Genomic DNA, 55,365 nt, shown 5'->3' on the forward strand with positions numbered 1-55,365 from the left:
GGCCGTGCACGGCGCTCACTGGACTGCCCTCCTCGCTACGCTCGACTCCCCGAGGGAGTGGAGCGCCGCTTCGGAGCGGCCGTGCACGGCGCTCATGCCCCCGGCTCCCGCGTCGCGCCCCCGGGCAGCACCTTGCCGGGGTTGAACAGGCCCTGCGGATCCAGCGCGGCCTTCACGGCGCGCATCAGCTCCAGCGCCACCGGACTCTTGTAGCGCGCCAGTTCGGGGGTCTTGAGCTGGCCCACGCCGTGCTCGGCGGAAAAGCTGCCGCCACAGGCCGCGGCGGCGTCGTGCACGATGCGATTGCACAGATCCTGGTGCCGCGCCAGAAAACCGGGGCCGTCCGCGCCCGCGGGCGCCTGCACGTTGTAGTGCAGGTTGCCGTCCCCCAGGTGCCCGAACACGATCAGGCGCGCCCCCGGCAGCGCCTGCAGCACCAGCTCGGCGGTGCCCTCGACGAAGGCCGCCATGCGCGAGATGGGCACCGAGATGTCGTGCTTGATGTTCAGCCCCTCCTGCGCCTGGGCCAGCGGGATGTGCTCGCGCAGCGCCCACATCGCGTCGGCCTGCGCCAGCGACTGGGCCACGGCGGCGTCGCGCACCAGCCCGCGCTCCAGCGCGTCGCCCAGCAGGTGCTCCAGACGTTGCTGCGCGTGCTCCTCGCTCTCGCTGTCGGACAACTCGAGCAGCACGCACCACGCCGCCTCCAGCTCGAAGGGGCGCGCCAGCTGCGGGAAATGCTGGGCCACCAGGCGCAGGCTGTGCGCGCTCATCAGCTCGAAGCCCGTGAGCCCGGCGTCCAGCGCGCCGCGCGCCAGCTCGAACAAGGCCACCGCGTCGCCCGCGTGCGCGAGCTGCGCCAGCGCCGTGCGCTGCGCGCGCGGGCGCGCGAACAACTGCAGGCTGGCCGCGGTGATCAGCCCCAGCGTGCCCTCCGCGCCGATGAACAGGTCGCGCAGGTCGTAGCCGGTGTTGTCCTTGCGCAGGCTGGACAGGCCGTTCCAGACCTCGCCGCGCGCCGTCACCACTTCCAGGCCCAGGCACAGGGAACGCGCGTTGCCGTAGCGCAGCACCGCGGTGCCGCCGGCATTCGTGGACAGCACGCCGCCGATGGTGGCGCTGCCCTCGGCGGCCAGGCTGAGCGGAAACAGCATGCCCTGCCCGTCGGCCGCCTCCTGCACGCTGTGCAGGATGCAGCCGGCCTCGGCGACGATCACGCCGTCGGCCGGCGAGATCTCGCGGATGCGGTTCAGGCGCCGCAGCGACAGCAGCAGCTGCTGCCCGCTGGCGTCGGGAGTGGCCCCGCCCACCAGCCCCGTATTGCCCCCCTGCGGCACCACGGCCACGCCATGCGCGGCGCACAGTTGCACGATCTCGGCCACCTGCGCGGTATCGCCCGGCGAGGCCAGCGCCAGCGCGCGGCCCTGGTAACGCCCGCGCCAGTCGCGGGTCCAGGCGGCGATGTCCTCGGCGCGCTGCTGCACGTGGCCGGGCCCCAGCAGCGCCTGCAGCGCGTCGAGGAAGCGTTCGGTGCCGCGCGGCGGGATCATGCCGGCGCTCCCAGGCGGCGCGCCGTGGCGGCCAGGCGCCGCCCCAGCGCCTGCGCCAGCTGCAATTCGTCCTCGGTGGCCGCCAGCGAGGCGTCGGCACCGGCGTGGTGGCTGGCGCCATAGGGGCTGCCGCCGCTGCGCGTGGCGCCCAGCCTGGCCTCGGTGTAGGGCAGCCCGACCAGCAGCATGCCGTGGTGCAGCAACGGCAGCATCATCGACAGCAGGGTGGTCTCCTGGCCGCCGTGCAGGCTGCCGGTGGAGGTGAACACGGCGGCCGGTTTGCCGGCCAGCGCTCCCGACAGCCACAGCGCCGCCGTCTGGTCCCAGAAATATTTCATCGGGGCCGCCATGTTGCCGAAACGCGTGGGCGAGCCCAGCGCCAGCCCGGCGCATTCCTGCAGGTCGGCCAGCTCCACGTAGGGCGGCCCCTCGTTCGGAACCGGCGCATCCGGGGTCTCGACCCGCGAGCTCACGCGCGGCACGGTGCGTACGCGGGGCAGCATGCCCGGCACTTCGGCCACGCCGCGCGCGATGGCTTCGGCCAGTTCGCGCGTGCCGCCGTGTACGCTGTAGTAGAGGATCAGAATCTCTTGCATGACCCCATCCTATGCGCGAGTGGACCGCCCGACCTGAAATGCTGCGCCTGCTGCGGGTGCTGAACGCGCTGCGCGAGCGCTTCGAGCAGTGCCGGCTGGCGCAGACGGCCGCCAGCCTGACCTTCACCACGCTGATCTCGCTGGTGCCCCTGCTGGCGGTGGGCCTGTCGCTGTTCACGGCCTTTCCCGCCTTTCACCAGATGCAGCAGCACCTGCAGCAGCGCCTGGCCAGCACCATGCTGCCGCCGCGCATCGCCGCCACCGTGCTGGGCTACCTGAACGCCTTCGCCGCACGCGCCGCCGGACTCGGCATCGCGGGGGTGGCCGGGCTGGCGCTGAGCGCCACCTCGCTGATGCTCACGGTGGACCGCGCCCTCAACGGCATCTGGTTCACCGCGCGCCCGCGCCCGCTGGGCCAGCGCGTGCTGCTGTACTGGGCGGCGCTGACCCTGGGGCCGCTGGCCATGGGCTCCACGCTGGCCGTGTCCTGGGCGGCGCTGGCCTCGCGCCACGGGCTGCTGCACCACATGCCGGGCGCGGCCGGCGCCTTCCTGACCGCGCTGTCGTGGCTGTTCGTGGCGCTGGCGCTGGGCGCGCTGTACCGCTTCTCCCCCAACGCCGACGTGCGCTGGCCGGACGCGCTGGGCGGGGCCGCGCTGGCCGCCGTGGGCTTCGGACTGGCCGGACGCGTGTTCACCTGGTACGTGGGCAGCGCGGCGAATTTCACCGCGGTGTACGGCACCTTCGCGGCGCTGCCCATGTTCCTGCTGTGGATCTACACCAGCTGGATGGTCGTGCTGCTCGGCGCGATGGTCGCCGCCCATCTGCCGCTGCTGCGCCTGCACGCGCAGCCGCACGCGCGCGGGGCCGGAGCCGAGTTCCTGCTGGCGCTGCGCCTGCTGCGCCTGCTCGAACAGGCGCGCGGCGCGGGCGACGCCGGGCGCGACATCCTCGCGCTGGGCTCCAGCCTGCGCTGCGACCCGCTGCACCTGCGTCCGCTGCTGGATCTGCTGGAGCGCCTGGGCTGGGTGGGCCGCGTGGCGCCCGTCCCCCGCCACCGCTGGGTGCGCTGGGCCCTGCTCGTCGATCCGCGCCAGGCGCCGGCCCAGACCCTGCTGGACCAGCTGGTGCTGGATCACCGCGCGGCCGCCAGCGGCTCGGCGCGCCTGGCGCAGGCCCTGGAGCCGCTGCAGGCCCTCACCCTGCACGACCTGCTGCAACGCGAACCATCCTGACGCGGGCGGGCCGGCCCGCGGCCTATAACCCTGCCGGCGCACGGGTTCTGGCTGGCGCGTGGACGCCGGGGCGGTGCACAATGGGCTCACGCCCGGGTTCCCTCCCCGCGGGAGGCCGGTCATGCCGCGCGAACTCGCGGGGCGCCCTATTGCCGACTCGAGGCGCGAACATGCAGATCACGGTCCATCGGGGTCCCGAGCTCTGGCGCGAGCCCCGCAGCCTGGCCGCGGCCACCTACAACCTGGCGCGCACGCTGCAGATGCGCAGCGCCAACGGCGTGGCCTTCGTCCCCATCCGCAGCCTGCAGGTGCTGGCCATCGTCGACCGCGAGGAATTCGTGTTCGTGGACAGCCAGCAGCGCGCGCTCGCCCTGCTGGCCTGGGAGCGCCTGCGCCCCGACCACCGCAGCGGCCTGGACCAGCCGGTGGAGTTCGAGGCCGTGGGCTACGGCGAGCCCGCGCGCGACGCCATGCTGCGCCTGCCACGCGAGTTCCACGAGGCCTTGCGCACCCTGGCGCTGCGGCGGCGCAACGAGCAGCCCGCCACGCTGCTGCACCTGCCCACGCGAGGCGGGCAGCCGCGGCGCGGCGCCTGAGCGCGCGCCTACTCGTCGTCGCCGAGTTCCGGGTCCCAGCCGCGCTCGCGCGCCTGCTCGACGGCCCGCTCGTAGATGGCGCGGTGGCGCGCCAGCAGATCGGCGGGCAGGCGGCTCGGCAGGCCGCCATGGCGGTCCCAGGCCTGGTCGACGCGCTGTGCGAGTTCCTGCATGCGGCCCAGGGTCCAGCCGGCGCAGTCCTCGGTGTCGGCAATCAAGCCGAACACCCGCGCGTCCAGCACGATGCGCCCGAGCTGGGTCAGGCCGTGGCGGTCGGCGTCGAGGCCGGGGTAGACGGATGCGGATGAATTCATCGGATGGCTCCTCGGGCCCCGTGGTCGACGAATGCCAAGGCCGAGACGAAACGCTCGGCCAGCGCCTGTCCCCCGCGCACGGCCAGGCCCAGGTCGCGCAGCAGGCCGTCCTTCAGGCCGTAGCAGCAGGCGTGCACTTCCACGTGCTGACCCCTGGCCCAGGCGTCCTGCAGCACGGTGGTGCGGCACACGTTGTGCGCCTGCTCGAGGGCATTGAGTTCGCACAGGCGGTCCCAGCGCTGCTCCGCGGGCAGCGCGGCCAGGCGCGCCGCGTGGCGCTCGATGACGTCGCCGACGTGGCCCAGCCAGTTGTCCACCAGCCCCACCCGCGCGCCGTCCAGCGCCGCCTTCACGCCGCCGCAGCCGTAGTGCCCGACGACCAGGATGTGCTGGACCCTCAGCACGTCGACCGCGAACTGCAGCGTGGACAGGGAGTTCATGTCCGAGTGCGGCATCACGTTGGCCACGTTGCGATGCACGAACACCTCGCCCGGCGCGAGGTCGATGACCTCGTTGGCGGGAACCCGGGAATCCGCGCAGCCGATCCAGAAATACTTCGGCGCCTGCTGGCGCGCCAGGGTCGGAAAAAAATCCGGGCGGGTCTCGTTGACACGGCGTACCCAGCGCCGGTTGTTGTCGAACAGCGCGGCGTAGTCGGGATCGAATTCCTGGTGCATGAAGGTCCTGTTGCTGGTTTCGAGCGCAATGCTAGTGCACTACCTCATGCCGGCCTCGTGAGCAAGCAACGACCCCTCGGCGCATGGGCGCATGGCCCGTGGGGATTGTGGGCCATGCGCCACGGGGCAGGGATTCAGAAACTGTGCGAAAGGCCCAGCGCGACGCCGTTGGAATTGTGCCCGATGATGCCGTGCACGACGTCGCCGGCGGCCCCCACCGCCAGGTCGGTGCCCAGGCGCGCCGGTGTCGCGCCCTCGTTCACGATGTGCGCCGCCGACAGGTACAGCTGGGTGCGCGGCGACAGCGCATGGCTGTAGCCCAGTGCGTACTGGGTGGCATGCGAGGTCTGCAGCCGCGTGGGCCTGGGAGCCATGGAATCGGCGTAGCGTCCGACCGAGGCCATCAGCTTGCCCTGGCCCAGCGGCAGGCGCAGGCCCAGGTTGAGCACGCTCTGGTCGCCGTTGGCGCCGTCGGCGCTTCCCTGCTCGCCGTGCAGGAACAGGTCCAGCGCCCCGAGGCTCAGGCCGGCATGGGCCGTCCACAGCTGGTAGGTGTCGCCGAGCGAGGGCCCCGACACCGCGCGGGCGTGCTGCCAGCGGGCCCAGTCGGCACCCAGCCGCCACGCGCCGACGCGGTACTGCGCGCCGACCAGCAGGGCGGCGGGATCGCGCGCATCGTCGGGATCGTTCCAGGCCCGCGCGCCGCGCGCGTGGGGCGAGTACTGCGCCTGCAGGCCGAATCCGCCGGCCTCGGGGGAGATCCAGCTCAGCGCCTGGCTGGCGCGCCCCATGTCCGCGCCGATGCGGTTGTTGCCGACCAGCGAGAGGTTGCCCACCTGGCCCAGGTAGGCATTGTCGAAGGCATCGCCCTGGCCCAGATGCTGGTTGACCAGCGTGACCTGGCGACCCATGCGCAAACTGCCCAGGCTTCCGGAAAGGCCGAGCCAGGACTCGCGCTGCATGAAACCCCCGCCGGAACAGTAGGGATCGCCGCCGGAGTCGAGCTGGTTCAGCCCCACGCCGCAAAAGCCCGTTTCCGCCTTGAAATCCAGCCTCAGGCCGGGCAGCAGCGCGCTGCTGCCGCGCAGCCCCAGGCGCGAACCGGTCACCCCGCCGGCCCCCATGCCGGTCAGGGAGGTGGCGACGGGGGGCGCGTCGGGGTCGCGGGAATGCTGGCGCACGCCGCTGAAGCGCGCGACGCTGACGTCGATGGAGCCGTAGAGTTGGAGCGTGGAGTCTTCCTGCGCCTGGGCGCTGGCGCAGCAGAGGCAGCCGGCGCAGCAGGCGGCGGCGCCACCGTGGACAAGCCATCGGATGGGTTTCATGGTCGTTTCGCGTGGTCGAGACCAAGGGTCTTCGTTCACGCCGCGACCAGGGTCTGCGGCATGCTCCTCCGCGCGCCCTCGATTGCGAGGGGGAGGAGCAGCTTGTAGGACCGGCGAGGCCCGCGCACGGGCCACGCCCCCGCGCCCCGACGGGCTTAGGGGTCAACGGGTCATGCTGTATCCGCGCAACAGGGGCCCGGGCAGGCGCCCGGCCGGCCCGGCCCCTGGGCTCAGGCCCCGCACAGGCGCGCGCGCGCCGCCTGGTACTCGGCCTGCAGGCGCTGCACCAGGGCGCGCGCCGGCAGCACCTCGCGCACCGCGCCGATGCCTTGCCCGCAGCCCCAGATGTCCTTCCAGGCCTTGGCGCCGCCGATGGCGGCGGCGAAGTCCATCTGGCTGGGATCGCCCGCCGGCAGGTGCTCGGGGTCCAGCCCGGCCGCCACGATGGAGCCGCGCAGGTAGTTGCCCAGCACCCCGGTGAACAGGCTGGAATAGACGATGTCGCGCGCGCTGGAATCGACCACCATCTGCTTGTAGGCGCTCATCGCGCGCGCTTCCTCGGTGGCGATGAAGGCGCTGCCCATGTAGGCCAGGTCGGCGCCCATCGCCTGGGCGGCGAGAATGGATTCGCCGCGCGCGATGGCGCCCGACAGCACCAGGGGTCCGTCGAACCAGGCGCGGATTTCCTGCACCAGCGCGAAGGGCGACAGCGTGCCGGCATGCCCTCCCGCGCCGGCCGCCACCGCGATGAGCCCGTCGGCCCCCTTCTCGACGGCCTTGTGCGCGAAACGGTCGTCGATCACGTCGTGCAGCACGATGCCGCCCCAGGAGTGCACCGCCTGGTTCACTTCCGGGCGCGCGCCCAGCGAGGTGATGACCAGCGGCACGCGGTAGCGCGCGCACAGCTCCATGTCGTGCTCGAGACGCTCGTTGCTGCGGTGCACGATCTGGTTCACCGCGAAGGGCGCCGCCGGCTGCTCGGGGTGCTCACGGTCCCAGGCGGCCAGCGCCTCGGTGACCTGCGCCAGCCACTCGTCGAGCTGGGAGGCCGGACGGGCGTTGAGCGCCGGGAAGCTGCCGACGATGCCCGCGGTGCATTGCGCGATCACCAGTTCCGGGTTGGAGATGATGAACAGCGGCGAGCCGATCACCGGCAGGCGCAGGCGGGACAGGACGGTGGGCAGGGACATGCTCAGAAGGCCTCGGCGGGAAGCGCCATCACGCTGTCGGCGCCGTCGACGACGGCGTCGCGCAACGCCGCGCAGCGCGGCAGCAGGTGCACGCAGAAGAACTCCGCGGTGGTCTGCTTGGCGCGGGCGAAATCGCCCTCCTCGGCCGGCAGCGCCTCGGCGGCCAGCCAGGCGCGCGCCATCTGCCAGGCGGCGAACAGATAGCCGCACAGCATCAGGTAGGGCACGCTGCCGGCGTAGGCGCTGGCGGGCTGTTCGGCGCCGTGGGCCACCAGGAACTCGACCACTTCGTCGTAGGCGCGCAGCGCATCGTCCAGGCGGGCCCCCATCGTGCGCGCGGCGGGCTGCGGGCGGGCCGCAAGTTCCTGCCGGGTGGCGCGCACGTGCTCGCCGAAGACGCGGGCCAGCGCACCGGCGTCACGCAGGGTCTTGCGTCCGACCAGGTCGTTGGCCTGGATGGCCGTGGTGCCTTCGTAGATGGGCAGGATGCGCGCGTCGCGGTAATGCTGCGCGGCGCCCGTCTCCTCGATGAAACCCATGCCCCCGTGCACCTGCACGCCCAGCGAGGTGACCTCGAGGCTGATCTCTGTGCTGAAGCCCTTGACCACCGGCACCAGGAACTCGTAGGCGGCGGTGTGGGCGGCGCGGCGCGAGGCGTCGGACTCGCCGATGCCCAGGTCGTGAAGCCCGGCGGCCACCAGGGCCAGCGCGCGCGAGCCCTCGGCGAGCGCGCGCATGGTCATGAGCATGCGCCGCACGTCCGGGTGGTGCACGATGGTCGTGGACTCACGCGCGCCCGGCGGGCGCGACTGCACGCGCAGGCGCGCGTAGGCCGCCGCCTGCTGGTAGGCGCGCTCGGCCAGGCCCACACCCTGCATGCCCACCGCGTAGCGCGCGGCGTTCATCATGATGAACATGAACTCCAGGCCGCGCCCGGGCTCGCCCACCATCTCGGCGATGGCGCCGGGGCCGACCTCGCCCTTGTCGTCGCCGTACAGCAGCACCGCGGTCGGGCTGGCCTTGATGCCCAGCTTGTGCTCCAGCGACGCGCACCAGACGTCGTTGCGTCGCCCGTCCTCGAGCACCTTCGGCGCGATGAACAGCGAAATGCCCTTGACCCCCGCGGGGGCGTCCGGCAGCCGCGCCAGCACCAGGTGGACGATGTTGTCCGCCATGTCGTGCTCGCCGTAGGTGATGAAGATCTTCTGCCCGAACAGCCGGTAGCTTCCGTCCTCCTGCGGCACCGCGCGGGTGCGCACCAGCGCGAGGTCGGAGCCGGCCTGCGGCTCGGTCAGGTTCATCGTTCCGGTCCACTCGCCCGACACCAGGCGCGGCAGGTAGCGCGCCTGCTGCGCCGGCGAGCCGGCGGTGAGCAGCGCCTCGATGGCGCCGTCGGTGAGCAGCGGGCACAGCGCGAAACTGAGATTGGCGCTGTTGAGCATCTCGTTGCAGGCCGCGCCGATCAGCTTGGGCAGGCCCTGGCCGCCGTGCTCCTGCGGGTGCTGCAGGCCCTGCCAGCCGCCCTGGATGAAGCTGGCGTAGGCCTCGCGGAATCCGGGCGAGGTGCTCACCACGCCGTCCTTCCAGTTCGAGGGCTGGGTGTCGCCGGACCGATTCAGCGGAGCCACGACCTCGCGCGTGAAACGCGCGCATTCCTCGAGCACCGCCGCCGCCGTCTCGGCGTCGGCGCCGGCTTCGCGGTAGGCGGGCGTGGCCGCCACGTCGTCGAGCCCGGCGAGCTTGCCGAGCACGAACATCATGTCCCTCACCGGGGCGTTGTAGTCACTCATCGGGGCATCCAGCAGGAAGATCCGGCCGGGGACCGCCCCGGCCCGGGGAAATCGGAGATCAGAGCGCGCCCACCATCTCGGGCACCGCGGTGAACAGGTCGGCCACCAGTCCGTAGTCGGCCACGCCGAAGATCGGCGCCTCCTCGTCCTTGTTGATGGCCACGATCACCTTGGAGTCCTTCATGCCGGCCAGGTGCTGGATGGCCCCGGAGATGCCCACGGCCACGTACAGCTGCGGCGCGACGATCTTGCCCGTCTGCCCCACCTGCCAGTCGTTGGGCGCGTAGCCCGCGTCCACCGCGGCGCGGCTGGCGCCCAGCGCCGCTCCCAGCTTGTCGGCCAGCGGGGTCATCACGGCCTCGAAGTTCTCCTTCGAGCCCAGCCCGCGCCCGCCCGAGACCACGATCTTCGCGCCGCCGAGTTCCGGGCGCTCGCTCTTGGTCTGCTCGCGCCCGACCAGGCGGCTCTTGCCGCTGTCGGCCGCCGCTTGCACGTTCTCCACGGCGGCGCTGCCGCCTTCGGCGGCCACCGGGTCGAAGCCGGTGGTGCGCACCGTGATCACCTTGACCTTGTCGGCGCTCTGCACGGTGGCGATGGCGTTGCCGGCGTAGATCGGGCGGTCGAAGGTGTCGGGGGCCAGCACGTGGATGATGTCGGAGACCTGCATCACGTCCAGCAGCGCGGCCACGCGCGGCATCACGTTCTTGCCCGAGGCCGTGGCCGGAGCCAGGATGTGGCTGTACGCGGGGGCCAGCGCCACGATCTGCGCCGCCAGGTTCTCCGCCAGCGCGTCGGCAAGCGCAGGCGCGTCGACGCACAGCACCTTGCTCACCCCGGCGATGCGCGCGGCCGCCTGCGCCGCGCCGGCGCAGCCGTGGCCTGCCACCAGCACGTGCACCTCGCCGCCGCAGGCGGCGGCCGCGGCCACCGTGTTGAGGGTCGCCGCCTTGACGGCCTGGTTGTCGTGTTCGGCAATGACGAGTGCACTCATCTCAGATCACCTTGGCTTCGTTCTTGAGCTTGGCCACCAGCGTGGCCACGTCGGGCACCTTCACGCCGGCGCCGCGCTTCGGGGGCTCGGCCACCTTGAGCGTCTTCAGGCGCGGCGCCACGTCCACTCCCAGATCCTCGGGGCTGAGGGTGTCCAGGGGCTTTTTCTTCGCCTTCATGATGTTGGGCAGCGTCACGTAGCGCGGCTCGTTCAGGCGCAGGTCGGTGCTGACCACCAGCGGCAGCGCCAGCTCCAGCGTCTCCAGCCCGCCGTCCACCTCGCGCGTCACGCGCGCCTTGTCGCCGTCGAGCTCCACCCTGGAGGCGAAGGTGGCCTGGCCCCAGCCCAGCAGCGCCGCCAGCATCTGCGCGGTCTGGTTGCTGTCGTCGTCGATGGCCTGCTTGCCCAGGATCACCAGCCCAGGCTGCTCCTTGTCCACCAGCGCCTTGAGCAGCTTGGCCACCGCCAGCGGCTGCAGCTCGGCCTCGGTGCTCACCAGCACGCCGCGGTCGGCCCCGATGGCCAGCGCCGTGCGCAGCGTCTCCTGGCAGGCCGCCACCCCGGCGCTGAAGGCCACGATCTCGGTGGCCGCGCCCTTTTCCTTCAGGCGCACCGCCTCCTCCACCGCGATCTCGTCGAAGGGGTTCATGCTCATCTTCACCCCGGCGGTGTCCACTCCACTGCCGTCGGACTTCACGCGGACCTTCACGTTGTAGTCCACGACCCGCTTGACGGCGACCAGAACCTTCATGCCTCAGACTCCTCAGGAGATGACGGCCGCGCGGCGCCGCGAGCAGCGGCTGGCAGCCAAAAACGAACGATCGTTCTTTTTTACGCAGTGTATCGGCAAGCCCGGTGGCGAATCAAGCCCCCGAAGCGGGTTGCGCGCCGGCAGCCGCCGGCGGGGCGCCCGCGGGCCAGTGCAGCACCCGCTGCGGGAAGGGGATCTCGACGCCCGCCTCGCGCAGCGCGCGCCACAGGGCGAGGTTGACGGCGCCCCGCACGTTGAGAGTACCGTTTTCGGGATCGGCGATCCAGAAACCCACGGTGATCTCCAGCCCGTCGGCCCCGAAATTGCTGAGTACCGCCGAAGGCCCCGGCTGCGCGACCACGCGCTGCACCGTGCCGGCGGCGCGCGCCAGCAGCGCCAGCACCTGCTCGAGGTCGCTGGCGTAGGACACCGATACCACGGTGGAGAACCACACGTTGGGATCGGTGTAGGACAGGTTCTCGATGCGGCTGGAGATCAGCATCTCGTTGGGCACGATGGACTCGGTGCCGCCCGCGCTGCGCACCACGGTGTAGCGGGTCTTGATGTCCTGGATGCGTCCCTGGAAGGTGTCCAGGCGCACGTTGTCGCCCACGCGCACGCTGCGTTCGAGCAGGATCACGAAACCCGACACGTAGTTGGCGGCGATGCGCTGCAGGCCCAGGCCCAGGCCGACGCCCAGGGCGCCGCCGAACACGCCCAGCACGGTGAGGTCGATGCCCACCATCTGCAGGGCCGTCAGCAGCGCCACCGTGAACACCGCGGCGCGCACCAGGCGCGAGACCACCAGGCGCAGGTTGATGTCCAGCGGCGAGGCCAGCAGGCGGGCCTCGATGAGGGAGGACAGCCACAGTGCCAGCAGCAGGGTCACGGCCACCGAGACCACCCCGCGCAGCAGGGTCCAGGCGGTCAGGCGCTGGGGGCCGATGTGCACCGACACGGCGTCCAGCGCCTCGATGATCTCCGGCAGCGCGCCCGTGAGGTACAGCAGCAGGCCCAGCCCCGCGCAGATGCGCACACCCCAGGTCAGCCAGCGCGCGCTGTGCGGGTCGGCCAGCACCCGCTGCGCGGCGCGCGCGGCCACGCGTGCCAGCAGCCACACGGCCAGCACCGGCAGCATGACCTTGAGCAACTCGGCGCGCTGCAGGTCGCGCGAGGCGTGGCGGGTCAGCTGCAGCGCCAGCAGCGCCACCAGCGGAAGGCCCACGCCGTGGTGCAGCGCGGCGCCGAGCGCGCCCTTCCAGTTGGAGGCGGTGAAACGCCGCTCCACCACGGCTCCGGCGAGCAGGCCCAGCAGCAGCGCGGCGCCGAGAAGCAGCCACTGGTTGTGCAGCGGTTCGCCCCAGCCGGGATGCGCGATGGCCTGCAGCAGGGGCGAGCCCTCGCGCATGGGCAAAGCCCGGCTCACAGCGGTTGTTTCCAGGACGGCGGGCGTTTTTCCAGGAAGGCCTGCACGCCTTCCAGGGTGTCCGGTTCGTGGAAATTGCACACCATGGTCTGCGAGGCCAGCTGATAGGCGCCCGCCAGGCCCATTTCCATCTGCCGGTAGAACTGCGACTTGCCCAGCGCGACCGCCTGCGCCGGCTTGCCCAGGATCGAGGCCACCAGGGTCTCGAGCTCCGCCTCGAGTTGCTCGGCGGGTACCGCGCGGTTGATCAGGCCCCAGTCGGCGGCGGTGGCCGCGTCGATGAACTCGCCGGTGAGCAGCATTTCCATCGCACGCTTGCGGGGCACGTTGCGCCCGAGGGGCACGCTGGGCGTGGAGCAGAACAGGCCCAGGTTCACCCCGGAGGTGGCGAAGCGCGCATCCAGGCTGGCCACCGCCAGATCGGCCTGGGCGACCATCTGGCAACCCGCGGCGGTGGCCATGCCGTGCACGCAGGCGATGACCGGCTGCGGCAAGGCCACCAGGTCCTGCATGAATCGTCCGCACAGGTCGAACAACTCGTGGATGCCGTCGCTGCCCGCCTGGGGGCGCATTTCCCGCAGGTCGTGCCCGGCGCAGAAGGCCTTGCCGGCGCCGCGCAGCACGACCACGCGCGCCTGCGCGTCGTCCCGCAAGGGGGCCAGGGCCTCGCGCAGGGCCTGCAGCAGGCCGCGCGACAGGGCGTTGAAGGCCTGCGGACGGTTCAGGGTCAGCGTGACCACGCCGCGCGCATCGCGCTCGACCAGCAGCGGGATCGGGGTGGCCGCGGCGGACGCGGCGGGATCATGGACGGCGGACATCGGATCTCTCCAGTCGGGAACGGGCCGCGCCCGGCCACGCCGGGCGCCATGATGAAGCGTAGCCCAGAACTCTCCCGATGCCCCGGGGCCGCCCCAAGATTCCTTGACCCCCCAGGGGGGCGGGCCGGGCGCAGCCCGGACCTGGCGGTTGTCATCACCCCTCGACGCCGGCCAGCACGCGCAGGTGCTCGACCACGCTGCGCCCCAGCGCGCTGAGGTTGTAGCCGCCTTCCAGGCAGGACACGATGCGCCCCTGGCAGACCTCGTCGGCGAGCTCGCGGATGGCGCGCGTGATCCACGCGTAGTCGGACTCCACCAGGCCCATCTGGCCCATGTCGTCCTCGCGGTGCGCATCGAATCCGGCGGAGATGAAGATCATCTGCGGCGCGAACTCGCGCAGGCGCGGCAGCCAGTGGTGCGCGACCACCTCGCGCACCTGCGCCCCCGCCGCGTAGGCGGGCAAGGGCACGTTGACCATGTTGGAGGCCGGCTGCTCGGTGCCGCTGTAGGGGTAGAAGGGGTGCTGGAAAAAGCTGACCATCAAGGCCCGCGAGTCGCCGGCCAGGATGTCCTCGGTGCCGTTGCCGTGGTGCACGTCGAAATCGACCACCGCCACGCGCTCCAGGCCCCGCACGTCCAGCGCGTGGCGCGCGGCCACGGCCACGTTGTTGATGAAGCAAAAGCCCATGGCCCGGTCGTGGGTCGCGTGATGCCCGGGGGGGCGCACCGCGCAGAAGGCATTGTCCAGCCTGCCGTCGAGCACGGCGTCGGTCGCGGCCACGGCGGCGCCGGCCGCGCGCAGCGCGGCACGCAGCGTGTGGGGGTTCATCCGCGTGTCCGGGTCGATCCAGGCGTAGCCCTCGTCGAGGCCGCCGCGGTCGCGCAGTTCGGCCAGGTACAACGCACTGTGCGCCCGCTCCAGCTGCGGTTCCTGCGCCAGCGGCACCTGCGGGCGCTCGAGCACCCAGTCCAGCCCGGCGCTGATCAGGCGGTCCTCGATGGCCGCCAGCCGGGCGGGGCACTCGGGATGGTCCTCGCCCATCTCGTGGCGGACACAGTCGGGATGGGTGTAGTACCCGGTGCGCATGTCGTCTCCTGGGTTGGCGCGGGTCGGTGCCGGCGGGCAGGCACGGGCACGATTACCATTCTCGATCCTGGATTGTGCTCCCGCCCGGAGGGCTGCGGCTTGCGATGAATCACGAACTCGGCGAACTGGTGGCGCAACTCGACGGCGTGCTCGTGGGCAAGCACGCGCAACTGGAACTGGCGGTGTGCTGCCTGGTGGCCGGAGGGCACCTGCTGATCGAGGACCTGCCCGGTGTGGGCAAGACCACCATGGCCCAGGCGCTGGCGCATGGCTTCGGCCTGGGCTTCACGCGGGTGCAGTTCACCGCCGACCTGCTGCCCGCCGACCTGCTGGGCGTGAGCATGCCCGAGCGCGAGACGGGGGCCTTCCGCTTCCACCCGGGGCCGGTGTTCACGCAGGTTCTGCTGGCCGACGAGATCAACCGCGCGCCGCCGAAGACCCAGAGCGCGCTGCTGGAGGCGATGGAGGAGCGCCAGGTCAGCGTGGACGGCCGCACGCATGGGCTGCCGGAGCCGTTCTTCGTGATCGCCACGCAGAACCCGCACGACCAGCGCGGAACCTACCCGTTGCCCGAATCCCAGCTCGACCGCTTTCTCATGTGCCTGTCGCTGGGCTACCCGGACGCGGCCTCCGAGCGCGCGCTGCTGCTGGGCGAGGACCGGCGCGAGCTGCTGCGCCGCCTGCCGGCGCGGCTGGATCGCGACGCGCTGCTGCGCCTGCAACTGCAGGCGCAGCGCGTGCACGCGGCCCCGGCGCTGGCCGATTACGTGCAACGCCTGCTCGCCGCCAGCCGCGAGGCCCGCGGCCTGGCGGCCGGGCTGAGCCCGCGCGCCGGCCTGGCGCTGCTGCGCGCGGCGCGCGCGCATGCCCTGATGCAAGGGCGAGACTATTGCGCGCCGCAGGACGTGCAGCAGGTGCTGCACGCCGTGGCAGCCCACAGGCTGGTGGCGGTGGGCGAGCAGGCAGGGGGCGGCGCGCAGGTGCGCGCGCAGCTGCAGGACATGCTGCAGCGCGTGTCCCTCTAGCCGGGCGCCATGGCCGCGCCCGGCTCTTCCATCGCGCGCCGCTCGCCGCGCGAGCGCTTCGCGCGCTGGGCCATGGCGCGCCATGCGCCGGGGCCCAGCACCCTGCTGGGCCAGCGCAACGTCTACATCCTGCCCACGCCGGCGGGCTGGATGTTCGCGCTGACCGTGCTGGTGCTACTGCTGGGCTCGATCAACTACCAGCTCAACCTCGGCTATCTGTTCACCTTCGCGCTGGCGGGCAGCGCGCTGATGTCGATGCACGTCACCCACGCCAACCTGCGCGGCGTGCGCGTATCGGTGGCGCCGGCGCAGGAACCGGAACTCTACGCCGGGCGGCCGGCGTCGCTGGCGCTGCGCCTGCATGCCGAACGCGGCGCGCGCTGGGGCCTGCTGGCCAGGCTGGACACGGGCGCGGCGCAAGTGGTGGACCTGCAGCCCGGCGTGGCCGCGGAGTTCGCGCTGGCGTGGACGCCGCCGCGGCGCGGGCGCACGCGCTGGCCCGCGCTGCGCCTGGAGACACGCTTTCCGCTGGGCCTGTGGCGCGCCTGGAGCGTGTGGCGCCCGCCCGGGCGCCTGTGGGTGTACCCGGCCCCCGAGCAGCCCTGCCCGCCGCTGCCGCCGACGCAGGCGCAGGCCGGCGACGGCGCGGCCACGCGCAGCGGCGCGGGCGACGAGCCCGACGAACTCCGCGCCTGGCGCGACGGCGACGAACTGCGCCGCGTGGTGTGGCGCAAGACCCGCGGCGAACAGCGGGTCGTGCGCGCCGCGGGCGCCTCGGCCGCGCGCACGAGGCTGTGGCTGGACTGGGACGCGGCGGCCGGCGCGCAGGACTCCGAGGCGCGCCTGCGGCGCCTGAGCGCCTGGGTGCTGGCCGCGCGTGCGCGCGAGCTCGACTACGGCCTGCGCATGCCCGGCAGGGCCCTGCCGCCGGCCGCGGGCGACGAGCACGCGCGCGCATGCCTGCGCCTGCTCGCCGCCTGGGGCCTGCCGGAGGAGGCGGACCATGACTGAGCCCTCCCGCGCGTGGCGCGGCGCGGCGGCCGCGCGCCTGCGCGCGCTGCCGCCGCAGGCGCAGGACACCCTGTGGATCCTCGGCGTGGCGGTGATGAGCCTGGCCCCGCTGCTGCCGCGCCTGCCCGCATGGGCCGGCGCCTTCAGCCTGGCCCTGCTGGCCTGGCGGGCCCTGCTCGCCTGGCGCTCGCGCCCCCTGCCCTCGCGCACGCTGCTGGCCTTGTTGCTGGCGGCCGCCGTGGGCGCGGTGCTGCTGCGCTTTCACAGCCTGCTCGGGCGCGACCCGGGCGTGAGCCTGGTGTGCATGCTGCTGGCGCTCAAGCTGCTGGAGGTGCGCCGCAGGCGCGACGCCTACGTGGTGTTCTACCTCGGGCTGTTCTGCGTATTCGCGCAATTCCTGTACCTGCAGTCCGCGCTGGCCGCCGCCTGGATGCTGGCCTGCACCCTGGGTTGGCTGACCGCCCTGCTGGATGCGAACCTGCCGGGGCGGCGCCCGCCGCTGGCGCGGCGCCTCGGGCTGGGCCTGCGCCTGATCGGCCTGGGCCTGCCGGTGATGGCCGCGCTGTTCCTGCTGTTCCCGCGCCTGAGCGGGCCGCTGTGGAGCCTGCCGGACGACGCGCGGGCACGCACCGGCCTGGCCTCGTCGATGGACCCGGGCGCGATCGCGCGCCTGGCCCTGGACGACAGCGTGGCCTTCAACGTGCGCTTCCAGGGCAGGCCTCCGCCGCAACGCACGCTGTACTGGCGCGGTCCGGTGCTGGGCGTCTTCGACGGCCGGCGCTGGAGCGCGCTGCCAGCGGCCGCGGCGCCCACGCCCGGGCCCGCGCTGCGCGACCTGGGCGAGCCGGTGCGCTACACCGTGACATTGCAGCCCACGCAACGCGATTTCGCCTTCGCGCTGGAGGCGCCGGCCAGCGCTCCGGCCCTGCACGGCCAGCCCGGCACCAGCCTGCGCCTGCTGCCGGACCTGGAACTGCGCGCCGACCATGCGCTGAACCAGGTCACGCGCTACACGGTCACTTCCTGGCTGCGCCGCGCCTGGGTGGCGCCCGAGGCACCCGCGCGCCTGCGCGCCTACACGCGCCTGCCCGCGGGCCAGGATCCACGCACCGTGGCGCTGGGGCGCGAGCTGGCCCGCCGCGAGGCCGTCGGCGGCGCGACGGCGGTGGCCTCGGCGGCGCTGCGCATGTTCCGCGAGCAGCCCTTTCGCTACAGCCTGCACCCGGGCAGCTACGCGGGCCCGGACGCCATCGACCAGTTCCTGTTCCAGCGCCGCGTGGGCTTTTGCGAGCACTACGCCGAGGCCTTCGTGGTCCTGATGCGCGCCGCCGGCATTCCGGCCCGGGTGGTCACCGGTTACCAGGGAGGTTCGGAGAACCCGGTGGACGGCCTGTGGGTGGTGCGCCAGAGCGATGCCCACGCCTGGGCCGAATACTGGGTAGCGGGCCGCGGCTGGCTGCGCGCCGACCCCACGGCGATGGTCGATCCGGCGCGCGTCGAGCGCAGCGGACGCACGCTGGACAACACCGAGCCGCTGCTCGGGCTGGCCCTGCTCGGCCCCCGCGACACCACCGCGCTGCGCTGGGTGCGCAACCTGGGCGACGCGCTGGACCAGACCTGGAACGACTGGGTGCTCGATTACGGCCAGACCCGCCAACGCCGCCTGCTGCGCCAACTCGGCCTGGACTCCACCGACCCCGCGCGCCTGGGCGGAGATGCCGCGCTCAGCCTGGGGCTGCTGCTGGCGCTGGGCGGCACCTGGCTGCTGTGGCGCGGCCGGCCGCGCCGCGACCCCTGGCAGCGCGCCTACGCGCTGCTGTGCGCGCGCCTGCGCCGGGCCGGCAGGGACGCAGGGCCAGCGCAGTCTCCGGCCGCGCTGGCGCGCGCGCTGGGACGCGATCCGCGTCTGCAGGAACTGCGTGCCTTGCTGATGGATCTGGAGCGCGCGCGCTACGCCCGCGACGCGGCCGACGCCCGCACGCTGCGCCGCCTGTGGTGGCGCGCGGCGCGCGTGCCGGTCGGCCGTCGCGCAGACCACGCCGCGGCACGGCACTCGTCGTAAACTTTCCGGCGCGACAGCCCCCGCGGCCGGGCCGTGCCCGCCAGCGGGTGGAGCCCATCCGCGGCGGCCTCGCACCCCTGCCGGTCCGCCCCTATCCGAGGAGATCCACGATGCAAACCCGACGCCTGTCCAGCCAACTCGTGGCCGCGCTGCTCAGCGCCGGCATGCTCGCGCTGCCCCCGGTGGCCAAGGCCGACCTGATCGGCACCCAGCAGATCGCCAGCCAGGCCAGCGGCCACGGCGCGGCCGACATCGCGCACGACCGCGCCATGGTCGAGCAGTTCCTCGCCCGCTCCGACGTGCGCCACCGCATGGAGCAGATGGGCGTGAGCGCGGGGCTGACCCAGCAGCGCGTGGCCGCGCTCAGCGACTCCGAGGTGGCCAGCCTGGCCACGCGCATCCAGTCGATGCCCGCCGCCGGCACGCTGGGCTTCCAGGAGACCGTGATCATCCTGCTGGTGGCCATTCTCGTGGTCATCGCCATTTGATGGCAGCCCCCAGGGCCGGGCTGCGCCCGACCCGCCTCCCGAGGGGGGCGAGAAGCCCCGGGGCGGCCTTGCGCACGGCCGCCGCGCTCGCGCTGGCCGCCGCGCTGGGTGGCTGCGCCTTGCCGATTTCCTCCGGCCCGCCGCAGGTCCGCGACGGCCAGCTGCTGCAACGCCCGGCCGGCCTGCCCGATCAGGCCCGGGTGAGCGGGGTGCCCTTCTACCCGGACGACACCAACGCTTGCGGCCCCGCCTCGCTGGCGGAGGTGCTGCGCTTCGCCGGCGTCGACACCGACGCCGATCGCCTGAAACCGCAGCTCCTCACCCCGGCGCTGGACGGCACGCTGCAATACGACATGCTCGGCGCGACCCGCCGCGCCGGACGCGTGGCCTACGTGATCCGCCCCGAGCTGGGCGAACTGTTCGAGAACGTGGCGCAGGGGCGCCCGGTGGTGGTGCTGCAGCGCCTGGGAATTCCCGGCAACATCTGGCATTTCGCGGTGGTCGTGGGCTATGACCTGCGCCATGACAGCGTCACGCTGCGGTCGAGCACCGCGCGCGCGCTGGTCCTGTCCGTCGGCCAGTTCGACGCCACCTGGGCCGGCGGCGGCCGCTGGGCCTTCGTGGCGCTGCGCCCCGGCGAATTCCCCGCCCAGGTGCAGCCGCTGCGCTATCTGCAGGCGGTGGCGCCGATGGAAGGCGTGGCGCCCGAGGCGGCGCGCCGGGCCTACCGCGACGCGCTGGCCCGCTGGCCCGATTCCTGGGTGGCGATGATGGGCCTGGGCAACCTGGCCTACGCGCGCAAGGACTATGCGCAGGCCGCGGCGCGCTTCGCGCAGGCGGCAAGCGCCCATCCGAACGACGGGGATCCGCTGAACAATCTGGCCCAGGCCTTGCTGGCAGCAGGCGACCTGCAGGGCGCTCGCAGCGCGGTGGAGCGGGCGGTCGCCGTCGGCAAGCCCAACCCGCGGGTCTACGCGAAAACCCGCGAGCAGATCCTGTCCGCCGCATCCTCCGCGCACTGATCGCTCGCCCGCGCCCGGCCCGCGGGGGCCCGTGCGCCAGCGTGCGGGGCTTCAGCCCAGGCGGCGGGCGCGTTCGGTGGGGCTGACGATGTCGGTGAGCCGGATGCCGAACTTGTCGTTGACCAGCACCACCTCGCCGCGCGCGATCAGGAAACCGTTGACCAGCACGTCCATCGGTTCGCCGGCCAGGCGGTCGAGATCGACCACCGAGCCTTGCGCCAGTTGCAGCAGTTCGCGGATCTGGATCTTGGTGCGCCCGAGTTCCACCGATAGCGTGACCGGGATGTCCATCACCAGATCCAGCTGCTCGGGCACGGCCCCGCCCGGCGCGGCGTCGGGCTGCAATTGCGCAAAGCTGGCCCGCTGCGCCTGCGGCGCCGCGGGCGCCGGCGGGGCCTCGGCCTCGGCCGGCTCCTGTTCGGCCAGCGCGGCCTCCCAGTCGTCGGCCATCGCGGCGTCCGATGCCGGGATGTCGCTCAGCTCGGGCGCTGCGCCGGTGGGGTCGGAATCGGCCATGATCGTCGTGCGGATGAGGGATGGGTTGCAGAGCCTGCGCGCGCGGTGCTCGGCCGGCGCTCAGCGCAGGTGGGCCTTCGGGGACTGGCCCAGCCCGGCCTCCGCGAGCAGGCGCTGGCGAACCTTGATGGCCATGTTTTCGTCACGCTGTCCGTATTCTGCGACCAGCACCGGGATTCCGTCGACCCGAGCCACCACGGTCTCGGGCATCTCGACGGGAATCACGTCGCCCACGCGCATGCTCAGGAGCTCGCGCACCAGCACCTTGCGCTGCAACAACTCGACGCGCAACTCGACCTCGGCCTCGCGCATCTCGCTTTGCAGGGCCTGCATCCAGCGCTGATCCACCTCGTTGCGGTCGGTGGTCATGCCGGTGGTCATCTGATCGCGGATCGGCTCGATCATGCTGTAGGGAATGCAGATGTGCAGCGAGCCGCCTCCGCCCTCGATCTCCACGTCGAAGGTGGAGGTGATGACCACCTCGGTCGGCGTGGCGATGTTGACGAACTGCGGATTGACCTCCGAGCGCAGCACCTCGATGTCCAGGCCCAGCACGGGGCTCCAGGCGCTGCGGTATTCCTTGAACACCATGTCCAGCATGCGCCCGATGATGCGCTGCTCAAGGTTGGTGAAGTCGCGCCCCTCGATGCGCGCATGGAAGCGCCCGTCGCCGCCGAAGAAGTTGTCGACCACGCTGAACACCAGGCGCGGATCGAAGATGAACAGCGCCGTGCCGCGCAGGGGCTTGAGTTGCACGAGGTTGAGGTTGCTGGGGACCACCAGCGTGCGGATGAATTCGCTGTACTTGAGCAGGCGCACCGAGGACACCGAGATCTCGCTCGAGCGCCGCAGGAAGTTGAACAGGCCGACGCGCCACAGGCGTGCAAAACGTTCGTTGATCACTTCCAGCGTGGGCATGCGCCCACGCACGATGCGGTCCTGGCTGGCCAGGTCGTAGGGGCGCACCCCGCCCTCGTCGACCTCCTCGAGCTCGGGTTCGGTGTCCTCGCCGGTGATGCCCTGCAGCAGGGCATCGACCTCGTCCTGGGATAAGACGTCCTTGACCATGGGTGCGCCGCGCGGGCGGTGAATTACGCGTTCGGGGGATTCAGCGCGAGCAACCGGCCCGCCCCGGATGCTTCGGCCCCTCGGCGCGGCGGTCCGGACGCGGCCCGGCCCCGTGGGGATTCAGTACTGTAAACGACACGCGGGCCGGCAAGTTGAATGCGCGCCGCGCTCACACATAGGTGTTGACCAGGCCGCGCAGCCATGCCGCCGAGGGCTGGGGCGCCAGCCCGGCGCCCACCGCGTCCAGCGCGTCCCGGCCGGCGCGCGATGCCGTGCGCGGGCGCGCGCCGCCGCTGCCGCCGTCGCGCGGGCTGCCGGTACCGACGGAGGCCTGTCCCAGGTTGATGCCGGCCCCGGCGAACATGTCGTGCAATTGCGGCAACGCGCTCTCCACCGCCTGGCGGACCGACTGGTGCGGCGAGGCGAACTGGGCGTTGACCTGCCCGCCCTGCATCTGCAACTGCACTTCCAGCGGGCCGAGCTGGGGCGGGTTCAGATGCAGGGTCGCGGTCTGCAGCTTGCCGTCCACGGCCATCAGCATCTGCTGGCCCAGTTCCTGGCCCCAGGGGGCGCTGCCCACCGGAGAGGGCAACGCGGCGCTATAGGTGGCGGCGGCCTCGACTCCGGAGACCGGGGCCTGCATCGCGGTGCCGAACTGCCCCGCGGCATTGAGCGCGGCCAGCGCGGCCGCCGGCACCTGCGCCGCATCGCCGCGCGGACTGCCGCCGGCGGCTGCAGTCGCCTGGGCGTCGCCGCCCGCCGGGCCCAGGCCGGGCAGGGCCGCCGCGGAGGGCGCGGCGGCACGCGCCGCCGCGGCCACGGCCTCGGTGGCGACCTGCGCGAATTTAGCCGGAGCGGCCGTTGCGTCGGCCTTCACCGCCGCCTGGGCGGCCCGGGCATCGGCTTGCAGTGCCTGTGCGCCGAGGTCGGGCGCGGCCTTGGCCAGCGCCTGGCCCTCCGGCAGCACCTGGGCGGCCGTCGCCGCGCGGCCGCCGGGCGGCAAGGTCTTGCCGCCGGACGCCAGTTCGGCCTTGCCGCCGCCGCCCGCGGCACCGCCCTGCCCGGCCAGCGCCGCCCACTGCGCGAGGATCGCCTGGGCGGCTGCCTGCGCCGCCGCGCCGCCCTGCGCCGCAGCGGCATCGGCGGCCGCGCGCTTGGGGTCGCCCGCGGCGGCGGAGCCGCCGGAAGCCTGCGCCGAGCCCTTGTCGGAAGCCTTGCCGGCCGCTGCCTGGGGCGCCGCGGCGGCGCCCTGGGCCGAGGCATCCGCGGTCTGGGAGGATGCGGAGCCGTCGTGGGCAGAGGCGGAGCCCGCCGAGCCGCCCTGGGCCCCGGCGTCGCCGGACTGCGCGGACGAGCCCGCCGAGCCCTGGGCCCGCGAGTCGCCGTTCGCCGCCGAAGCCGCGCCCTGCGACGCGGCCGCCGGCTGCGCCTGAGCCTGGCTCTGCGGCTGCGGGGACGGACTCGCCGAGGGCGTGGCCGGTGCCGGCTGGGGCGCCTGCGCGCCGGTCTGCGCCACCGACAGCACGCTGGCGAAATTCGCCCCGTCGGAGGCCGCGGAAGACGCGGCCTGCAGGTTGGCGCCCGGGCTGCCGAGCAGGGAGGAAATCGATGCGATCTGGGTCATGGGAACAGCGCGGGCGGCAAGGGTGCCCTGGGCGCAGCCCACCGCATGCAAGAGTCGCGCCAGCTTGCAGCTCGTGACTCCCGGCCCGGCGCGCCGGGCGCGCGACGGAATTCCGTCGCCGGCGTCCCCGAAGCGTCCCCGAAGCGTCCCCGAAGCGTCCCCGAAGCGTCCCCGAAGCGCCCCCGGAGCGCCTCAGCGGCGCCGGGTCCCGGTATCGCCGAAGCGCGAGTTCTGGCTGTCCGTGAAACTGTCGGCGAAGGCGTCGCGGCGGTTCAGCGCCCATTCCTGCAGATCGGCGTGCTGGCGCTTGCGCTGCTGGGTCAGCAGCAGCCCCTGCTCCTGCGCCAGCAGGACCTCGAAGGCCTTCTCTTTCTGGCGTATCGCGGTCCAGGCGCGCAGCTGCTCGGCGCAGCGTTCGCTCGCGCGGTCGATTTCCCCGCGCTGGGCCGCCTGCGCCGCGCCGATGCGCTCCAGGAAGCTGCGCATGTCGCGCACCGCGCTCCACGCGCCGCCGCTGCGCTCGATGTCGGCGAGCTGGCGCCGGTATTGCTCGGCGAACTGCTGCAGTTGCCCGAGCTTGGCCTGCGCCTGCGCCTGCTCCGCCTGCGCCCGCTTGAGCAGTACCGCGATCCGGTTTCCCTCCTGCTGGGCCTGCTCGTGCAGATTGCGCAGGGTCTGCGCGCGTTGGGAACTGGCTTGGTTTTGCGTCATGGACCGTGTTCAACGGCCGACCATCGTCGACCTGACACGAGTGTAGGCCCTGTCGTGGTCAAACGACAGACGCAGTCGGCGCAGGGCCGCCCCAAGACGACTGCGCCCCCTCGGGGGGCAGCGAGCGCTAGCGAGCGTGGGGGCTGTCCCGCAGTCGGCGCAGGGCCGCCCCAAGCCGACTGCGCCCCCTCGGGGGGCAGCGAGCGCTAGCGAGCGTGGGGGCTGTCCATCAAACGACAGCGAGATAGGGTGCCATGAGTTGTTCGAGCATCACGCGGCTCGTGGCCAGGTCGACCGCCTCGTGCATGCCCTGGCGCAGGAAGGCGCCGATGGCCGTGTGCGCATGCACGGCCTGGTCCAGCACCGGGTCCGAGCCCGGCGTGTAGGCACCGACGGCGATCAGGTCCTGCTGCGCGGCGTAGCGCGCCTCGAGTTCCTTGAGACGATACACCCGGCGCAGTTGCTCGTTGTCGGCCAGCGCCGGCATCACGCGGCTGATCGAGGCCTGCAGGTCGATGGCGGGGAAATGCCCCTGCTCGGCCATGCGCCGGTTGAGCACCACGTGCCCGTCGAGGATGGCACGCGTGTTGTCGGCCACCGGATCCTGCTGGTCGTCGCCTTCCATCAGGATGGTGTAGAAGGCCGTCACGCTGCCGCCGCCGTCGCGCCCGTTGCCGGCGCGCTCGACCAGTGCCGGCAGGCGCGCGAACACCGAGGGCGGGAAGCCCCGCGCGGCCGGCGGCTCGCCGGCGGCCAGCGCCACCTCGCGCAGCGCCAGCGCATAGCGGGTCAGCGAGTCCATCAGCAGCAGCACGTGCAGGCCCTGGTCGCGGTAGTACTCGGCCAGCGCGGTGGCCAGGCGCGCGCCGCGAATGCGCGACAGCGCGGGCGCGTCGGCCGGCACGGCCACCACCACGGCGCGGCGCAGTCCCTGCGGGCCCAGGATGTCCTCGATGAATTCCTTGACTTCGCGTCCGCGCTCGCCGATCAGGCCGACCACGATGACATCCGCCGTGGTGTTGCGCGCCATCATGCCCAGCAGCACGCTCTTGCCCACGCCGCTGCCGGCGAACAGGCCCATGCGCGCCCCGCGCCCGACGGTGAACAGGGCGTTGATGGCGCGCACGCCGACGTCCAGCGGCTGGCGCACCAGCGCGCGCTCCAGCGGGTTGATGGGCGGCGTGCTCAGGCTGGTGAAGTCCCCGGCGAGCAGCGGCCCGTGGCGGTCCAGCGGGCGCGCATCGGCGTCGAGCACGCGCCCGCACAGTTCCATGCCGGCGGGCACGCGCAGGTCGCCCGGAACCGGCATCACGCGGGCGCCCGGCGCCAGGCCCTGCATGTCGCCGCTGGCCATCAGCTGCACGTTGTCGCCGTGGAAGCCCACCACCTCGGCGCTGATGCGGCGATTTCCGTCGGTGCGGATCAGGCAGCGCGCGCCCAGGCTGAGGTCCAGGCCCTGCGCCTCGAGGATCAGGCCGCGCACGCGCACCAGGCTGCCGCTGGGCACCAGCGGCAGGTCGCCGGCCGCGCGCAGGCGCCGGTACAGCGTGCCCAGGCGGGCCAGGGCCTGCGGCGAACCCACGGTGGGCGCGCTCACAGCGAACCCTCCTCGAACAGGCGCGCCATGACCTGGCGCCAGCGCTCTTCCAGGCGCAGGTCGAGCTCGGCCTGCGCGTCGCGCACGCGCCAGCGGCGCTCCGGATGCGCGCGCGAGCCCTCCGGCCCGGCGCCCAGCACGAGGTCGCCGCGCTGCAGCGTGGGGTCGGCCACCAGGCCCATGCCGCTTTCCTCGAGTTCGGGCGCGAGTTCGCCCAGCAGCGCGGCATCGTCCGGATGCAGCCGCACCCAGGGCACCCCGGCGCGCGCGGGGAAGGCCGCCAGCGCCCTTTGCAGCACGTCCAGCACCTGCTGGGGCTGCGTGCGCAATTCGTGCACGATCACCTGGCGCGCCAGCTCCATGGCCAGCGCGACCAGCGAAGCCTCCAGCTCGGCGTCCAGCGCGGCCGCCGCCGTGCCCAGACGCTGCAGCAGCGCCCGCACCGACTCGAGCTCGGCCTGCGCCTGCTGGCGCCCGGCCTGCAGCCCGCCGGCGCGCCCCTCCTGGTAGCCCTGTTCGAAGCCCTCGCGGCGGCCCTGCTCGCGCGCGGCCTCGAACACCGCCTCGAGGTCGCGCGCGGTGGGCAGCGGCGGCCCGCCCGGCGTGCCCGGCACACCCGCCGAGGCCCCGCGGCCCGCTTCGCGCGGGGCGCCGCTGCCCAGCTCGGGCGCCGCCCAGGCGCGCGCCTTGCCGGCCGATTCCTTGGGGATGATCATCGGCGCGCTCCGCGCGCGAAAGCTGGTCTCGCGTGCATGACCGGATCAGCCCACCATCGCCTCGGCGCCGCCGCCGCCGAGCTGGATCTGCCCGGCCGACTCCAGGCGCGTGGCCACCTGCAGGATCTCCTTCTGCGCCGCCTCGACCTCGCTCAGGCGCACGGGGCCCTTGGCCTCCATGTCGTCGCGCAGCATCTCGGCCGCGCGCTTGGACATGTTGCCCAGAAACTTCTCGCGCAGCGGCGCGTTGGCGCCCTTGAGCGCCACGATCAGCGACTCGGAGGAGATCTCGCGCAGCATGGTCTGCATGCTTCGGTCGTCGACGTTGATCAGGTCGTCGAACACGAACATCTGTTCCTGCACCTTGCCGGCCAGGCCCTCGTCCTGCGAACGCATGTGGTCCATGATCGTGTTCGACAGCGTGGTGTCCAGGCGGTTGAGCACCTCGGCGGCGATCTTGGGCCCGCCCATCGCGCTGACCTGCACGCTTTGCGAGTCGCCCGACAGCAGTTCGTCCAGCGCGTCGTTGAGCTCGCGCAGCGCGCTGGGCTGCAGGCCGTCGAGGTTGGCCAGGCGCAGCATCGCCTCGCTGGCCAGGCGATCGGTGAGGAAATGCAACACCTCGGCGGCCTGGTCGGGGTCGATGTAGGACAGCACCAGCGCGACCACCTGCGGGTGCTCCAGCTTGATCAGCTCGGCCACCGCGCGAGGCTCGAGCCATTTCAGGTTTTCCAGCCCGGTGGACTCACCCCCGTGCAGGATGCGCTCGATCAGCGAATTCGCCCGATCGCCTCCAAGCGCCTTGGTCAGCGCGGAGCGCAGGAACTGGTCCGCCCCGAGGCCCAGCGAGGTCTGGCGCTCGAGCTTGTCGCGGAACTCGCGCATCACCGAATGGGCCTGGTCGGTGCTCACGCGCCCCAGGCGCGACATGGCCACGCCCAGGCGCTGCACCTCGCGCGGCGCCAGGTGTTTCATCACCTCCGCGGCCTGGTCCTCGCCCAGGCTGAGCAACAGCACGGCGGCGCGGTCCAGCCCCTTGAGGTCTTGCTCCTCACTGGCCATCGGCAAGCCACTCCTTGACCACCTGCGCGGCGCGGCGCGGGTCCTGCTTGGCGAGTTCGCGCGAGACGGCGGCGTCGTTCTCGAAGGTGTTGCTCAGGTGCACCACCTCCGGCGCGAGCTCGCCCGCGCCCGCCCCGCCCCGGCCTGCTTCGGCGCGTTCCTCGGCCTCCTCTTCCTCCTCGCCACGCTCGGCCGGCGTCGCCAGCCGGCGCACGGCGCGGTAGATCAGCAGGCCCAGGATCAGCGCCAGCAGGTACGGTACCGCCTCGCGCACCGAATCCCAGATCGCGGGCGAGCGCCACAGCGGCAGGGCCGCCTGTTGCGCCTCGGTGCTGCCGCCGAAGGGCATGCTGACCACCGAGACCTGGTCGCCGCGCTTGGCGTCGAAGCCGATGGCATCCTGCACCAGTTGACGCAGCTGCGCAAGCTGCTGCGCGCTCATCGGCTGGGGCTTGGCGCTGGCGCCCTTGCCGGCCGCGGGCCGGTCGTTGACCAGCACCGCCACGCTGATGCGCCGCACCGAGCCCACCGGCTGCTGCGTGTGGCTGATGGTCTTGTCGACGTCATAGTTGGTGGTGGCCGAACTGCTGGCGGCGGTGGGTGCCAGGCTGCGCAGCGCGGGGGCCAACTGGGTGAACTGCTGCGGGGTCAGCGGTTCGGAGGCCGAACCGACAGCGAACGGAGCGGCCACCCCGCCGGGCGGCTGGTTGCTCAGGGCTCCCGGCACGCCGGCCGGCAGGCTGGCGTTGCCCGTGCTGTTCTGGGTCTGCGCCTGGCGGCTGAGCAGGTGACCCTGGCCGTAGATCACCGAGCTGGTCTCGGTCTTGCCGAAATCCAGGTCCGCCGACACGGCCACGCGCACCCCGTTGCTGCCCACCAGCGGGCTGAGGATGCTCTCGATCTGCTTGCGGTACTGCTGCTCGACGGCGTTGCGGTAGGCGAGCTGACTGGGCTCGATGCCGCTGTCCGACGGCCCGGCGGCCGTCAGCAGGTTGCCGTCCTGGTCGACCACGTTGACCGCCTTGTCGCTCATGCCGGCCACGCCCGAGGCCACCAGGTGCACGATGCCGGCGACCTGCGCGGAGTTGAGCACGCGCCCCGGGTAGAGCTTGAGCAGCACCGAGGCCGAGGGCTTCTGCTCCTGGTCGAGGAACACCGAGGGCTTGGGAATGGCCAGGTGCACGGTGGCCGCCTGCACCGCCGACATGGAGTCGATGGTGCGCGCCAGCGAACCTTCCAGCGCGCGCTGGTAGTTCACGCGTTCGACGAACTGGCTGGTTCCCATCGGCTCGTTGTCGAGCAATTCGAAACCCACCCCGGCGCCCTTGGGCAGGCCCTGCGCGGCCAGCTTCATGCGCGTGGCGTAGACCTGGTCGGAGGGCACCTGGATGACGTTGCCCGCGTCGGTGATGCGATAGGGCACGCCCAGTTTCTGCAACTCGGCGATCACCGTGCCCCCGTCCGCCTGGGACAGGTTGGTGTACAGCACCTGGTAGCCCTGCACCCGTCCCCACATCAGGCTGACCACGAGCAGCGCCACCAGCGCCGCCAGGCCGACGATCAGGCCCATGCGCTGGTTGACGCTCAGGCGCCGCCACAGCGCCAGGGGAGCTTGGAGCGCCTGCGGCGCGGCGTTGTCGGTGACGGTGGCCATCGGTGGTTCGTGGGTGCCGGTCGGAGCATGCGCATCGAGGCCTCAAGGCGCCTCGCGCGCGGACTCAGGCCTGGATGTTCATGATGTCCTGGTACGCGCTGACCAGCTTGTTGCGCACCTGCAGCGCCGCCTGGAAGGACAGCGAGGCCTTCTGTGTGGCCAGCATCACGTCGCTCAGGCTGACGTTGCTGGTTCCGGTGGAGAACTGCGTCTGCAACTGGTCGGCCTGCTGCATCTGCGCGTTGACCCCGGCGAGCGCCGATCGCAGGGTGCCGGCGAAATCCCCCTCGGTGCCGGCGGCGCCCGCGGGCGCCCGGGCGCCGTCCAGCCGGGGCGATGCCGCCGCCTCGGCGGCCAGCGCGCGCATCTGCTGCACCAGTTCCTGCATGCGATCGACGTTCATCGGACGGATCTCCCCAAAGGCCAGGCGGCGTCAAGACCCTGACGCCAACCAGGGTGAAGCAAGACGCGTTCCAGACCTGCCTGCCCCGCCGCCCGGCGACTACGCGTCGTCGGCATCGTCGAAGGAGGCCGGCAACTCCAGCCCCGCCTCGCGCAGGCGCTGCAGCTTGTGGCGCAGCGTGCGCGGGCTGATGCCCAGGCGCTGCGCGGCCAGCTTGCGCGAGCCCGCGCTATCGCGCAAGGCATCGGCGATCATCCTGCGCTCGTTCTCGGCCAGCTCGGCGCCCAGCGCGCGCGCGCCCTGCCCCGGCAGGGCCGTGGCCGCGCCGGCGCCGGCGCCCGCCAGCGTTTCCATCGCGGCCGGTCGCACCATCTGCGGTGCCGGCGCGGGACGCGGCGCCGCGGCGCCCGGCGAGGCACCCGGCTGCAGCAGCAGGTCCGCGGCGGTGATGCGCCCGGCGCTGCACAGGATGGCCGCGCGCTGCATCACGTTTTCCAGCTCGCGCACGTTGCCGGGCCAGGCATGCGCGAGCAGCGCCTGGCGCGCCGAGCCGTCGAGCGCCGCCGCGGCCTGCCCGCCCGCGTACTGCTGCGCGAAGCGCCGCAGCATGGCCTCGGCCAGCGCAACGATGTCCTCCGGACGCTCGCGCAGCGCCGGCACGCGCAGCGGAAACACGCTGAGCCGGTAGAACAGGTCCTCGCGCAGCACGCCCTGGCCCACGGCCTGCTGCAGGTCGCGGTTGCTGGTGGCCACGATGCGCAGGTCCAGCGGAATGCGCCGGCGCCCGCCCAGGCGTTCGATCTCGCGCTCCTGCAGCACGCGCAGCAGCTTGGCCTGCAGCGAGGCGGCCATCTCGGTCACCTCGTCCAGCAGCAGCGTGCCGCCCTGCGCCTGCTCGAACTTGCCCGGCGCCGACTGCGCCGCGCCGGTGAAGGCCCCCTTGTCGAAACCGAACAAGGTGGCCTCGAGCAGGCTTTCGGGGATGGCCGCGCAGTTGATGGCCACGAAGGGTCCGGCCGCGCGCGGGGACTCCCGGTGCACGTAGCGCGCCAGCACCTCCTTGCCCACCCCGCTCTCTCCCAGCAGCATGATGCTCACGTCGGTGCGCGCCGCCCGGGCCGCCATGTCCATGACCTGCAGCATGGCGGCCGAGCGCGCGATCAGGCCCGCCGCGGGGGCGCCGGCCGCGCTGGGCGCTTCGGAGAGTCGGGGTGCGAGGGACATCGGGCTGGAAAGGAATCGGCACGCGCAAGCAGGCGGGCCCACGACGACATCCTACGCAATCCGCGGGCGCCGGCGCCGGGCCGCGCCTCCGGTGTCAAAGTCTTGACGTCGCGCGCAGGCGGCGCCGCGGGAGCCCGCCGCTCATTCCGCGCCTTCGCGCAGGTTGTACTTGCGGATCTTCTCCACCAGCGTGGTACGCCGCAGCCCCAGGCGCGCCGCCGCGTGCGCGATCACGTTCTGGCTGGCCTGCAGGGCCTGCTCGATGAGCGAGCGCTCGATGCGCTCCAGGTAGGCACGCAGGTCGATGCCCTGCGCCGGCAGCACCGGCTCGGCGGGCTCGGCCACCAGCTGCATCAGGTCGTGCAGCCCGTCGTCGTCGCTCCCGGCGTCGGCGGCCTGCGCCAGGCCCTGCGGCAGCGCCTGCGGGCCCAGCATCTTGGGCGGCAGATCGCGCAGCTGCACGGTGGCGCCGGCATGCAGGATCACCAGGCGCTCCATCAGGTTGTGCAGCTCGCGCACATTGCCGGGCCAGGCATAGGCGAGCAGGGCCTGGGGCACGCCGTCGCCCAGGCGCACCCTGCCCAGCCCCGAGGCTTCCAGGCCGCGCAGCGCATGCTCGGCGAGCAGCAGGATGTCCTCCCCGCGGTCGCGCAGCGCCGGAATCTGTACCGGCACCACATGCAGGCGGTAGTACAGATCCTCGCGGAAACGGCCCAGCTCGATGAGCTGTTCCAGGTCCCGGTGGGTGGCGGCCACGATGCGCGCGCCGGCCGCCAGGGTCTCGCTGCCGCCCACGCGCTCGAAACAGCGCTCCTGCAGCACGCGCAGCAGCTTGACCTGCAGCGCCGGGCTCATCTCGGCGATCTCGTCGAGGAACAGCGTGCCGCGGCCGGCCAGCTCGAAGCGCCCCTTGCGCGCCGACTGCGCGCCGGTGAAGGCTCCGCGCTCGTGGCCGAAGAGCTCGCTTTCCATCAGCTCGCCGGGGATCGCGCCGCAGTTGACGGCCACGAAGGGCCGGCCCGCGCGCGGCGACCAGGCATGCAGCAGGCGCGCCACCAGTTCCTTGCCGGTGCCGGACTCGCCCTGCACCAGCACCGTGCTGTCGGCACCCGCCACGCGGCGCAGCAGCGCGCGCAGCGCGACCATCTGCGCGCTCTCGCCGAGCAGCAAGGGCTCGGCGGCGGCGACTTCCTCGGCGTTGATGGTCGTGCTGCTCATGGCGTGATGACGCGCATTCTCGCACCGCGCGCGCGCGGTGCCGGAAAACCGCGCCGCGCGTCGCCCACGCGCAACGCCTGCGCGCCCCGCGCGGGCTACTTGGAGCCGAGATGGCGCAGGTAGCTCGCCTTGCGCAGCGGCTCCTTCAGATGCGAGCGCAGGCGTTGCGCCTCGGCACGGGTGGCGTAGGGACCCACCAGCAGCACGTGCAGGCCGTGGGGGCTGTGGGCGCCCCGGCAGTTCGGCAGGTGGAAGCGCTCCAGCCGGGCGCGCAGCTGTTCGTAGCTCTTGAGCTCGGCGAAGGCGCCGACCTGCACGTACCAGCCGGCACGGCTGCACACCGCGCTGGCGGCGCCGTGCGCGCGCGGGTGCGCACGCTGCGCGGCATGGTGCTCGGGCCGGCGCGCCGCGCGCGCGTGCGGCGCGGGCAGCGCAGCTGGGACGCCGGGCACGGCCGCGGCGGAAGCCCCCGGGGCGGCGCTGGCGGAGCCCTGCGGGGCCACGCCCGGTTGCACCTGCGGCAGCGCGAGGGCGGCGCCGCTGGCCGCGGCCTGCGCGCTGCGCGCGGCCTGCGCCAGCTGGCTGCCAGCGGCGGGCTGCGAGGCGCCCGACGCGGCCCGCGCGGGCGCCGCCGAGGCGGCGGCCGCGGGTGCCGACGCGAGCTTCGCCGCCGCGCTGGCGGCGAGCCCGGGCACCGAAGCGGCGGGCGCCGGGTGCAGTGCGGCCGAGGCGCCGGAGGCGGCCGGGGCCGGCGTCGGCGCCGTGCCCCCGCGCATGCGATGCACGGCGAACACGATGAGCGCGACGACGATGACCGCGGCGCCGACGATCAGGCCGCGGTTGATCCAGCCGAGGCGCTTCTGAATGTTGTCCAGGGGGTCTGTCACGATGGAGGGCTGTCGGGAGCGGGAACCGGGGCCGCGGCGGAGGCGGGCGCGCCGGGGGGCGCGACCACCACGCCACGATCGGCGCCCGTGGGTTGGTCGGGAGAAACGATGACGATGCTGACCCGCCGGTTGGCCGCACGGCCTTGCGGGGTGGCATTGCTCTGCACCGGATGATATTGGCCATAGCCGGCGGCCACGAGTTGCTGCGGAGCAACCCCCTGCCCGACCAGCATGTTCAGCACCGAAAGCGCGCGCATGGTCGAGAGTTCCCAGTTCGACGCGAACTCGGCGTTGTGGATCGGCTGGTCGTCGGTGTAGCCGTTGACCTGGAACTGATACGGCAGCCGGGCCAGGATGCGCGAGACCTGGGCCAGCAGGTCCTGCGCGCCGCCGCCCAGCTGCGCGCTGCCGGAGGCGAACAGCACGTTGTCGTGGATGTCGATGACCACGCCGAGGGGGCTCAGGCGCACCTGCACCTGGCCCTGGCGGATCTGCGGGGCCAGCCCGGCCGCCAGCGACTGCGCGATCTGCGCCAGGCGCCGGCGCAGCGCCTGGCGGGCGCGCTCTCCGCCGCCCGACTGCGTGCCCGCGGTGGGCAGCGGAGGCAGCTGGACCAGCCGCGCCCGGCCGCCGGCGCCGTCGGCTGCCTCCAGCGGCAGCGGCCGCGTGGGCTGGCCGGTGAAGGCCGCGACCAGGGTCTTGGACAGGACCTTGTACTTGCCCTCGTTGACCGAGGAGATCGAGTACATGACCACGAAGAACGCGAACAGCAGGGTGATGAAGTCGGCGTAGGACACGAGCCAGCGTTCGTGGTTCTCGTGTTCGTGCTGCGCCTTGCGGCGTCCCATGGCGTGGCTCCGGGCTCCGGGCTGGGGGCTCAGTCGCGGGCGCGAGCCGTGATCGGGCCCGGCCGCATGCGCGGGCTCATGCGCGGGCTCACAGCCCGGCGCGCTGGCGCGCGATCTGGCGGCGATGATGGCGGAACACGAAGCGTTCCAGGTCGTTCTGCAGTGCCGGCTCCAGGGTTTCGATGTCCAGCCTGTGCCACAGCAGCTCGCCTTCCACTTCCTCCTCGACGATCTGGCCCGGAAGCATCAGCGGCAAGGCGATGCGGTGGCGCAGCCAGATGCGCACCCACAGCCGCCGCCCGACGCCGATCGAGCCCTCGCTGGCCCAGTACAGGCGCCGCGCCGACAACACGCAGGAGCGCTCGCGCGGCAAGGCCTGCATGCCGCGCAGCGCGGTGCTGGCCATCAGCAGCAGCAGGTCCAGGCGGCGCTCCAGATGGGAGTTCGCGTCGGCGCGCGCGGGGTCGACGGACGCCGCAGGCTCGTCGAGCATCAGCAAGGCGCGCAGCAGCGTGAGGTTGTCGGCCATGACGTCGGCCAGCGCCGACTCGGGGGTGATGGTGTCCACCCAGTCCATCGGCAGGCGCGCGTGCAGGCTCACGGCCTCGCCGCGCACGGGCGCGGCGGCGGCATCGTCCAGCTCGGGCGGAAGGGTCGACGGCGGTGGCGGTGGCTGGATCATGGCGGCGCGTGCCCCGGGACGAAGGCTCAGGCCCCAGCATACCGCCTCCAGGCGTGATCAGGCCCGGCGCAGGCCTTCGATCCAGGCGTCGCGCAGGGTCGTGACCACCGCGGCACAGTCGTCCAGGGCCTGCGTGTCGTCGAAGATGTTGGCCTGCCCCATGCGCTCGAGCAGGTAGCGGTAGACGCCGGCCAGGCGCTGGCTGAGCTCTCCGGATTCGCTGGAGGCCGGATCGGGCAGCGCCACCAGCAGGTGCTCGACGATCTGGTAGGCGCGGCCCATGGCCTGCGCCTTGCGGTCGAGCGCCCGCTCCTGGATGGCGCCGCGCGCACGGCGCAGGTATTCCAGGATGCCGTCCAGGCCGAGCACCAGCAGGCGTTCCTCCTGGACCCCCTGCTGGCCGACCTGGCGATAGGCGTTCAACGCCGTCATTGCATTCATGGTTCAAGCCTCCTTGCTTGACGATTCATCCGACCGAGGAGCCGGAGCTGGTGTTGTAGAACGCGCTGAGATACTGGCCCACCGATTGCAGCTGGGCCACCTGCACCTGCATGGCCGCGAACTGCTGCTCGAGCAGGGCCGTCTGGGCGCTGGCGCTGCTCTGCAATTGGGTGATCTGCTGGTTGATGCCGGTGATCGTGTTGTTGAGCCCGCTGGTGGCCGCCGCGACGAAGCCGGTGGTGGTGTTGAGCGCCTGGGTCAGCACCGCATTCATCTGCTGGTACACGCCCTGGCTGACGGTCACGCTGCCCAGGCTGCCGGTGGCCTGCCCGGACACGTTGACCTTCAGCCCCAGCGCCGCGCCGGGGCCGGTGACGGTGAGGGTCTGGCCCGAACCGCTGGCGATCTGGCCGTTGACACTGCCCACCACGTCGGTGCCTGCCGCGCTGAGCCGGGTGGTGCCGATGCCCGTGCCGCCCGAAGTGGCCGCCTGGTCCGACACCACGCTGAAGGCTTCGGCGCTGCCGTAGGCGCTTGTCTGCAGTTCCAGGATGCCGTTGTTGTTCAGCGCGGTGATCGCGCTCAGCCCCTTCTGGCTCAGCGTGGCGTTGATGGTGGCGACGACGGCGTCGATGGTCGAGCCCGAGGCCAGGCTGACCGTCACGCTGGTGGAGCCGGAGCTGATGGTCAGGTTCTCGGCGCTGCTCAGGCCGCCGCTGGGCACCGCGCTGGCCGCCGTCAGCGAGGCCTGCGTGGCATCCGAGACGATGTTCACCGCGTAGGTGCCGGGCTGGGTGTCGGTGGTGGTCGAGACGAAGCCCACGCTGGCGTTGCTGGGCGTGCCCACCTGTCCGAACAGCCCGGTGACCTGCTGGTAATTGTCCGACAGCGCCGACGACAGCAGGTTGGTGTCGAGCTGCAGCGTGCCGTCCGTCGCCAGGTTCAGGCCCACGCTGCCCAGCGAGGTGTAGGCGCTGCCCGACACGGTGCCCTGCGCCTGCCCGCTGATCAGGCTCATCAGCTGCGTGCGCAGCCCCTGGATGGCGGCGTTGCCGATCAGCGGCCCGCTGCCCCCCGAGGCGCCGCTGCTGGCGCTGCCGCCGTAGGCGCTGACCGCGTTGAGGGCGCTCATCGCCGTGTTGTAGGCGCTGGCGAAGGCCTGCACCGAGGTGACGAAGGTGGCCGAGTCGTTGCCCACCTGCAGGGTGCTGGAACCGCTGGCCTGCAGCAGGTTCAGCGTGACCCCCGGAATGGCGCCGCTGACGGTGTTGCTGGCGCTGGTGATGGGCAGGCCGTTGATGGTGACCTGCGCGTTGCTGGCGCCCTGGCTCTCGGTCAGGCCGCTGGCGCCGGTGCCGGAGCTGTAGGCCAGCGAGGCCAGCGAGCCGGTGGCGCCGCTGACCCCGACGGTGAAGGCGTTGGCCGCCCCGGTGTTGCTGCCGGTGAGGGTCAGGCGGTAGCCGGTGCCGTCGTACACCACCGCCGCGCTGACCCCTGCCTTGGCGTTGTTGATGGCCGCGGCGATGCCGTTGAGGGTGTTGTTGCTGTTGTCGATGGTCACCGCGGTGGCGGTGCCCGAACCCACCTGGATCTGCAGGGTTCCGGTGCCCACCGTGCTGTTGGTCGCCGAGGCGAAGTCCTGCGAATACAGGTTTTCCGACTGCGCCAGCACGATGTTGCTCAGCGAGTAGCTGGCCAGCGGCGCGTCGGAGGCCACGCTGGCCGAGACCGCCGCCGAATTGCTCAGCGTAACCGTGCGATTGTTGACCTGGGTGACCGCCTGCAGGCTGGACACCGCCGTCTGCAGGGTCGACAGCGCGCTTTGCACCGTGCCCCAGGCCGACAGGGTGGTCTGGTAGGACTGCTCCTGGTTCTGCAGCAGAGTGATCGGCCTCTGGTAGGCGGCGCTGAGCTGCGTGACCAGCGACTGGACGTCGATGCCGCTGACCAGGCCTGAGAGGGAAACCGACATGCTGTACTCCAGGGAATGCTTCGGACTTGCGTTGGGCTGGCGTTCGGCGCGAAGACTACGGCATGGCGCGCATGGGCCTCAGGCCTTGGCGTTGATCAACGCACCCGCCGAGCCACCACCCGGGTTCTGCGACGCCTGCACGACCTGCTGCGCCGGCACGTAGTACTTGAAGAAGGTCTGCCGGGTCGACTTGTCCGACAACTCGACCAGCACCTGCCCGGGGTGTTCCCCGCTGGTGTCGAGCCCCGCGCTGAGGGTGACGCCGCTGGACTGTTCGAGTTGCTGGTTGATTTTCTGCACTGCCTTGTGCAGGCTTTCGGCGCTCACCTGCGCCGCGGCCTGCGACGATGCCCCGCCCTGCGCCTGCGCCTGCGCGGTGCCGGAGCCCGAGGCGGGCGCCGCGCCGGCCCCCGCCGAGCCGGACGCCGGCGCGTTCGCGCCGGAGGCGGACGAGCCGACGCCGCCCACGGGGGCGGCGCCGGAAACCGCCGGGACGCCGGGGTCGACGGTGGTACGAAGATTCGAGATGTCCATGACGGAGCTCGTCTCCAGGATCCTGGCCACGGGGAACCCGCGTGGGGCCCCCCGTGGTCCGAGACCTCAGTCGCCTGCGATCAGGGCAGGAGCTTGAGGTAGCTTTGCTGCAGCGCGTTCGCCTGCGCCAGGGTCGAGATGCCGGCCTGTTGCAGGATCTGGAACTTCGACAGCTGGGTGGTGGCGGAAGCGATGTTCGCGTCCTGCACCACCGACTGTGCCGACTGCAGGTTGGTCGCCGCGGTCTGCGCGTTGCTGACCGAGGCCTGCACCCGCTGCTGCACCGCACCCAGCGCGCCGCCCTGCGCGTTCAGCGAATTGATGGCCTGGTCCAGGATCGCGATGGCATGGTTGGCGCCGGCCACCGTGCTGACGTCCACGCTGGCCACCTGCGAGCCGCCCGAACCGGACGACAGCGTCGCCGCGGCGCTGCTGAAGCCGATGCCGGAAGCGTTGCCGATCGCGTACGAGTTGTTCGACTCGAACTGCACCACGCCCTGCACCAGCAGGCTGCCGGTGCCGCTGGTCAGCGCGCCGCCCACGGACGTCTCCGACTGGCTGCCGTCGGTGTTGACCGTGTTGGCCACGACGTTCAGCGAAGCCGTCGAACCCGAGGCCAGGCCCGAGGCCGCGCTACCGCTGCTGGCCTGGATGACGATGTTCTGTCCCTGGCTCTGGGTCAGCACGATCTCCTGCGTGCCGCCGACCACCTGGGTGTCCGCGGACACTCCGGTGGTGGCGGCCTGGTTGTTGATCGCCGAGACCAGCGAGCTCAGGTCGTAGTTGCCCGAGGTGCCGGTGACGGTCGCGGAGATGTTCACCGCGTTGGTCTGCGTGCCCGAGGTGCCGTTGCTCAGCGAGAAACTGATGCTGCCCGAGGCGGCGACCGTGAAGGCCACGCTGGTGTAGGCCTGCGCGGTCACGCCGGTCTGCGAGGACACCGCGTTGACGCTGCTGGCGATCGTGGCGGCGGACTCGTCCTTGCTGGAGATGGACACCGCGGCGTTGCCGACGGAGCCGGAAACCCCCAGGGTGCCGATGCTGAAGTTGCCCGCGCCGCCTGCGCCCGCGGAGCCGGAGGTGATCGTGAAGGCGCCGCCGCCCAGGTAGCCGTCCACCGAGTAGGCACCCGAGGTCGTGTACACGGCGCCCGAGGTGGTGGTCGTGTAGTTGCCCAGCGCGCTGGTCTGCGCGTTGCCCACCGACACGTTGATGATCTGGTTGGAGTTCGCGCCGACCTGGAACTGCGAGCCGGCGAAGGTGCCGTCCAGCAGGTTCTGGCCGTTGAACTGGGTCTGCGTGGCGATGGTCTGCACCTGCGCCAGCAGCTGGGTGACCACGCTTTGCAGGGACTGACGATCCTGCGTGGTGTTGGAGCCGTTGGCCGACTGCACCGCGATGGTGCGGATCTGTTGCAGCAGGTTGGTTTCGTTTTGCAGCGCGCCGGTGGCGGTCTGCACCAGGGACACCGCCTGGTTGCCGTTGGAGACGGCCTGGTTCAGACCGTTGATCTGGGTCTGGAAGCGTTGCGCGATCGAGTAGCCGGCGGGGTTGTCGGCGGGGCCGTTGATCTGCTTGCCCGTGGACAGCTGCTGGATGTAGGTGCTGAGACTGCTGGTGGTGTTGCCCAACGCGTTCAGCGTGTTGAGCGCATTGACGTTGGTGTTGATGATGCCGGAAATGGCCATGACGAAGCTCCTGGGAGAGACAGGGTCCGGCTTCCCTGCCGGACGCGGACAAAGCTGTCCGCAGCAGGCTCAACGTCACAAGCGCGGCGGACTTTAGGCCTCCGCCGCGCGCGCCCAGGCTCGGGCTCGCCTCGGCGGGCCCGCTGGGAATTCTTGTTTTATTGGAATATTTCGTTCCGTTATTAAAGCTCCAGCAGCGCCTGCTCCACCACCGCGCGCAGATCCCGCGAGGCCGCCGCCTGGGCCTCGCCCAGCAGGGGCTCCAGCGCGGCGCGCCCCTGCACCAGGGCCTCGCGCACCTGGGCCACCTCCCTGGGCAACTGGCGCAGCGCCTGCTCCACCGGCTGCAGCAGGTCCGCGGCCCGGGTGCCGGCCGCATCCGGCGACGGCAGCGCCTCCAGCAGCGCGGTGGCCTGCACGCACAGCGGCTCCAGATCCTGCACCACCGTGTCCAGCGCATCCCCGTGCACGCCGGGAATGAGCTCCAGGCGCTCCAGGGTCAGGCGGAAGTTCAGGCTCAGCAACTGCAGGGATTCGGCCAGGCGCCGCGCGCGCTGCAGGAATTCCCGCTCGACCTCGCCGCCCAGCGCCCCCAGCGCCTCGTGCACCTGGCCCAGGCAGGCCTGCACCTGCTCCACCCCGTTTTCGAGCCGGCGGGCCTGTTCGCCGGCGCCCTCCAGCGCCTGGGCGGACTGGCGCAAGGCCTGCAGCCGCGCCTGTCCGTCGCGCGCGGACGGCAGCGTGGGCACCAGGCGCCTCCACTCCTGTTGCACCTGCTGCAGCGAGTCCTGGGCGCTGCGCGCCGCCTGCAGCGAGCGCTCGCCCTGCTCGCGCAGGCCATCCTCGGCCTGCTGCGCGCGCAGCGCCAGGCGCTCGCGCTCCAGGCCGGCCCGGCGCATGGCCAGGCGCAGGTCGTCGAGCAGGCCGCGCCACTCCGGCGCAGCGTCGGCCACCGCCTCGCCACGCAGCACCGCGCGCACCGCCACGCGCAGCCGGGCCTGCTCGATGCGCAGGCTCAGGCTCAGGAACAGCGCGGCCAGCAGCAGCAGCACGCCGCCTCCGAGCACGGCGGGAGCCGTGGGCAAGGCGCCGCCCGCATGCGGCGCCAGCAGGCCCTGCAGCCACCAGATGCCGGGCAGCCACGCGCAGCACAGCAGGCACATCGCGACGATGGCTCGGGTCGGTGTGATTCTCACGCTCGGAACTCCGGTGGCTCGGCGTCTGCGGAGCGCGCGCCGTCGGGCGCTTCCAGACAGCCCTTGCACAAGGTGGGCACATGCAGCACGGGACAGACTTCCCCGCCGGACTCCGCGGGCAGGGGCAACAGCGCCCGCACCGCGTTCCACGGCGCGGGCAGGCCGGGCTGCACCTCGATCAGGCGTTCGGGCTGCTCCTGGTGGACCCCGCGCACCTGATCCACCAGCAAGGCCCACAGACGCGCGTCATCCTGGACCAGCAGCACGCGCGCGCCCTCGCGGCCCAGGCTCGGGCGCCGCCCCATCGCGGCACCGCAGTCCAGCACCGGCAGCACGCGCTGCTGCCAGGCGATGACCCCGGGCCACACGCGGTGCCGCCGCCCGGGCAGCTGCGCCAGGCTGGCGGCCAGCGCGACCTGGCGCAGCTGCCGGCTGTCCACCGCGCAGGCCTGGCCGTCGACCTCGAACAACATCCAGCTGCCGGCCAGCGCCGGGCCGAAGCCCATGGGCGGCAGCGCCTGCCCGCCGGGGCCTGCAGGCTGCGCACGCCCCGCCGGAGCAGCTGCGCGCACGGCCTGCCAGGAGGCGGGCGCCTCCAGCGGCGCGGCCTCCGACGGAATCTTGACGCTTTGGTCGCGCTGCATGGGGTCTTTCATGATCCCCCCTGTTCCGGCGCAGCGCATGCATCGGGCTCGCGCGTGGCCTGAGCGCGCGCATGCACCCAGGCGACAAAGCCCGGGTCGAGCAGCAGCGCCAGCTCGCAAGCCCCGGGCTGCAGCCCGGGGACCTGGGCCGGCTCGCTCGACACCGCCGCGGCGGCCACGCCCAGCGGCCCGCCGAGCACGGCGGGAAGTCCCCAGAAATGCAGCGCCTGCTGCTGCAGCACCTGCTGCACGCGCAGCGCGTAGCAGACCTGCGCGTCGCGCAGCAGCAGGTATTCGTCGGGGGCCTCCGGCTCCTGCACACCCCAGCATGCCTCCAGGGCCACCTCGGGCAGCGCGCCATGCTCGGTCAGCACCAGCGTGTCGCCCCGCGGCAGGTGCAACAGACGCGCCGGCGCCTGGACCTGGCCGATCACCTGGTCGGCCGGCAGCGCCAGGGTCCAGGACCCCAGCCGTGCCAGGCGCACCTGCAGCACGCCGTGCCAGTTCGACGCCGCGGCCGCGGACGGCGTGTCCTCCAGCGCAATCGGCGCCTGCGCGCCTGACGCCCGGCCGGCGGCCGCGAACGCGGCGGCCTGTCTGGCAAGAGCCTGCGCGCTTTGCTCCCGCTCTTCGCGCAGCGCCTGCGCGACCTGGGAGGCCGTCTCCGCTGCCGCCTCCGAGACCGCCTCCGAGACCGCCTGGGACACCGCCTGGGACACCGCCTGGGAGGCGGCCTGGGAGGCCGCCTCCGAAGCCGCCTCCGAAGCTGCCTGCGACGCCGCTCCCCATGCCGCTCGGGAGGCCGCCTCGCAAGCCGCCTGGGACGCCAGCGAGCGCGCCTGCTCGGAGGCCGCGGCCAGCGCCTGGGACAGGGTGTCGCGCAAGCCCTCCCAGCCATGCGCCTGGCCGCGCAACAGCTCGTTGGTCTGCGCCAGGCTCTCCCGCAAGGGCTCCACGGCCTGCCGCAGGCACTGCGCCACCTCCTGCGCGTCCCAGGCCGGCGCGAGCCCGAGCGCCCGAGCTTCGAGCGGCGGCTGCGCTTCGGGCAACGGTTCCGCTTCGAACAACGACTCCGGCTCCGCCTCGGGTACCGGGCCCGCCTCGGACAACGGCCCTGCTTCGGAGAACGCCTCCGCCTCGGGCACCGGCTCCGCCTCGGGCACCGGCTCCGCCCCGGGCTCCAGCTCCGCCAAGGGCACGGGCTGCGCGTCGACGACCCCCTGCGTGCCTCCCGGGGGCTCGGTCGTCTGCACGGCCGCGGGCCCGGCCTCGCCTGGACCTGCCTGCTCCGGTGCCGGTGCCGCTGCCGGTGCCGCCACCAGGTTCAGGCGCGAACGGGCGGCGCTGACGCCGATGCCCCGCGCGGGGGGCGCCTCGCGCAGGAAATCCTCCAGCACCTCGTGCAGCCCACGGACCAGGCGTTGCACGCGGCCGCACTCGGAGCCGGCCTGCGCGCCCAGGCGGGGCAATTGCACCAGCAACTCGCCCTCGAGTTCGCGGCAGGCGCTGGACAGGGGGTCCAGGCCGAGGAACTCGGCTCCGATGCGAATGCCCCGCAGGGCCTCGGCGGCGGCTCCCAGCGCCTGCTGATCGCGCCGGTCGCAGGCTTCCCGCACCGCGTCGTCGAACAGCGCCAGGAACTCGCGCGCATCGAGCCCGAAGGCCGCGCGCAGTTCACTGGGACTGGCTTGGGCGAGGTTCATGCCAGGAGTTCCGGACGGGCGAGGATCCCCACGGCCTCAGACGGCGACGGGCCGGCAGGCGCCCGCGCGCTTGGCGGCGTACAGGCGCGAGTCGGCCTCGCCCAGGGTCTGGCCCAGGGATTTGTGCGCATCCAGCGCTGCCACGCCCGCCGAGAAGGCCGCGAACAGGTCCCGCCCGCCGGCCTGAACCAGCGGCTTCTCGGCGATGCCGAGGCGCAGGCGCTCGATCACGCCGCGCGCCTCCTGCTCGCTGGCCTGCGGCAGGCACAGCACGAATTCGTCGCCACCGTAGCGAAACGCTGCGTCGTAGCTGCGCAGACGCGCGCTCAGCGCGCCGGCGAAGGCCGCCAGATAGCGGTCACCGACCAGATGCCCGAACTCGTCGTTGACCGGCTTGAACTGGTCCAGGTCGAGCAGCACGACGCAGCAGTGATCGCCCTGGCGGCGCAGGCGGCTGAGTTCGGCCTGCAGGCGCTGCAGCAAGGCACGCCGGCCCGGCAGGCCGGTCAAGGGGTCCAGCCAGGCCTGCTGCGCCGCCCAGTCGGATTCCAGGTCCGCCACGCGCATGAGCAGGCCCAGGCCTTCGCGCACCAGCGTGCGCGCCGGGATCGCCCCCGCGCTCATGCGCTGCAGGGCGTGCGCCTGTTGCAGCGCGTCGGCCAGCGCGGGCTGCAGCGACGAGTCGTGGCCGGCCGCCTGCAGCGCCTGGTCCAGCCCCTGCGGGACCTGCGCGGGCAAGGCCGCCGGCCGGGCCATCGCGTTCGCCTCCAGCACGCCTTCGAGCCAGTGCGACAGGCCGCGGCGCACGTGGCGCAACACGCCCGAAGGCAGTTGCAGCTCGGGCGCGCGATCCGCCGGGCCGGCCGGCCGCGCCTGCGCCGCCACCCGGCCCGGCGTCCCGGAACCGCCCACCGGGCCCGTGCCCTGAATCTCGTCGAATGCCCACGCCCCCATGGCGTCGCCCTCCCTGTGCTTGTACTGGCCCTTAGCAAGCCTGATGCCAGCACGGGGCAAGGCGAGGGCCGAACTGGCGTCTTCAGAGGGGAAAAGCCGGCGTGCCGGGGCCGGGCGAGCGGCCGGACTTCGAGCTGCGCGGCGCGCCGGCCCCGCGAGCGTCAGGGTTTTGACGCGAGATTCGAAGCCTCAGCGCAACAGCGCCGCGACCACGTCGCCCCGCGCGTCGACCACGCCGCTGACCACCTTGCCCGACTGGGCGTTGCGCACCAGCACGGTCTGCCCCTGGCTGCCGTCCTGCAGCGCGATGCCCAGGGCCACCAGGCGCACTCCGTCGCCTTCGGCGATCAGGGACACCGCCTGGCCGTAATGGATCAGCCGCGGCCCGGAGAGCATGGATTCGGTGAGGCTCTGGCCCGCGGCCACGCCGAAGCGCAGCACCCGGCCCTCGGCCTGCGACTCGTCCTGCAGCGCCCCCGGCGGCAAGCCGGCGCGGTCGCGCTGCAGCAGCTGCAGGTCCGCGGGCCCCAGGGTGTGCCCGGGGGAGATCGCATGCGCGGCTACCACCACCTGCTGCGGCCAGTCCACGTCGACCTGCAGGTACACGGACCAGCTGTGCGGCGCCTCGCAGCGCAGCTGCACGGTCTGCGGCCCGTAGGGGCTGGAGTTGCCGAAGGGCAGCGTCAGCAGATGCTGCGGCGCGCAAGCCGGGAAGCGCGCGGCCACCTCGCCGGCGTGCACGCGCACGTGCTGTGCCGCCGCCCCGGCGGGCAGATGGGCGCGCACGAACTGCTCGGCCGCATCGCTCATCGTCCGCGGGGATTCCCAGCGCGCCGCGGCGGGCGCGGCTGACGCTGCGGCGCCCGCCACGACGGCGAGCATCACGAGGGCACCGCCGGCCCTGCGAACCACGCTCGATCCCATCACCCTGCTCCGCCTCCCTGTTCATCGCTCCGTTCGGGGAGCGCGAGCGCCGCGCTCCTGACCGCGAGCCATGCAAGCTCCGTACCACCCGCGGGCGCGGACCTGCCTCTCCGGGCCGGGCCCGCCATGCCGCCCGCGCCCGGCACGGCGGCCGAGCGGCAAGGCCTTGCCGCCCGCGGCCGGGCGGCAAGGCGGGTGAAGCGACGCGATGCGCGTCGCGTCGCGGGGCCCGCGGCACCCGCCCTCCGAGGCAAAGCAGCTCCGCGGCGCCGGGCGGACGGGCCGGGCGATGCCCATGGCACGGTTTCTGCTTCCCCTGGGACACACGAGAGCTTCTTGCCGCCCTGCCGCCCATGTCCCCGCCTTCCATCCTCGACCGCGCCTTCGCGCCGCTGCAAGATGCGCTGGACCTGCGTGCCTCGCGCCAGCAGTTGCTGGCCGCGAACATCGTCAACGCGGATACGCCGGGCTACAAGGCCGTCGACATGGATTTCGCCAAGGCGCTGCAAGGCGCGGTGTCCGGACAGAGCCCGGATCTCGCGTTGAAGACCGACCAGGCGGGACAACTGCAGACGGCCGGATCCGGCCAGCCGGGCGCCGGCTTCGTCGGCTACCAGCAGGGCAACACCGAAAGCCTGAACGGCAACACGGTGGACATGAACCGCGAGCAATCGGAATTCGCGAAGAACTCGATCCAGTACGAATCGGACCTGAGCTTCCTGACCGAACGCATCAAGACCCTCAACTCGGCGATCACCGGCTGAGTTCCGTCCCAGGAGTCCCTCCATGTCCCTGTTCAACGCCCTGGACGTCGCCAGCACCGGCCTGAACGCGCAGAGTTACCGGCTCAACGTGGTGGCCAGCAACCTGGCCAACGCCGATTCGGCCACCAGTTCCAACGGCCGGCCCTACCGCGCCCGCGAGGTGGTATTCGCCGCGCAGCCCCTGAGCGCCGGCGGCGCCGCCGCCGGCGTGGACGGCGTGCAGGTGGCCGGCGTGGTGGAAAAGCCCGGGCCGATGCGCATGGTGTACCAGCCGGGCAATCCCCTGGCCGACAAGCAGGGCTACGTCGCCTACCCCAACGTCAACCCGGTGGACGAAATGGTCAACATGATCTCCGCGTCGCGCTCCTACCAGGCCGACGTGAACGTCGCCGACACCGCCAAGAACCTGTTGCTCAAGACCCTCACGCTGGGCCAGTGAACCCCCGAGGAATTCCGTCATGTCCACCTCCCCGATCGGCAGCAACCCCTTTCTCTCCTCGCTGGAATCGGCGGGCAGCTCCAGCACCTCCGGCGCCAGCGGCATGTCGGCGCTGGGCAACGCGAACACCTTCTACAACCTGCTGGTCACGCAACTGACCAACCAGGACCCGCTCAACCCGATGAGCAACACCGACCTGTCGGCGCAACTGGCCCAGTTCAGCACCGCCAGTGGAGTGCAGGCCATGCAGCAATCCATGGCGGCGCTGACCTCGCAACTGGCGCAGAGCCAGAGCCTGCAGGCCGCCTCGCTGGTCGGGCGCAACGTGGTGTTCGACGACAACTCGCTGAGCCTGGGCGCCAGCGGCGGCAGCGCGGGCGGCTTCACGCTGGCCAGCGGCGCGCAGGACGTGCAGGTGCAGATCAGCAACGCGGCCGGCCAGATCGTCAACACCCTGGACCTGGGCTCGATGGCCGCGGGGGTGCAGTCCTTCAACTGGAACGGCACCGACGCCTCCGGCGCGGCGGCCGCCCCGGGCAACTACAGCTTCGCGGTGCAGGCCGCCGACGCCAATGGAGCCAGCGTGGGCGCCGCCCCCTTCGGCAGCGGCCAGGTGGTGTCGGTGATGCTCAACGCGGGCTCCTCGCCGACCCTGCAGATCCAGGGCCAGAGCGGCTCGATTCCCTTGTCCGGCGTCGTCGGGGTCATGTAAGACCCCCGCCCGCGCCCCTCCACCTCCACGTCCCCCACGCCGCGCCATGAGCACGTTCCAGACCGCGATCTCCGGCCTGCAGGCCGCCTCCACCGACCTGCAGGTGCTGGGCAACAACATTTCCAACGCCAACACCGTCGGCTTCAAGCAGTCGAACGCCGAGTTCGCCGACGCCTACGCCGCGGCCGTCGCCGGCAACGCGCCGACCAACGGGCAGATCGGCATCGGCACCTCGGTGGACACGGTGGCGCAGCAGTTCTCCCAGGGCAACATCCAGAGCACCAGCAATCCGCTGGACGTGGCGATCAACGGCAACGGTTTTTTCCGGTTCGACTACAACGGCTCGACCGTGTACGGACGCAACGGCCAGTTCCAGCTGGACTCCAACGGCTACGTCATCGACTCCAACGGCGGCAAGCTGATCGGCGTCCCCGCGGTCAACGGCGTGCTCACCGGCGGCTCCGGGCCGCTGCAGATCACCGAGGGCATGCTGGCGCCGCAGGCCACCTCGGGCCTGGTGTTCTCGATGAACCTGAACTCGGCCGCCACCCCGGTGGCCAGCGGCACCGCCTTTTCCACCAGCGATCCGTCGAGCTACACCTACTCCACCAGCACCACGGTCTACGACAGCCTGGGTTCGCCCCACCTGCTGACCAGCTACTACCAGCTGGTGTCGGGGGCCGGCACCAACTGGAACGTCTACTACTCGGTCAACGGCACCACCGGGACCAGCGGCATGACCTCCGGAGCGCTGGGCACCCTGCCCTTCACCTCCACCGGGACGGTCAGCGGCACGGTCTCGATGTCCACCGGGGCACTGACCTGGACCGACGGCGCCAACTCCAGCACCCTCAGCGTGGGCTTCTCGGGTTCGACCAACTACGCCACCGCCTCGGCGGTCAACAGCATCGGCAACAACGGCTACGCGGCCGGCGGCCTGACCAACCTGGCGATCAACCCGGACGGCACGGTCTACGGGCAGTACAGCAACGGCCAGTCTTCGATCCTCGGCCAGGTCACGCTGACCAACTTCGCGGCGCCGCAGTTCCTGCAGCGCGCCGGCAACAACTACTTCCTCGAGACCTTCCAGTCGGGGCCTCCGCTGACGGGCTCACCGAGTTCGGGCTCGCTGGGCACGCTGCAGTCCAGCGCGGTCGAGGGTTCCAACGTGGACCTGTCGACCCAGCTGGTGAACCTGATCGTGGCCCAGCAGTCCTACCAGGCCAACGCGCAGACCATCAAGACCCAGAACCAGGTGCTGCAGACCCTGCTGGCACTCTGAGCCGGACACGCGGGCTGAACGAGGAATCGGACGATGGACTCCCTGTGGATCGCCGCCACCGGCGCGCGCGCCGTGCTGCAACGCCAGGACGTGGTCACCAACAACCTGGCCAACGCCAGCACCACCGGCTACCGCGGCGCCACGCCGCAATTCCGCGCGCTGCCGGTGTACGGTGAGCCGCTGCCCAGCAACGCCTACGTGGCCACGCAAAGCGAGGGCACCGACTACCAGCAGGGGCCGATGGTCCACACCGGGCGCAACCTGGACGTGGCGGTGCAGGGCTCCGGCTGGATCGCCGTGCAGGCGGCCGACGGCAGCACCGCCTACACCCGCAACGGGGACCTGCGCATTTCCCCCAGTGGCGTGCTGACGACCAGCGACGGGCATGCGGTGCTGGGCCAGTCCGGCTCGCCCATCTCGCTGCCCCAGCTCACCTCGATCCAGGTCGGGGTGGACGGCACGATCTCCGGCGTTCCGGCCGGCTCCTCGCCCAGCACCCCGGTGGTGCTGGGCACCATCCAGCTGGTCAACCCGCCCGCCACGCAATTGCAGCGCGGCAACGACGGCCTGTTCCGCGACACCCAGGGCCCCGCGCAGCCGGATCCGACGGTGCAACTGGCCAGCGGCGTGCTCGAGGGCAGCAACGTCAACCCCGTGCGGGCGATGGTGCAGATGCTCGAGAACACCCGCGCTTTCGAGATGCAGACCAAGCTGATGCAGAACATCGACCAGAACCATCAGGCGGCGCAGCAGCTGCTCAACGTCACCTGAGCCCCGGGGCGCAGCCATCATGATCCGATCCCTGTACGTCGCCGCCACCGGTCTGGAAGCCCAGCAGACCAACATGGACGTGATTTCGAACAACCTGGCCAACGTCAACACGACCGGGTTCAAGAGCGCGCGCACCGTGTTCCAGGACCTGCTGTACCAGAACCTGACCCAGCCGGGCGCGCAATCGTCGCAGACCACCATGTACCCCTCGGGCCTGCAGCTGGGCACCGGGGTCACGCCCATCGCGACCGAGCGCCTGTTCACCGAGGGCAACCTGACGCAGACCGGCAACCCGCTGGACGTGGCCATCAACGGCGCCGGCTTTTTCCAGGTCCTGCAGCCCAACGGAACCATCGCCTACACGCGCGACGGCACCTTCCAGCTCAACAACCAGGGCCAGCTCACGACGGCCAGCGGCTACCTCGTGCAGCCGACCATCACCATTCCCTCCAGCGCGCAGACCATCACCATCGGCGAGGACGGCACGGTCTCGGTCACCCTGCCCGGGCAGGCGGCTGCGCAGCAGGTGGGCACGATCCAGCTGGCGAGCTTCATCAACCCGGCCGGGCTGCAGAGCATCGGCGGCAACCTGTACCTGCAGACCGGCTCCTCGGGCAGCCCGAACACGGGCCAGCCCACGCTCAACGGCCTTGGCGCGGTGCAGCAGAACTACCTCGAATCGTCCAACGTCAACGTGGTCTCGGCGCTGGTGGACATGATCTCCACCCAGCGCGCCTACGAGATCAACAGCAAGGCCGTGCAGACCTCCGACCAGATGCTGCAGTACGTGGAGCAGAACATCTGATGAGCACCCCGGCACTGCTCCTGCGCAGAGCCTGCGCGCCGCTGCTGGCGGCGGCTGCCCTGCTGCTCGCCGGCTGCGCGGCCTCGCCCAGCGACAAGATGGCGCTGCAGCCGCTGGAGCCGCTGCCCATTCCGGCGCAGCCGCAGGCGATGAACGCGCACCCGTCCAACGGTGCCATCTGGCAGGACGGCACCAACGTGGCGCTGTTCGAGGACTCGCGCGCGCACCGCGTGGGCGACCTGATCACCATCCTGATCGCCGAGAACGCCAACGCCAGCAAGTCCACCAACACCACCATCGCCAAGTCCGACACGGTCAGCGCCGGCCTGTCCAGCCTGTTCGGCGTGCAGCCCTCGCTGGGGGCCTACACGCCCAGCCTGGGCGCGACCTCGGCACAGAAATTCGGCGGCAACGGAGCCACCACGCAGAGCAACACCTTCACCACCACGCTGCAGGCCACCATCGTGCAGGTCATGAGCAACGGCAACCTGGAGTTGTCCGGCCAGAAGGAAGTGCTGCTCAACGGCGGCCACGAATTCATCCGCGTCGTCGGCGTGGTGCGCGCCGCCGACGTCACGCCGCAGAACACCGTGACGAGCACGCAGATCGCCGACGCACGGGTCGAATACAGCGGCAACGGCAGCGTGTACGACGCCGCGAAGGTGCCGTGGCTGACCAAGTTCTTCCTCTCCCTGTGGCCTTTCTGAGCCCGCCGCCGCCCAGGCCTGCCCGCATGTTCTCCCGAGCTTCCATGTCCGCGCTCCGAACTCCACGCCTGCCCGCACTGCTGCTGGCCGCCCTGCTGGCGGGACTGGCCGCCTGGGCCGCGCCGGCACGCGCGATGGCCATCCGCGACCTCGTCAGCATCGAGGGCGTGCGCAGCAACCAGCTGGTGGGCTACGGCCTGGTGGTGGGCCTGTCGGGCACCGGGGACCAGGCCACGCAGGTGCCCTACACCACCCAGTCGCTGCTCAACATGTTCCAGCGCCTGGGCATCAACCTGCCGGCCAGCGTGGCGCAGAACCTGCAGCCGAAGGACCTGGCGGCCGTGATGGTCACGGCCGACCTGCCCGCCTTCTCGCTGCCGGGGCAGAAGATCAACGTCACCGTGTCGGCGGTCGGCAACTCCTCCAGCCTGGCCGGCGGCACGCTGCTGATGACCCCGCTCAAAGGCGCCGACGGCCAGACCTACGCGGTGGCCCAGGGCAGCATCGTGGTCAGCGGCTACGGCGCCTCCTCCGGCGGCACCAGCACCCAGGTCAATTTCCTCACCGCGGGCACCGTGGCCAACGGCGCCACGGTGGAGCGCAAGGTGCCCGACGCCTTCGACCAGGGCCCCACGCTGACCCTGGCGCTGGACACGCCGAGCTTCGGCACGGCCTCGCGCATCGCCGAGCGCATCAACGAATCCTTCGGCGCCAACACCGCGGTGGCGCTCAACGCCGGCAACATCCAGGTGCAGGCGCCCGGTTCCCCCGGCGCGCGCACCGCCTTCCTCGGCCGCATGCAGGCGCTGGACGTGAGCCCCTCCGAGCCGCCGGCCAAGGTGGTGATCGACGCGCGCAGCGGCACCGTGGTGCTGGGCCAGAACGTGACCCTCGGTGCCTGCGCGGTGGCGCACGGCAACCTCTCGGTGAGCATCAACACCCAGTACGAGGTCAGCCAGCCCAACCCGCTGGGCGCGGGCCAGACCACGGTGGTGCCGAAGACCTCGGTGAAGGCCAAGTCCGGCAAGGCCGATCTGCTGATGTTCCGCCCGGGCGTGACCCTGGACGCCGTGGTGCGCGCGCTCAACGCCGTGGGCGCGTCCCCGCAGGATCTGATCGCCATCGTGCAGGCGATGAAACAGGCGGGCGCGCTGCACGCGCAGCTCGACGTGATCTGAGTCACCGTGCGCGAAACCACCCTGTCCGCTCGACTGCTCCAGGCCCGCCGATGAGCTCGCCTCTGAACCCCGCCGCCGCGCAGGCCACCGACAGCCTGTCCTTCCAGGGCCTGAACCAGTTGCAGGCGCTGGCGCAATCCAACCCGCACGACCCGGCGACCATCCGCGCGGTGAGCCGCCAGTTCGAGGCCCTGCTGGTGCAGGAGCTGATGAAAAGCGCCAACGCCACCAAGCTGGGCCCGGACCTGCTCGGCGACAGCGGCGGCCCGCTGTTCGAATCCCTGTTCACCCAGCAGGTGGCCGACGTGGTCAGCCAGGGCTCGGGCATCGGCCTGGGCAGCTTCCTGGCCCGTGAACTGGCCGCGCGCTACGGCGCCGCCGGAAAAGCCGGGGACGGCGTGGCCGGCAGCGCTTCGGCGCCCGCCTCCGGCACGCCCGCGGCATCCGCGCAGGCGCTGCCCGCGCGCGGCCGCGCGGACCCGGCGCAGGGGCCGGGCGCGGCCGCCGTGCCGAACACGGGCCCGGCCTGGCATGCGGCCGCCGCCGGCGCCCACGCGGGCACCGACGCCGCGGACTCCGCGGATGCGGCCGACGCGGCCGACTCCCAGGCCCTGCAGCGCCACGCGCGCGCCTTCATCGCCGCCATCGCGCCCAGCGCGCGCGCGGCGGCCCAGGCGCTGGGAGTCAGCCCCGTGGGCATCCTGGCGCAGGCCGCGCTGGAGACCGGCTGGGGGCGCCATGCGCCCGGCAACAACCTGTTCGGCATCAAGGCGGGAACGCACTGGCAGGGCGCGAGCCTGCGCACGCTCAGTTCCGAGGTGTCCGACGGCGTGCGCAGCCTGGGGGAAGCGGCCTTTCGCGCCTACCGCAGCGTGGCCGCCAGCGTGCACGACTACGCGTCCCTGCTGGAATCGCCGCGCTATGCCGCGGTGCGAGGCCACGGGGAGGACCTCGGCGCCTTCGCCCGCGGCCTTCAGCAGGCCGGCTACGCCACCGACCCCGGCTATGCGCGCAAGCTGCTGCAGGTGGCCGACAGCCCGACCATGCGCGACGCGCTCGCGGCCTCGGGATTGGGCGTGGCGGGCTCAAGTCTGGCGCTGCCGTGACGTTGAACACTCATCCTTGCGTTGAACTCCCACCCCGATGTCCACGCGCGCGAACCCTTCTTCCCTGAGCCGGCCGGACCCCGACGGCGAGGAGCTCGCCGTGCTCGGCGCGCTGGAGGCCATGCTGCGCGACAAGCGGCGCGCGCTGATGGAGGGGGAGGTGTCGGCGCAGGCCATGCTGCCGCTGTGGCAACCCCTGCTGGACCGGCTGGCGCCCTTCGCGGCGCGGCGCGCCGATGGCCGCGCCGGCGAGCCCGGCGCCCAGCTGCGCGCGCAGGCCGACGCCTTGCGCCAGGAGTACGACGGCCTGCGGCACACGCTGCAGCTGTGGAGCGACGCGCTACGCGTGGCGCGCGACAAGTCGGCCCACCGGGCCACCGAGCCCGTCTACGGACAGGCGCTGGCGAGCCGCGCGCGCGGCAGCCTGGGAAGGGGTTGAGCGATGTCGGGAGTCAGCGGTCTGGTCAGCAACGCCCTCACCGGGCTGGAAGCGGCGCTCAACGCCCTGCAGGTGACGGGCAACAACATTTCCAACGTCAACACCCCCGGCTACAGCCGCGAGCAGGTGGTGCAGAGCACGCAGCCGGCCAGCGCCTACGGCGGCCTGTACCTGGGCAACGGCACCGACCTGACCACGGTCACGCGCAGCTACAGCAACTTCGTGCAGACCCAGGTGTGGAGCACCACGTCCAGCGTCAGCGGCGCGAACACCCTGAACAGCGAACTGCAATCCCTGGTGAACCTGGTCAGCGGCAACCAGTCGGGCCTGAGTACGTCGATCAACCAGTTCTTCGCCAGCGGCGTGGCCCAGGTCGCCGCCAACCCCTCCGACATTCCCTCGCGCCAGGCCATGGTCAGCCAGGCGCAGACCCTGGCGCAGACCCTGGGCAACGCGGGCGCCCAGCTGCAAAGCGAGTCCAGCGGGGTGAACCAGCAGATCGGACAGAGCATCACCAGCATCAACTCGCTGACCCGGCAGATCGCACAGCTCAACGTGCAGATCAACTCGATGACCACGAGCACGAACAACCCGAACACCCTGCTCGACCAGCGCGACCAGCTGATCACCCAGCTGTCCGGGCAACTCGGCGTCAGCGTGCTGCAGCAGGGCAACTCGCTGAACGTGTTCACCAACAGCGGGCAGGTGCTGGTGGCCGGCAGCCAGTCCTATGCGCTGACCACCGCCAACAACCCCTACGATCCCTCGCAGACCGAGGTCGCCTACGCCAGCAACGGCGCCATCCTGTCGCCCAGCCTGCAGGGCGGCACGCTGGGGGGCCTGCTGCAGTTCCGCAGCCAGGTGCTGCAACCGGCGCAGGACAGCCTCGGGCGCATCGCCGACGCGCTGGCGCAGTCGATGAACCAGCAGCAGGCGCAGGGCCTGGACATGAACGGCAACCTGGGCGGCCCGATGTTCGCGTCCGGGCCGGTGCTGGTGCTGGCCAACAGCGCCAACACCAGCGGGGCCACCATCAGCGGCTCCATCGTCGACGCCAACCAGCTCAGCGGCGACAACTACCGGCTCAAGTTCGACGGCACCAACTGGAGCGCCACGGACCTCAACACCGGCCAGGCCACCAGCCTGACCCAGACCAGCTCGGGAGGCGTCACCACGCTGAGTTTCGGCGGTGTGCAGATCAACGTCAGCGGCGCCTCGGCGGGCAACAACTTCGAGGTGCTGCCCACGCGCCTGGGCGCGGTGAACTTCCGCTCGGTGCTCACCGACCCCAAGGCCATCGCCGCGGCCTCGCCCTACGTGAGCAGCAGCGGCCAGATGGTCTCGGGCAGCCTGCAGAACTCCAACCTGGGCAATCTCGCGCTGTCCAGCGGGCAGTACGCATCGGGCAGCGCCGGCGCCATCGTGGTCGGCGGAGTCAGCGTGCCCACGGCGCTGCAGGTCACGCTGACCAGCGGCGGCACCAGCGGCTCCAGCGTCGGCTTCATCGTCACCCAGCCCGGCTCGAGCACGGTGCTGGCCAGCGGCAGCGTGTCGCTGGGCGGCAGCGGCACGACCCTGGACATCGCCTACGGCTCGACCCCGCCGGGCGGCTACTGGAGCGTGAACCTGAGCGGCAACCTCGCCGTGTCGGGGGATGCCTTCAGCCTCAGCCCCGGAGGGCCGGGCAACGGCGGCAATGCCCAGGGCATGGCGGCGCTGCAGAGCGCCGACACGCTGAGCAACGGCACACTGTCGCTGCAGGGCGCCTACACGCAGATGGTGGGCCAGGTGGCCTCGCAGGGCAACCAGGCGCAGAGCGCGCTCAGCGCGGCCACCGCGGTGGCCCAGCAGGCCACCGCCGCGCAGCAATCGGTCTCGGGAGTGAACCTCGACCAGGAAGCCGCGCGCCTGATGCAATACCAGCAGGCCTACCAGGCCGCGGCCACGGCGATCCAGATCGGCGGCAGCCTGTTCCAATCCCTGATCACGGCGGTGCAGTCCGCCTGAGCGGCGCGCACGGGAGCCTTCGATGCAAATCATCAGCAGCAGCCAGTTCTACGGCGCCAGCCTCAGCGGCATCCTGCAGCAGCAGAACCTGCTGAACACCCTGAGCCAGCAGTTGTCCACGGGCAACGCCCTGGTCAATCCCTCGGCCCAGCCCGTGGCGGTGGCGCAGAACATTTCCCTGACGGCGCAGATCGGACAACTGGCCGGGTTCAGCCAGAACGGCAGCAACGCGCAGCAGTCGCTGCAGCTGGAGAGCTCCACGCTGCAAAGCGTGGGCACGCTGGTGCAGCAGGTGCGCCAACTGGCGCTGCAGATGAACAACGGCACCGTCGATGCTCAGCAGTTGCACAACGCCGCGACGACCATGCAGGGCTATCTGCAGCAACTGGTGCAGTACGGCAACACCCAGGACGGCCAGGGCAACTACGTGTTCGCCGGCAGCCAGTCCCAGACCCAGCCCTTCGTGCTGCAATCGGGCGGCCAGGTGCTCTACCAGGGCGACGGCGCCCAGAACCAGCTGGCCCTGGGCCCCAGCCTGAGCACGGCGACCGGGGATCCGGGCAGCGCCGTGTTCATGGACATTCCCGGCGGCAACGGCAGCTTCAGCGTGTCGGCCAGCGGCTCCAACACGGGCGGCGCCACCGCCGGCCCGGGCACCGTGAACAACAGCTCGCTGGCCCAGCAGTTGCTGACCGTCGGCGGTACCGAATACCAGATCAGCTTCAGCGCGGCCCCCAGCGGCAGCGGGCTGGTCTACACGGTGAGCAGCGGCAGCGGCGCCTCCTTCGGCGCCTCGGGCGTGGTCTCCAGCGGCAGCTTCAGCTCCGGCATGAGCATCGGGCTGCCGCCCGGAGCCAGTCCGGCCATCGAGGTGCCGATCCTCGGCGCGCCGGCCGCGGGCGACAGCTTCACCATCGCCGGCTCCAGGCCGCAGA

54 protein-coding genes (1 of these 54 only partly in view) are annotated in these 55,365 nt (G+C 72.1%); 19 read left to right on the forward strand and 35 right to left on the reverse strand.

Annotation, left to right across the window (positions count from 1 at the left end):
• Positions 1-92 precede the first annotated feature (92 nt).
• Complete coding sequence (locus D466_RS0112235; RefSeq protein ID WP_018914005.1) at positions 93-1,550, reverse strand: FAD-binding oxidoreductase; 1,458 nt, start codon at positions 1,548-1,550, stop codon at positions 93-95.
• Positions 1,547-2,146 carry an NAD(P)H:quinone oxidoreductase gene (gene wrbA / locus D466_RS0112240; protein ID WP_018914006.1) on the reverse strand — a complete coding sequence of 200 codons (600 nt, stop codon included), beginning with the start codon at positions 2,144-2,146 and terminating at the stop codon, positions 1,547-1,549. The genes D466_RS0112235 and wrbA overlap by 4 nt, the downstream gene beginning before the upstream one ends.
• A 38-nt stretch (positions 2,147-2,184) precedes the next feature.
• On the opposite strand from wrbA, the gene D466_RS0112245 reads away from it, so the two are divergent.
• On the forward strand, positions 2,185-3,381 hold the full coding sequence (locus D466_RS0112245; protein WP_018914007.1) for a YihY family inner membrane protein: 1,197 nt from the start codon (positions 2,185-2,187) through the stop codon (positions 3,379-3,381).
• 170 nt (positions 3,382-3,551) lie between these two features.
• Complete coding sequence (locus D466_RS0112250; protein WP_018914008.1) at positions 3,552-3,977, forward strand: hypothetical protein; 426 nt, start codon at positions 3,552-3,554, stop codon at positions 3,975-3,977.
• 8 nt (positions 3,978-3,985) lie between these two features.
• Here the strand turns inward: D466_RS0112250 and D466_RS0112255 are convergent, their stop codons facing one another.
• The 10 genes from D466_RS0112255 to D466_RS0112300 form a co-directional block, all read right to left on the reverse strand.
• Positions 3,986-4,291, reverse strand: coding sequence for a hypothetical protein (locus D466_RS0112255; RefSeq protein WP_018914009.1), 306 nt, complete (start codon positions 4,289-4,291; stop codon positions 3,986-3,988).
• Complete coding sequence (can, locus tag D466_RS0112260) at positions 4,288-4,968, reverse strand: carbonate dehydratase (protein WP_018914010.1); 681 nt, start codon at positions 4,966-4,968, stop codon at positions 4,288-4,290. The genes D466_RS0112255 and can overlap by 4 nt, the downstream gene beginning before the upstream one ends.
• Positions 4,969-5,102: 134 nt before the next feature.
• Positions 5,103-6,293, reverse strand: coding sequence for a porin (locus tag D466_RS0112265; protein WP_018914011.1), 1,191 nt, complete (start codon positions 6,291-6,293; stop codon positions 5,103-5,105).
• A gap of 230 nt (positions 6,294-6,523) precedes the next feature.
• A complete protein-coding gene (locus D466_RS0112270; protein ID WP_018914012.1) occupies positions 6,524-7,483 on the reverse strand; it encodes a nitronate monooxygenase family protein in 960 nt (319 codons plus the stop codon).
• A gap of 2 nt (positions 7,484-7,485) precedes the next feature.
• Positions 7,486-9,273, reverse strand: a complete 1,788-nt coding sequence (locus tag D466_RS0112275; protein WP_038166158.1) for an acyl-CoA dehydrogenase — start codon at positions 9,271-9,273, stop codon at positions 7,486-7,488.
• A 58-nt stretch (positions 9,274-9,331) separates the two neighbouring features.
• Positions 9,332-10,264: an electron transfer flavoprotein subunit alpha/FixB family protein gene (locus D466_RS0112280; protein WP_018914014.1), complete on the reverse strand. Its 933-nt coding sequence runs from the start codon at positions 10,262-10,264 to the stop codon at positions 9,332-9,334.
• A gap of 1 nt (position 10,265) precedes the next feature.
• Positions 10,266-11,015, reverse strand: coding sequence for an electron transfer flavoprotein subunit beta/FixA family protein (locus tag D466_RS0112285; protein ID WP_018914015.1), 750 nt, complete (start codon positions 11,013-11,015; stop codon positions 10,266-10,268).
• Positions 11,016-11,127: 112 nt separating this feature from the next.
• Complete coding sequence (locus tag D466_RS0112290) at positions 11,128-12,441, reverse strand: mechanosensitive ion channel family protein (RefSeq protein WP_231385714.1); 1,314 nt, start codon at positions 12,439-12,441, stop codon at positions 11,128-11,130.
• Positions 12,438-13,259, reverse strand: a complete 822-nt coding sequence (locus D466_RS0112295; RefSeq protein ID WP_018914017.1) for an enoyl-CoA hydratase — start codon at positions 13,257-13,259, stop codon at positions 12,438-12,440. Before D466_RS0112295 ends, D466_RS0112290 begins: the two co-directional genes overlap by 4 nt.
• Before the next feature lie 154 nt (positions 13,260-13,413).
• The gene (locus D466_RS0112300; RefSeq protein ID WP_018914018.1) at positions 13,414-14,346 is read right to left on the reverse strand and encodes a histone deacetylase family protein; all 933 of its coding nucleotides are present in this window, start codon (positions 14,344-14,346) and stop codon (positions 13,414-13,416) included.
• Between the two features lie 104 nt (positions 14,347-14,450).
• On the opposite strand from D466_RS0112300, the gene D466_RS0112305 reads away from it, so the two are divergent.
• From D466_RS0112305 to D466_RS0112325, 5 genes are all read left to right on the forward strand, one after another.
• Positions 14,451-15,371 (forward strand): MoxR family ATPase, encoded by a 921-nt coding sequence (locus D466_RS0112305; RefSeq protein WP_018914019.1) that lies wholly within the window; start codon positions 14,451-14,453, stop codon positions 15,369-15,371.
• 9 nt (positions 15,372-15,380) lie between these two features.
• Complete coding sequence (locus tag D466_RS21615) at positions 15,381-16,382, forward strand: DUF58 domain-containing protein (protein WP_018914020.1); 1,002 nt, start codon at positions 15,381-15,383, stop codon at positions 16,380-16,382.
• Positions 16,375-18,444, forward strand: a complete 2,070-nt coding sequence (locus D466_RS21620) for a transglutaminaseTgpA domain-containing protein (RefSeq protein WP_018914021.1) — start codon at positions 16,375-16,377, stop codon at positions 18,442-18,444. Before D466_RS21615 ends, D466_RS21620 begins: the two co-directional genes overlap by 8 nt.
• Before the next feature lie 110 nt (positions 18,445-18,554).
• Positions 18,555-18,932, forward strand: a complete 378-nt coding sequence (locus tag D466_RS0112320; protein ID WP_018914022.1) for a PA2779 family protein — start codon at positions 18,555-18,557, stop codon at positions 18,930-18,932.
• Between the two features lie 68 nt (positions 18,933-19,000).
• Complete coding sequence (locus tag D466_RS0112325; protein WP_018914023.1) at positions 19,001-19,954, forward strand: PA2778 family cysteine peptidase; 954 nt, start codon at positions 19,001-19,003, stop codon at positions 19,952-19,954.
• Between the two features lie 51 nt (positions 19,955-20,005).
• Here D466_RS0112325 and fliN read toward each other — a convergent pair whose 3' ends face one another.
• From fliN to flgA, 23 genes are all read right to left on the reverse strand, one after another.
• Positions 20,006-20,470: a flagellar motor switch protein FliN gene (gene fliN, locus D466_RS0112330; RefSeq protein ID WP_018914024.1), complete on the reverse strand. Its 465-nt coding sequence runs from the start codon at positions 20,468-20,470 to the stop codon at positions 20,006-20,008.
• Positions 20,471-20,530: 60 nt separating this feature from the next.
• Positions 20,531-21,538, reverse strand: coding sequence for a flagellar motor switch protein FliM (gene fliM / locus D466_RS0112335; RefSeq protein ID WP_018914025.1), 1,008 nt, complete (start codon positions 21,536-21,538; stop codon positions 20,531-20,533).
• A gap of 169 nt (positions 21,539-21,707) precedes the next feature.
• Complete coding sequence (locus D466_RS21625; protein WP_018914026.1) at positions 21,708-23,162, reverse strand: flagellar hook-length control protein FliK; 1,455 nt, start codon at positions 23,160-23,162, stop codon at positions 21,708-21,710.
• Between the two features lie 192 nt (positions 23,163-23,354).
• On the reverse strand, positions 23,355-23,873 hold the full coding sequence (locus D466_RS21630; RefSeq protein ID WP_018914027.1) for a flagellar export protein FliJ: 519 nt from the start codon (positions 23,871-23,873) through the stop codon (positions 23,355-23,357).
• 229 nt (positions 23,874-24,102) lie between these two features.
• The gene (locus D466_RS0112350; RefSeq protein ID WP_018914028.1) at positions 24,103-25,470 is read right to left on the reverse strand and encodes a FliI/YscN family ATPase; all 1,368 of its coding nucleotides are present in this window, start codon (positions 25,468-25,470) and stop codon (positions 24,103-24,105) included.
• Positions 25,467-26,186 (reverse strand): FliH/SctL family protein, encoded by a 720-nt coding sequence (locus D466_RS0112355; protein ID WP_018914029.1) that lies wholly within the window; start codon positions 26,184-26,186, stop codon positions 25,467-25,469. The genes D466_RS0112350 and D466_RS0112355 overlap by 4 nt, the downstream gene beginning before the upstream one ends.
• A gap of 45 nt (positions 26,187-26,231) precedes the next feature.
• A complete protein-coding gene (gene fliG / locus D466_RS0112360) occupies positions 26,232-27,248 on the reverse strand; it encodes a flagellar motor switch protein FliG (RefSeq protein ID WP_018914030.1) in 1,017 nt (338 codons plus the stop codon).
• Positions 27,238-28,902, reverse strand: coding sequence for a flagellar basal-body MS-ring/collar protein FliF (gene fliF, locus D466_RS0112365; protein ID WP_018914031.1), 1,665 nt, complete (start codon positions 28,900-28,902; stop codon positions 27,238-27,240). The genes fliG and fliF overlap by 11 nt, the downstream gene beginning before the upstream one ends.
• A 64-nt stretch (positions 28,903-28,966) precedes the next feature.
• On the reverse strand, positions 28,967-29,305 hold the full coding sequence (gene fliE / locus D466_RS0112370) for a flagellar hook-basal body complex protein FliE (protein ID WP_018914032.1): 339 nt from the start codon (positions 29,303-29,305) through the stop codon (positions 28,967-28,969).
• Positions 29,306-29,404: 99 nt separating this feature from the next.
• Complete coding sequence (locus D466_RS25045) at positions 29,405-30,529, reverse strand: sigma-54-dependent Fis family transcriptional regulator (RefSeq protein WP_018914033.1); 1,125 nt, start codon at positions 30,527-30,529, stop codon at positions 29,405-29,407.
• Between the two features lie 141 nt (positions 30,530-30,670).
• Entirely contained in the window at positions 30,671-31,747 is a 1,077-nt protein-coding gene (locus D466_RS23965; RefSeq protein WP_018914034.1) for a sigma-54-dependent Fis family transcriptional regulator, read from the reverse strand.
• 95 nt (positions 31,748-31,842) lie between these two features.
• Complete coding sequence (locus tag D466_RS22870) at positions 31,843-32,634, reverse strand: SPOR domain-containing protein (RefSeq protein ID WP_051083749.1); 792 nt, start codon at positions 32,632-32,634, stop codon at positions 31,843-31,845.
• Positions 32,631-33,482, reverse strand: a complete 852-nt coding sequence (motD, locus tag D466_RS0112390; protein ID WP_018914035.1) for a flagellar motor protein MotD — start codon at positions 33,480-33,482, stop codon at positions 32,631-32,633. Before motD ends, D466_RS22870 begins: the two co-directional genes overlap by 4 nt.
• 88 nt (positions 33,483-33,570) lie before the next feature.
• The gene (locus tag D466_RS0112395; RefSeq protein WP_018914036.1) at positions 33,571-34,164 is read right to left on the reverse strand and encodes a PilZ domain-containing protein; all 594 of its coding nucleotides are present in this window, start codon (positions 34,162-34,164) and stop codon (positions 33,571-33,573) included.
• A 57-nt stretch (positions 34,165-34,221) separates the two neighbouring features.
• Complete coding sequence (gene fliS, locus D466_RS0112400; RefSeq protein ID WP_026285209.1) at positions 34,222-34,605, reverse strand: flagellar export chaperone FliS; 384 nt, start codon at positions 34,603-34,605, stop codon at positions 34,222-34,224.
• Positions 34,606-34,630: 25 nt separating this feature from the next.
• Positions 34,631-36,577: a flagellar filament capping protein FliD gene (fliD, locus tag D466_RS0112405; protein ID WP_018914038.1), complete on the reverse strand. Its 1,947-nt coding sequence runs from the start codon at positions 36,575-36,577 to the stop codon at positions 34,631-34,633.
• 78 nt (positions 36,578-36,655) lie between these two features.
• The gene (locus tag D466_RS24460; protein ID WP_018914039.1) at positions 36,656-37,111 is read right to left on the reverse strand and encodes a hypothetical protein; all 456 of its coding nucleotides are present in this window, start codon (positions 37,109-37,111) and stop codon (positions 36,656-36,658) included.
• An 80-nt stretch (positions 37,112-37,191) separates the two neighbouring features.
• Positions 37,192-38,799: a flagellin gene (locus D466_RS0112415; RefSeq protein WP_018914040.1), complete on the reverse strand. Its 1,608-nt coding sequence runs from the start codon at positions 38,797-38,799 to the stop codon at positions 37,192-37,194.
• Between the two features lie 182 nt (positions 38,800-38,981).
• Positions 38,982-39,995, reverse strand: coding sequence for a hypothetical protein (locus D466_RS0112420; RefSeq protein ID WP_156004258.1), 1,014 nt, complete (start codon positions 39,993-39,995; stop codon positions 38,982-38,984).
• Positions 39,992-40,651 carry a chemotaxis protein CheW gene (locus D466_RS24465; RefSeq protein ID WP_026285211.1) on the reverse strand — a complete coding sequence of 220 codons (660 nt, stop codon included), beginning with the start codon at positions 40,649-40,651 and terminating at the stop codon, positions 39,992-39,994. The genes D466_RS0112420 and D466_RS24465 overlap by 4 nt, the downstream gene beginning before the upstream one ends.
• Positions 40,648-42,342, reverse strand: coding sequence for a hypothetical protein (locus D466_RS24470; RefSeq protein ID WP_020610677.1), 1,695 nt, complete (start codon positions 42,340-42,342; stop codon positions 40,648-40,650). The genes D466_RS24465 and D466_RS24470 overlap by 4 nt, the downstream gene beginning before the upstream one ends.
• 36 nt (positions 42,343-42,378) lie before the next feature.
• Positions 42,379-43,296 carry a GGDEF domain-containing protein gene (locus D466_RS21645; protein ID WP_018914043.1) on the reverse strand — a complete coding sequence of 306 codons (918 nt, stop codon included), beginning with the start codon at positions 43,294-43,296 and terminating at the stop codon, positions 42,379-42,381.
• A gap of 189 nt (positions 43,297-43,485) precedes the next feature.
• A complete protein-coding gene (gene flgA, locus D466_RS0112440) occupies positions 43,486-44,106 on the reverse strand; it encodes a flagellar basal body P-ring formation chaperone FlgA (protein ID WP_018914044.1) in 621 nt (206 codons plus the stop codon).
• A 467-nt stretch (positions 44,107-44,573) separates the two neighbouring features.
• Here flgA and flgB point away from each other — a divergent pair, with 467 nt between their 5' ends.
• The 12 genes in view from flgB to flgL are tightly spaced (at most 50 nt apart) and all read left to right on the forward strand, a layout consistent with a single transcriptional unit that may run on beyond the window.
• Positions 44,574-44,984 (forward strand): flagellar basal body rod protein FlgB, encoded by a 411-nt coding sequence (gene flgB, locus D466_RS0112445; RefSeq protein ID WP_018914045.1) that lies wholly within the window; start codon positions 44,574-44,576, stop codon positions 44,982-44,984.
• A 22-nt stretch (positions 44,985-45,006) separates the two neighbouring features.
• On the forward strand, positions 45,007-45,423 hold the full coding sequence (flgC, locus tag D466_RS0112450; RefSeq protein ID WP_018914046.1) for a flagellar basal body rod protein FlgC: 417 nt from the start codon (positions 45,007-45,009) through the stop codon (positions 45,421-45,423).
• A gap of 19 nt (positions 45,424-45,442) precedes the next feature.
• Positions 45,443-46,135 carry a flagellar hook assembly protein FlgD gene (locus tag D466_RS0112455; protein WP_018914047.1) on the forward strand — a complete coding sequence of 231 codons (693 nt, stop codon included), beginning with the start codon at positions 45,443-45,445 and terminating at the stop codon, positions 46,133-46,135.
• A gap of 46 nt (positions 46,136-46,181) precedes the next feature.
• Complete coding sequence (flgE, locus tag D466_RS0112460; RefSeq protein ID WP_018914048.1) at positions 46,182-47,417, forward strand: flagellar hook protein FlgE; 1,236 nt, start codon at positions 46,182-46,184, stop codon at positions 47,415-47,417.
• Positions 47,418-47,450: 33 nt separating this feature from the next.
• A complete protein-coding gene (gene flgF, locus D466_RS0112465; protein WP_018914049.1) occupies positions 47,451-48,188 on the forward strand; it encodes a flagellar basal-body rod protein FlgF in 738 nt (245 codons plus the stop codon).
• 19 nt (positions 48,189-48,207) lie between these two features.
• A complete protein-coding gene (flgG, locus tag D466_RS0112470) occupies positions 48,208-48,993 on the forward strand; it encodes a flagellar basal-body rod protein FlgG (protein WP_018914050.1) in 786 nt (261 codons plus the stop codon).
• Entirely contained in the window at positions 48,993-49,700 is a 708-nt protein-coding gene (locus tag D466_RS0112475; RefSeq protein WP_018914051.1) for a flagellar basal body L-ring protein FlgH, read from the forward strand. Before flgG ends, D466_RS0112475 begins: the two co-directional genes overlap by 1 nt.
• Positions 49,701-49,744: 44 nt before the next feature.
• Positions 49,745-50,878, forward strand: coding sequence for a flagellar basal body P-ring protein FlgI (locus D466_RS0112480; protein ID WP_018914052.1), 1,134 nt, complete (start codon positions 49,745-49,747; stop codon positions 50,876-50,878).
• 50 nt (positions 50,879-50,928) lie between these two features.
• Positions 50,929-51,984 (forward strand): flagellar assembly peptidoglycan hydrolase FlgJ, encoded by a 1,056-nt coding sequence (gene flgJ, locus D466_RS0112485; protein ID WP_018914053.1) that lies wholly within the window; start codon positions 50,929-50,931, stop codon positions 51,982-51,984.
• A gap of 37 nt (positions 51,985-52,021) precedes the next feature.
• Positions 52,022-52,423: a hypothetical protein gene (locus tag D466_RS0112490; RefSeq protein WP_018914054.1), complete on the forward strand. Its 402-nt coding sequence runs from the start codon at positions 52,022-52,024 to the stop codon at positions 52,421-52,423.
• Positions 52,424-52,426: 3 nt separating this feature from the next.
• Positions 52,427-54,430 (forward strand): flagellar hook-associated protein FlgK, encoded by a 2,004-nt coding sequence (flgK, locus tag D466_RS0112495; protein ID WP_018914055.1) that lies wholly within the window; start codon positions 52,427-52,429, stop codon positions 54,428-54,430.
• A gap of 22 nt (positions 54,431-54,452) precedes the next feature.
• Positions 54,453-55,365, forward strand: partial view of a flagellar hook-associated protein FlgL gene (gene flgL, locus D466_RS0112500; RefSeq protein WP_018914056.1) — the 5' portion only. The gene runs 353 nt beyond the window's last position; the window shows 913 of its 1,266 coding nt (coding positions 1-913); its start codon is at positions 54,453-54,455; the stop codon falls past the right edge of the window.

The organism is Thiomonas sp. FB-6, assembly GCF_000377645.1.
GTDB lineage: Bacteria > Pseudomonadota > Gammaproteobacteria > Burkholderiales > Burkholderiaceae_C > Thiomonas_A.

What these genes read in the sequence shown, in the direction of transcription:
- D466_RS0112235 (WP_018914005.1), bottom strand. Translation starts at nt 1,550, where the DNA reads ATGATCCCGCCGCGCGGCACCGAACGCTTCCTCGACGCGCTGCAGGCG.
- wrbA (WP_018914006.1), bottom strand. Translation starts at nt 2,146, where the DNA reads ATGCAAGAGATTCTGATCCTCTACTACAGCGTACACGGCGGCACGCGC.
- D466_RS0112245 (WP_018914007.1), top strand. Translation starts at nt 2,185, where the DNA reads ATGCTGCGCCTGCTGCGGGTGCTGAACGCGCTGCGCGAGCGCTTCGAG.
- D466_RS0112250 (WP_018914008.1), top strand. Translation starts at nt 3,552, where the DNA reads ATGCAGATCACGGTCCATCGGGGTCCCGAGCTCTGGCGCGAGCCCCGC.
- D466_RS0112255 (WP_018914009.1), bottom strand. Translation starts at nt 4,291, where the DNA reads ATGAATTCATCCGCATCCGTCTACCCCGGCCTCGACGCCGACCGCCAC.
- can (WP_018914010.1), bottom strand. Translation starts at nt 4,968, where the DNA reads ATGCACCAGGAATTCGATCCCGACTACGCCGCGCTGTTCGACAACAAC.
- D466_RS0112265 (WP_018914011.1), bottom strand. Translation starts at nt 6,293, where the DNA reads ATGAAACCCATCCGATGGCTTGTCCACGGTGGCGCCGCCGCCTGCTGC.
- D466_RS0112270 (WP_018914012.1), bottom strand. Translation starts at nt 7,483, where the DNA reads ATGTCCCTGCCCACCGTCCTGTCCCGCCTGCGCCTGCCGGTGATCGGC.
- D466_RS0112275 (WP_038166158.1), bottom strand. Translation starts at nt 9,273, where the DNA reads ATGAGTGACTACAACGCCCCGGTGAGGGACATGATGTTCGTGCTCGGC.
- D466_RS0112280 (WP_018914014.1), bottom strand. Translation starts at nt 10,264, where the DNA reads ATGAGTGCACTCGTCATTGCCGAACACGACAACCAGGCCGTCAAGGCG.
- D466_RS0112285 (WP_018914015.1), bottom strand. Translation starts at nt 11,015, where the DNA reads ATGAAGGTTCTGGTCGCCGTCAAGCGGGTCGTGGACTACAACGTGAAG.
- D466_RS0112295 (WP_018914017.1), bottom strand. Translation starts at nt 13,259, where the DNA reads ATGTCCGCCGTCCATGATCCCGCCGCGTCCGCCGCGGCCACCCCGATC.
- D466_RS0112300 (WP_018914018.1), bottom strand. Translation starts at nt 14,346, where the DNA reads ATGCGCACCGGGTACTACACCCATCCCGACTGTGTCCGCCACGAGATG.
- D466_RS0112305 (WP_018914019.1), top strand. Translation starts at nt 14,451, where the DNA reads ATGAATCACGAACTCGGCGAACTGGTGGCGCAACTCGACGGCGTGCTC.
- D466_RS21615 (WP_018914020.1), top strand. Translation starts at nt 15,381, where the DNA reads ATGGCCGCGCCCGGCTCTTCCATCGCGCGCCGCTCGCCGCGCGAGCGC.
- D466_RS21620 (WP_018914021.1), top strand. Translation starts at nt 16,375, where the DNA reads ATGACTGAGCCCTCCCGCGCGTGGCGCGGCGCGGCGGCCGCGCGCCTG.
- D466_RS0112320 (WP_018914022.1), top strand. Translation starts at nt 18,555, where the DNA reads ATGCAAACCCGACGCCTGTCCAGCCAACTCGTGGCCGCGCTGCTCAGC.
- fliN (WP_018914024.1), bottom strand. Translation starts at nt 20,470, where the DNA reads ATGGCCGATTCCGACCCCACCGGCGCAGCGCCCGAGCTGAGCGACATC.
- fliM (WP_018914025.1), bottom strand. Translation starts at nt 21,538, where the DNA reads ATGGTCAAGGACGTCTTATCCCAGGACGAGGTCGATGCCCTGCTGCAG.
- D466_RS21625 (WP_018914026.1), bottom strand. Translation starts at nt 23,162, where the DNA reads ATGACCCAGATCGCATCGATTTCCTCCCTGCTCGGCAGCCCGGGCGCC.
- D466_RS21630 (WP_018914027.1), bottom strand. Translation starts at nt 23,873, where the DNA reads ATGACGCAAAACCAAGCCAGTTCCCAACGCGCGCAGACCCTGCGCAAT.
- D466_RS0112355 (WP_018914029.1), bottom strand. Translation starts at nt 26,186, where the DNA reads ATGATCATCCCCAAGGAATCGGCCGGCAAGGCGCGCGCCTGGGCGGCG.
- fliG (WP_018914030.1), bottom strand. Translation starts at nt 27,248, where the DNA reads ATGGCCAGTGAGGAGCAAGACCTCAAGGGGCTGGACCGCGCCGCCGTG.
- fliF (WP_018914031.1), bottom strand. Translation starts at nt 28,902, where the DNA reads ATGGCCACCGTCACCGACAACGCCGCGCCGCAGGCGCTCCAAGCTCCC.
- fliE (WP_018914032.1), bottom strand. Translation starts at nt 29,305, where the DNA reads ATGAACGTCGATCGCATGCAGGAACTGGTGCAGCAGATGCGCGCGCTG.
- D466_RS25045 (WP_018914033.1), bottom strand. Translation starts at nt 30,529, where the DNA reads ATGTCCCTCGCACCCCGACTCTCCGAAGCGCCCAGCGCGGCCGGCGCC.
- D466_RS23965 (WP_018914034.1), bottom strand. Translation starts at nt 31,747, where the DNA reads ATGAGCAGCACGACCATCAACGCCGAGGAAGTCGCCGCCGCCGAGCCC.
- motD (WP_018914035.1), bottom strand. Translation starts at nt 33,482, where the DNA reads ATGGGACGCCGCAAGGCGCAGCACGAACACGAGAACCACGAACGCTGG.
- D466_RS0112395 (WP_018914036.1), bottom strand. Translation starts at nt 34,164, where the DNA reads ATGATCCAGCCACCGCCACCGCCGTCGACCCTTCCGCCCGAGCTGGAC.
- fliS (WP_026285209.1), bottom strand. Translation starts at nt 34,605, where the DNA reads ATGAATGCAATGACGGCGTTGAACGCCTATCGCCAGGTCGGCCAGCAG.
- fliD (WP_018914038.1), bottom strand. Translation starts at nt 36,577, where the DNA reads ATGTCGGTTTCCCTCTCAGGCCTGGTCAGCGGCATCGACGTCCAGTCG.
- D466_RS24460 (WP_018914039.1), bottom strand. Translation starts at nt 37,111, where the DNA reads ATGGACATCTCGAATCTTCGTACCACCGTCGACCCCGGCGTCCCGGCG.
- D466_RS0112415 (WP_018914040.1), bottom strand. Translation starts at nt 38,799, where the DNA reads ATGGCCATTTCCGGCATCATCAACACCAACGTCAATGCGCTCAACACG.
- D466_RS24465 (WP_026285211.1), bottom strand. Translation starts at nt 40,651, where the DNA reads ATGAAAGACCCCATGCAGCGCGACCAAAGCGTCAAGATTCCGTCGGAG.
- D466_RS24470 (WP_020610677.1), bottom strand. Translation starts at nt 42,342, where the DNA reads ATGAACCTCGCCCAAGCCAGTCCCAGTGAACTGCGCGCGGCCTTCGGG.
- D466_RS21645 (WP_018914043.1), bottom strand. Translation starts at nt 43,296, where the DNA reads ATGGGGGCGTGGGCATTCGACGAGATTCAGGGCACGGGCCCGGTGGGC.
- flgA (WP_018914044.1), bottom strand. Translation starts at nt 44,106, where the DNA reads ATGAGCGATGCGGCCGAGCAGTTCGTGCGCGCCCATCTGCCCGCCGGG.
- flgB (WP_018914045.1), top strand. Translation starts at nt 44,574, where the DNA reads ATGTCCCCGCCTTCCATCCTCGACCGCGCCTTCGCGCCGCTGCAAGAT.
- flgC (WP_018914046.1), top strand. Translation starts at nt 45,007, where the DNA reads ATGTCCCTGTTCAACGCCCTGGACGTCGCCAGCACCGGCCTGAACGCG.
- D466_RS0112455 (WP_018914047.1), top strand. Translation starts at nt 45,443, where the DNA reads ATGTCCACCTCCCCGATCGGCAGCAACCCCTTTCTCTCCTCGCTGGAA.
- flgE (WP_018914048.1), top strand. Translation starts at nt 46,182, where the DNA reads ATGAGCACGTTCCAGACCGCGATCTCCGGCCTGCAGGCCGCCTCCACC.
- flgF (WP_018914049.1), top strand. Translation starts at nt 47,451, where the DNA reads ATGGACTCCCTGTGGATCGCCGCCACCGGCGCGCGCGCCGTGCTGCAA.
- flgG (WP_018914050.1), top strand. Translation starts at nt 48,208, where the DNA reads ATGATCCGATCCCTGTACGTCGCCGCCACCGGTCTGGAAGCCCAGCAG.
- D466_RS0112475 (WP_018914051.1), top strand. Translation starts at nt 48,993, where the DNA reads ATGAGCACCCCGGCACTGCTCCTGCGCAGAGCCTGCGCGCCGCTGCTG.
- D466_RS0112480 (WP_018914052.1), top strand. Translation starts at nt 49,745, where the DNA reads ATGTCCGCGCTCCGAACTCCACGCCTGCCCGCACTGCTGCTGGCCGCC.
- flgJ (WP_018914053.1), top strand. Translation starts at nt 50,929, where the DNA reads ATGAGCTCGCCTCTGAACCCCGCCGCCGCGCAGGCCACCGACAGCCTG.
- D466_RS0112490 (WP_018914054.1), top strand. Translation starts at nt 52,022, where the DNA reads ATGTCCACGCGCGCGAACCCTTCTTCCCTGAGCCGGCCGGACCCCGAC.
- flgK (WP_018914055.1), top strand. Translation starts at nt 52,427, where the DNA reads ATGTCGGGAGTCAGCGGTCTGGTCAGCAACGCCCTCACCGGGCTGGAA.